Origin of the sequence: Brevibacillus jepli, from assembly GCF_047229145.1 — a bacterium.
Classification (GTDB): Bacteria; Bacillota; Bacilli; order Brevibacillales; family Brevibacillaceae; genus Brevibacillus.
In genome coordinates this window covers 170,813-228,483 of sequence record NZ_JBFEFW010000004.1, presented here as the reverse complement: position 1 = coordinate 228,483, position 57,671 = coordinate 170,813, and the positions used below count along the sequence as shown (strand labels likewise).

The following is a 57,671-nucleotide window of genomic DNA, read 5'->3' as shown; positions in this document are numbered from 1 at the left end:
TTCAGGGAGGTTTTGTTTCATGCAACAAGGTATCGTAAAATGGTTTAACGCAGAAAAAGGATACGGCTTCATCCAAGTTGAGGGTGGCGACGACGTATTCGTACACTACAGCGCAATCCAGTCAGAAGGTTTCAAATCTCTTGACGAAGGTCAAAAGGTTGAGTTCGAAATCGTTCAAGGTAGCCGTGGACCACAAGCTGCTAGCGTAACTAAACTGTAAAAAATGACAGATTCAAAGGCAGTCTCTCAATGGGGAGACTGTCTTTTTTGCGTGTTTGGGCCCGGTGAGGTATGCCTTTGAGATACGGGTCGCCGTCCGTCATAAAGCAGGTAGACAAGTCATAAGATGATACTAAAGGCTTGGCCTGCGGAGGGATGGACATGTTTGGTAGAGTAGATCGTGTAAAAGAAAGACGGCGGGAGCGGTTGGAGAGAATCCGAACGCAGTCACGTGACAGCTACACTCCCTACGTAGATGATTGGAAAGATCCCATTGAAGAAACTCCAAACCCATTCGGTTACGCGCCGCGTGAAAACGATATGTTGGATCAGCCACCTTCCCATGAAAAATGGGGCGTCCAAATCTTAGCATCCGTCTTATTGATCGGAACAGCCTATCTTTTGTTTCAAACAACACTGATCCCAGCCTCTTGGAAAAACTCAGCACGGGAAGTGATGACGCGGGACTTTAATTTTTCTGGCGTAGCAGACTGGTATGAAGCGAGATTTGGTCCCATTCCGACGATGCTGCCTTCAATACCGACGAGTCCCCCAGCAGTGCCAGCGACGAGCACAACGAAAGACGCTGCTGTATGGAAGCTCCCTAGTAGCTGGAAGGTCGTAAAGTCTTATGAACCCGAGAGCACAAAGCTGATTCTGCATACAGGCATGAACGACCAAATCACAATCGGTGAAGCGGGCTGGGTTGCTTTTGTCGGGGAAAAGCCGGGTTATGGGACGACCGTGGTTGTCCGTCTAACCAAAGGGCGGGAGGTATGGCTGGGCAATCTGGATAGCATAGGGGTGACGAAGGACGAGGTTCTTACTCCTGGTCAAGTCATCGGAACCGCAGGGGTGGTGAACCAGACCTCACGTCATCTGTATGTAGGGGCCAAAACCAACGAGCAATTTGTCAATCCTCTGGAAGTGATCCCGTTTGAATAGGGGAGGCTGGCTAGACATTCGCTTTCGGATTCACCTGCTTTTTTGGGCAGTGATTGGCTTGTCAGTGGTGACGGGCCATTTTCTGGAGGTCATTACCTTGTTCGTCATCGTGCTGATCCATGAATTGGGACATGTAGCGATGGCTCGCGAGCTCGGTTGGACTGTAAAAGAAGTCCAGCTTCTGCCTTTTGGCGGAGTGGCGACGATGGAAGATTCATACGCCACGGACCCGATGGATGAGATTGTCGTGGCACTAGCTGGTCCCTTTTTAAATATGGTAATGATGGCAGCTTCGTACTTGTTTTGGTTTATGGGGGTTTGGACAGAGGAGTGGTCCCGCTTCTTCCTGGTAAGCAATGCGACGATTGCGCTGTTTAACCTGCTGCCGATATGGCCTTTGGATGGTGGGAGAATATTGTTGGCCGTTCTTTGCTGGTTTATGTCGTATCGGCAGGCGGCGATGATTTCGATGACAGGCAGTACATTGTTTGCAGGGATCATGGTTGGGATGTCCAGCTTGGATTTGAAGTACAATTTAGTCGTGATCGGGATATATTTATTGACGCTGAACATCCAGGCATTCTTGCGGTTTCCTTATCAATTTTTTCGGTTTCTTGTGGAAAAATACGATCGGCAGAAGGAAGAAGCTGCCGTTCAAGCGATACGCGTGCATCCCGAGGAAACGGTGCTGGCCGTCTCGCATAAGCTGCGGCGTGGATGCTCCCATCTTTTTTATGTGCAGGGAGCGGGGCTCTTGGCAGAGGAACAGCTTTTGCATGCCCTTTTGTTCGAGCAAAAACACGACGCGGCAGTGGGCAAGCTTCTTTAGTCAGCAGGAGCGATCCATTCCATCATCCAGCAATCACGCATGCTTCCTTCGTGCCATTCGTGCAGAGGAAGCATTTTTACTTTCCGAAAGCCGCATTTTTCGTAGCAACGGAGGGCTCGTTCATTCGAGGCTTGCGGGTCAATCGCAACTCTTTGTGCGCCTTTTTCCGTATGGAGATAGTGGAGGATGGCTTTGACGAGCTGAGTGCCGATGCCGCGATTCCAGTAGGTCGGTTCTCCAATGAACTGGTCCATGCCGTAAGCGACGTCGTCATGTGCATACTCATAGTGTTGTTTTTCGGTTGCTTCGAGCAGATAAAATTGAGCATAGCCAATCGGCTCGTCCTCGTATAAGATCAGGCATCGTGTCGCATTGTCATCTTCCGGATAAAAATTTTGTTGAACGAGGGTCTCGTCATGAGGGCGATCGCGACCTTCATAATAGGTCAAGACATGCTCGTCAGAAAGCCATTTGATCAAGTGGGCCGCATCACTGGGCAGCAATGGTCTTACTTTCAGGTCATCTGTATGAATCATGGCTGATCTCCTTTACCTTGACTTAGCAGCTATGATAGATTACTTCCTATGAGCCCGGATATCCTTCTTTATGGGCATCGTTCGTACGGGTAATAAGGAGTGAAGGCAGTGAAGCAAATAGCAATTAGTGGACTCGGTGGCAGCATTCGTATCGCATTCATGGCAAACGGGAGACTGCAAGAGTGGCGTACGCAGGATTTAGGAGCGCACGCTAGCGTAGGTGACATCTATCAAGGAAGGGTCGCGGATGTGAAGCCTGGCATCCAATCCGCCTTTGTCGATATCGGTACAGGACAAAATGCTTATTTGTACGTGGACGATACAATAGGAGCCGCGTCAGGTGGTCCAACCAAGCCGAATATTTCAGAGCGTGTTCAAGTAGGGCAGAAGGTATTGGTCCAGGTGAGCAAAGAGGCTTCGGAAATGAAGGCGCCCAAAATATCAATGCGGATCAGCCTGCAGGGGCGTTACCTGGTGTACCTGCCGACAGAAGAGAGCATTTCGATTTCGCGTAAAATAACCGATGATGCCAACCGGCAACGTCTGCAACAGGTAATCGCATCGTCACTCGCGCAAGGTGAAGGCTGCATTCTGCGTACGGAAGCCGCGGAGGCAGAAGAGCTCGGGCTAATCAACGAGTTAGCCTATTTGCGCAATCGCTGGCAGGATATGCTGCGAACTGCTGAGACACTGCGCCAGGCTGGTCGTGTTTTTCAGGATGCAGAGTTGATTGAAGTGGCGCTGCGAGATGGAATGGTTAACGGGATCGATGAGCTCTTGGTAGAAGGTGCGGCTGCTCATCAACAGGTAAAAGCGGCGCTGGCTGCTTTTGCTCCCGAAGAACAAGAGAAGCTTCGCTGGTATCAGGGGAAGCAGTCGCTCTTTGACTCCTTGGGTGTTGAGGCGGAGCTGATTCGTGCTCGTGATCGGCAGGTGCCGCTAAAAAATGGAGGCTCCTTGGTCATCGACAAAACGGAAGCGATGACGGTCATCGATGTGAATACCGGTTCGTTCACAGGTGGGGGTGGACAACAGCGGGAACAGGCCGTGACTGCAACGAATCTGGAGGCGGCAACTGAAATTGCCCGACAGCTTCGGCTACGAGACATTGGTGGCATTGTAATCATCGATTTCATCGACATGAAGGAGCAGAGTAATAAGGAGCGAGTCATCACGCGATTGAAAAAGGAGCTGGCGCAGGACGCTGTCCCTTCGACAGTTCTCGGGATGACGTCGCTCGGACTGGTAGAGATGACGAGAAAAAGAGCACGGGCGAGCCTGGCAGAGCGGCTGACAGAGCCGTGTGATGCATGTAAGGGACGAGGGAGAGTATGGCGTGTAGATGAGTTAATCCGTCGCTTGTATGCAGAAGTTACAGCTTTGGCTAAGAGCCAAGAGGCAGAGGCGGTTCTCGTGGAAATGCCGCCGAGATTGTTGGACATGATAAATGAGCAGGAAAAAACAGATGCGATTACATGGCCAGTTCACCTCTATAAGCAGCTTGTCCCTGCTATGAGCCCAGACGAGTATCGAATCGGTTACGTAGGGAGTCGGGCAGAGGCGGAGCGTTTACGATCGAAATAACTTGACTGGGCTATTGTAGCTATGATAACCTAATGGTTGTCATGCAGATATGCCTCGTGCATACTGTAACCGCACGAATCAGGTACATAAGCCGTCGCTCGTCGACGCACCTGTAAAGGCGAGTCTGAGTATAGGAGGTGCACACAGTGTACGCAATTATCGAAACCGGTGGAAAGCAATACAAAGTTGAAGAGGGAGCAGTTCTCTTCATCGAGAAATTGGCTGGCAACGAAGGAGACGTTGTTACTTTTGACAAAGTTCTCTTCGTAAGCAAAGACGGCAAAGTTACTGCAGGAGCTCCTACAGTAGCTGGTGCAACGGTAACTGGTAAAGTAGAAAAACACGGTAAATCTGCAAAGATCATCGTGTACAAATACAAAGCCAAGAAAAACTACCGTCGCAAGCAAGGTCACCGTCAACCATTCACCAAAGTTGTGATCGAAAAGATCAACGCTTAATTGGTGACTTGTTATGATTGAAGTGATCGTGAGACGTGGGTCGCACGGTATCCATGAAATTAGTATTTCCGGACATGCCAATGCGGGTGCCTATGGGGCAGACATCGTTTGTTCTGCTGTATCAGGCATCAGCTTTGGTATATTAAACGCCATTCAACCTTTGACCGGCATCACTCCTGTAGCTGATGTCGCACAAGAAGGCGGTGGGTTCTTGAAGTGGAGCCTTTCTTCTTCGGATGATGAGGCTGCACACGAGAAACAACAGCTTTTGGCAGAGAGCATGGTGATTTCTCTTTTGTCAGTTGAGGCGAATTACGGCAAATACGTAAAAGTTAGTGATGATAAATGGCAGGGAGGTGTCTGATATGAACATGCTGTTTAATTTGGACCTTCAGTTTTTCGCATCGAAAAAAGGGGTAGGTTCCACAAAGAACGGTCGCGATTCCATTTCCAAGCGTCTGGGTGTGAAACGTGGCGACGGGCAATTCGTTACTGCTGGTAACATTCTCGTTCGTCAACGTGGAACGAAGATTTACCCAGGAGCGAACGTAATGAAGGGCGGAGACGACACTCTGTTTGCAACTGCAGATGGTGTTGTTCGTTTCAAGCGTCTGGGCCGTGATCGCAAACAAGTTGTGATCGAGCCAGTAGCTTCTGAAGCATAAATATTTGTAAAGAAAAACCCAGCCATGTAGCTGGGTTTTCTTTTTGTCTGGCTCTTTTTTACGAGTAGGAATTTATGAAATTCCGGAGCGCATAAAAACTTCCATGAAAACGCGGTCGCTCTTCTATGATTTTGCCTCGAAAGAGGTTTTTTTATGGTACAATAGACGGGAAAGATATTCTTATCGACTTGGGTGAATGTAATGGGGGACGAGCGGAGGCTGTTTACGCATCAGACAGACCAGTTGCTGACCGTTCTGAACAGGCAGCGTCATGACTGGTTGAACCATGTTCAGGTTCTGCTCGGCTATTTGCATTTGAACCGTACTGAACAAGGAGAGGCACATTTGAAGCGCATCGCTCAGATGGCGATGCAGGAATCGATGGTGGCCCGTTTGAATAGCTCCTTGTTGTCCGTCTTCTTCTTGACATTTAACGCACTGAACAAGGAATTGCTTTTAGAAGTAGACGTGTGCAATCATGTGGATCTCACGCGAATAGTATTGGACGAGCAAGACTTGTTTCAGCTGGTGTCAGAGATATTATGCACAGTGAACGATCATGTAGACCAAAGCGGGTACGAACCAGCCAGCATGCAGGTAAGCTTGCAGATGGATGAGTGTGGCGTTCATTTTCGTTTTGACCTGGCCGGAGTGCTTCGTGCATCCGGAATGGAAGAATTGGAAAAACTGATACGTAAAAGCGAACAGAGTACGGTGGAGGTCACCGAGTGGATACATACGGAAGATGAATGGGTCCTGAATCTGGTGGTCCCATTCGTGGAATGAAAGAGGTGACACCATGTTTGTCGATCAGGTAAAAGTATATGTAAAAGGCGGGGACGGTGGTAACGGAGCCGTCTCCTTTCGCCGGGAAAAGTACGTACCGCTGGGTGGTCCAGCAGGTGGAGATGGCGGTAAAGGTGGAGATGTCGTTTTCGTTGTAGATGAAGGACTTCGCACGCTGGTAGACTTCCGATATCAACGACATTTCAAAGGCCCTCGCGGAGAGCATGGACGCAACAAATCTCAGCACGGAGCAGGTGCGGAAGATATGGTCGTTCGCGTACCGCCGGGAACAACTGTCATTGACGATGACACCAAAGAAGTGATTGCCGATCTCGTGGAGCATGGTCAACGTGCCGTGATCGCAAAAGGCGGCCGAGGCGGCCGAGGTAATACTCGTTTTGCCAACTCGTCGAATCCAGCCCCACACATCTCGGAGAATGGAGAGCCAGGTCAAGAGCGTTACATTGTCATGGAGCTCAAGCTCATTGCCGATGTGGGATTGGTTGGCTATCCGAGTGTGGGCAAATCCACGTTGTTGTCCAGTGTAACAGCGGCGAAGCCAAAAATCGCTGCGTACCACTTTACGACACTGACACCGAATCTGGGTGTTGTGGACCTGGGTGAACAAAGCTTCGTTATGGCTGACTTGCCAGGACTGATTGAAGGAGCGCATGAAGGCGTAGGTCTTGGTCATCAGTTCCTGCGTCACGCAGAGCGTACTCGTTTGATTGTCCACGTGATTGACATGGCAGCGGTAGATGGACGCGATCCATATGAGGATTATTTGCAGATCAACCGAGAGCTGACCATGTATAACCTGAAGCTCGAAGATCGTCCGCAAATTGTCGTAGCGAACAAAATGGAGCTGCCAGAAGCAGAGGAAAATCTGCGCATTTTCAAAGAAAAGGCTCCAGACGTGAAGGTGTACGAGATTTCTGCTGCAACTCGTCAAGGTGTACAAGAATTGATGTATGCAATCGGGGATACATTGGCGACGATTCCAGACAAGCCGGCAGTCGAGGAAGTTGTGGAAGTGGAAGAGCGCGTTGTGTTCCGAGCAGAAAAAGAACCAGAGCCATTCGAGATTACGCGTGATAACGAAGTGTTTGTCATTAGCGGCGATAAGATCGAGAAGCTCGTACGAATGACGAATCTCAACAGCTATGATGCAGCACAGCGTTTTGCAAGACAAATGCGCAGCATGGGTGTGGATGACGCTCTGCGCAAGCTAGGAGCAAAAGACGGGGATACCGTCCGGATCGGCAAATTAGAGTTTGACTTTGTGGAGTGACGAAAACCATGATTGATGTCCCATCACTTATTCCGTTTATGACGGATAAACGACTCCAACGCGGTGCTACGCTACCGCTGATCATCTCCAAACAAGTGAAAACGCCCGTTCAAGCTATGGTCGAACATGTAAAGGGTGGTTATCTCGTCGTTTCCTGCGAGATGAAGGCTGATACAAAAGCAGAGCTGCTCGGATCAACCGTGCGTGTTCGCTGGGAAACAGATGCGGCAGTGAACACGGTGGATCTGGAAGTAGTCTCGGAGCAAACGCTGTGGCCGATCAAGCTATTGGCGATGATTCCGATTAGTGTCGGGGTAGAAATCATACAACGTAAGACGGAGCTCATTTCCCCGGATCTCGGCATCCAAGTTCCTTATAAGGTGATGGGAGCCAGGCCAATTGAAGAAAAGGGAGAGGCAGTATTACTGAAGTTCTCTCCTACCCGTCTCGTCTTGGGAACAGATGGCTATGTATCAAAAGGTGATTTTCTCCATTTGTCATTCAAGATTCCCAAGCAAGCGCAAGAGATCGTCATGATGGCGAAAATCGTGGAAAAATCGTTTCAAGACAAGCAAAGCATGATCGAATTAATTTATACGGATATTAACGAAAAGCATCATCAGCTGATCAAAGATTACTATAAAAAGCTCTCAACTACCGCTTCTTCTTAAGGAAGCGGTTTTTTTCCTTTGATGTTCCTGTGAAGAAGGTATATAGTAGAGTACATAGAGTTCTGAATCGAGCCTGTTCACTTAGTGGATTTGTTGTGTACGCTTTCCTGAATAAGTACTTGTGAAATCATGCACTTATCATTCATTCAAATCCGTTGTCTACTTTACTTTGTGAAAAAAGTTACAAATAAGTTCGATCACCGGATTCTCGGGAAGAATAGCGGCCGTAACTCGTATGAACAGGCATCGAGAAATAAAGGCCTCTATTCCAAAGCAAAGGAGGACGTTTTTTTATGTCTCAAACAACTACGCAACAAGCTCAAGCTGCTGCTGAAGTAGCAAGCACAGCAACATTGGCACCAGCGCAGCAACAAGATGTACTCGATCAGTTGATGAAACCAGAGATTCAAGAGTCGCTTAACGTATTGGTGGCGAACCTGCCTAAGCTGGCTGAAATGACAACCCTTTTGACCAAAACGTACGATTTGGTACAAACCGTAGCTAACGATCATGTGTTGATCGACGATATCAAAGGCGGAATGGAAGAGTTCGTAAAACCGATCTCTGATAAAGCCAAAGGTATCGCACAAGCAGCCATTGAAGCCAATGACCGTGTTCACGTAGAGGAGTCTACTATTGGATTGTTCGGCATTCTCAAAATGCTCAAAGATCCGCAAGTACAAAAAACATTGCGTTTCGCACAAGCATTCTTGGAAGTAACAGCAGAACGTCAACAACAAAAACGCTAGTATATTCATTACTGAATGGAAGAGAAGGACGGAGGATTGGGCATGGCGAAGCAAATTCTGATTCTAGGCGGCGGTTATGGCGGTTTGCTCAGCGCATTGACTGCACGTAAATACATGACGGCTGAAGAAGCGTCGATCACGGTGGTAAACCGTTTTCCTACTCACCAAATCATTACGGAGCTGCACCGCTTGGCAGTAGGAAATCTGTCTGAACAAAACGTGGCGCTCCCTCTGGAAAGATTGCTGCGTGGCAAAGATATTAACCTCGTAGTAGATACGGTAGAAAATATTGGTCTTGAATCCCAACGTGTAACGCTGGCGAGCGGAGAGTCCATTAAATACGATGCGCTTGTAATTGCGCTGGGTAGTGAAACCGCATTCTTCGGAATCCCAGGCCTGCAAGAGTACAGCTTCACACTGAAGTCTGTAGAGGAAGCAAATCGTCTGCGTGCTCACCTTGAAGAGCGCGTGATTGAATACAAAACGAGCAAAAACAAAGCAGATGCGACCTTCGTCGTTGGTGGTGGCGGTCTGACAGGGATCGAGCTTGTTGGTGAATTGTCAGATATGCTGCCAGATTTGTGCCACAAACACGGCGTAGATTTCGCTGATGTATCCATCTACTGTGTAGAAGCTGGCCCATCTATTTTGGCGGGCTTTGCTCCTGACCTGGTTGAGCGTGCGAAAACGAGCTTGGAAAAACGCGGCGTTCAGTTCCTGACAGGCGTACCTGTAACAGAAATGAAAGAAACCACTGTTTGCCTGAAAGATGGCGCTACCATCGAAACAAAAACGATGGTATGGACAGGTGGCGTACAAGGAAATCGCGTAGTAGCTGAGTGCGGCGTGGAAGTAAACCGCGGACGTGCAACGGTTACAGAATTCCTTCAATCCACTTCTCACCCTGACGTATTCCTCGCAGGTGACAGTGCAGTAGTAATGGGACCAGAAGGCCGTCCATTCCCGCCGACAGCGCAATTGGCATGGCAAATGGGTGAAGTAGTGGGTCACAATCTCTTCGCACACTTCAACGGCACCAAAATGGATACCTTCAAACCGGTATTCTCCGGTACATTGGGCAGCCTGGGCCGTAAAGATGCAATCGGAACAATCGGTGCAAGCCAGCTAAAGTTGAAAGGCTTGCCTGCAACCTTGATGAAAGAAGCAAGTAACGTTCGTTATTTGACTCATATCAACGGTCTGTCCTCTTTGGCATACTAATCGAATCAGGTAAACCCGGGATCATCGTGTCCCGGGTTTTTTGTGTTGATTTATCCGTTTCCGCTAGGGTCTTCAATCACGTTTGGAGACTGTGCCATTTTTTTGCCCCGCATGTCATTGCCAAACTGCTCAAGACTGCTTGGTTTACCTGCTGGGTGATTATTACGGCGCTCCGATTTATCTGACTTTCCTCGTCCGGCCATTTTTCTTTCACCTCCTCAAACGAATAGCATTATTGTGCGCGAAGAAGCTCTCCCTCATGTAAATCAAAGTAAACCAAATATGATCCCATGAAAAAAGTTGACGACCAAGGATTGTCACATTACGTACTTTCCGTTATAATGTCCTCTATGAAGAAACAACTGTTTTTCTCAGGAGGACACAACGCATGAAAAAGGAAGAAAAATTCTACTTGATTCGATCTGACATCCTGCCAGAATCGATCGCCAAGACGATTGAAGCCAAGAAGATGCTGGAATCCGGCGAAGTGGATACCGTGAACGAAGCGGTTGAACGGGTGGGATTGAGCCGTAGTGCTTTTTATAAGTACAAGGATGGCATTTTTCCGTTCAATGCGATGATGAGCGAAAAAATTATGACGTTTACTTTCTCTTTGGATCACATGTCGGGTTACTTGTCCAAAGTTCTCACATATGTGGCAGATCAAGGTGGAAACGTATTAACCATCAATCAGACGATACCGCTCCAAGGGATTGCTACTATATCGATGTCAGTCGATATGGCTAATCTTCGCGTATCCAGTACGGAGTTTTTGGACAGCTTGCAACTGATACCAGGAGTCCGCAAAGCAATGATCGTCGGTAGAGGCTAAGCAAAAAATAAGGAAAGAAAAGGCAGGGGAGAGAGACGATGGAGAAGCAGAGCATTAAGTTGGGGTTAATGGGTTTTGGGACAGTCGGGACGGGTGTGGTTCGCATTATTCAAGCACATCAGGAAGATTTGCAAAAGCAAACTGGGCTAGCGATTGAGATTTCGCGAATTCTTGTTCAGGATGCGGAAAAGGCTCGCAATATTTCGTTCGTGGAAGGCGCGCTGACCACAGATCCGGCTAAGCTTTTGGACGATCCCGAAATTGAAGTGATCGTAGAAGTGATCGGCGGAATCAACCCTGCAAAGGAATACATTTTGGCAGCATTGGAACGCGGCAAGCACGTAGTGACAGCCAACAAAGATTTGATGGCTTTGCATGGAGCCGAAATTTTAGAAAAAGCGCAAGAAAAGGGCTGTGATGTTTTCTACGAAGCAAGCGTGGCAGGTGGAATCCCGATTTTGCGTGCGTTAGTGGAAGGGTTCTCCTCTGATCGCATTGCGAAAATGATGGGAATCGTCAACGGTACGACCAATTATATCTTGACTAAAATGAGTCAGGAGGGCGCCGAGTACAGCGAGGTATTGAAAGAAGCGCAAGCATTGGGATACGCAGAGCAAGACCCTACCTCCGATGTAGAAGGCTTTGATGCTGCCCGCAAAATGGCGATTCTGGCAACGCTGGGCTTCCGTGTACCGATGAAGCTCGAAGATGTGGATGTAAAAGGCATCAGCTCCGTGAGCAAGGAAGATATCGCGTATGGCAAGCAACTGGGCTATGAAATCAAGCTTCTCGGTCTGGCTCGTCGTGACGAAGAAGCGATTGAGGTAAGCGTTCAGCCGACTCTGGTGCCGAAATCACATCCACTCGCTTCCGTAAATGGCGTTTTTAATGCCGTGTACGTACATGGGGAAGCCGTAGGTGAAACGATGTTTTACGGGCCGGGCGCAGGTGAACTGCCGACTGCCACAGCCGTAGTTTCTGACTTGGTCACCGTCGTAAAAAATAGAAAGCTTGGAGTGAACGGACGCGGCATGGTTGCTCCCTACAAGGAAAAAGTACTGAAGGATGACAGTGAAAAGCTATCCAAGTACTTCCTGCGTATCGTGGTAGCGGACAAACGCGGTGTTCTGGCTCAAATTACACAGCTGTTGGCTGACAAAAATATTTCCCTCGAGCAAGTCATTCAACAACCATACAACAACGGACGTGAAGCAGAGATCATCATGATTACGCACTTGTCCTCAAAGAGTGACATGGATGGAGTACTCGCTTACATGGAGCAGATGGATATCGTATCAACCGTACAAAGCTGCTACCGTGTAGAAGGGGGAGACAAATAATGGGTTCTGATCGACAGTCTGGTATCCTTGCACGCTACCGGGAATTTCTCCCGGTCACTGAAAAGACGCCATTGATTAGCTTGCATGAAGGAAATACACCGTTAATCCATGCTCCAAATTTATCCAAGCAATTGGGTGTAGAGCTGTACGTCAAATACGAGGGTCTCAATCCGACAGGGTCTTTCAAAGATAGAGGCATGGTCATGGCTGTAGCCAAAGCAGTCGAAGAGGGAAGTACAACGATCATGTGCGCTTCCACCGGGAATACATCAGCAGCAGCTGCAGCGTATGCTGCACGTTCTGGATTGCGATGCATCGTCTTGATCCCGAATGGCAATATTGCACTGGGCAAGCTGGCACAGGCGATTGCTTATGGCGCGGAAGTCATTGCGATTGACGGTAATTTTGATGAAGCGCTGAATATCGTTCGCGAAATTACAGCAAAAGAGCCGATTACACTCGTGAATTCCGTGAATCCTTATCGCATCGAAGGACAGAAGACAGCTGCATTCGAAGTGTGCGATGCGTTGTCGGACGCACCGGACATATTGGCCATTCCGGTTGGTAATGCAGGAAACATTACGGCTTACTGGAAGGGATTCGAGGAATATTACGCAGCCAAAAAATCAAGTCGGTTGCCTCAGATGTACGGATTCCAGGCAGCAGGAGCGGCTCCGCTGGTTCATGGCGAGCCTGTAGCCAATCCCGAGACGATTGCGACTGCCATCCGCATTGGCAATCCAGCTAGCAAAGACGGGGCTTTGAATGCCATCTCGAAATCAAACGGTCTCGTAGATAGTGTAACGGACGAAGAGATTTTGCATGCGTATCATTTGCTGGCCAAGAGTGAAGGTGTGTTTTGTGAGCCTGCCTCCGCGGCATCGCTTGCAGGGATTATCAAGCTGCATAAGGCAGGCAAGCTTCAAACGGGCAGCCAGATCGTTTGCGTACTGACTGGAAATGGACTAAAAGATCCAAACATCGCTCTGAAGCTGGTGGGCGAGGAGCCGCGTTCAGTACCAGCGACACATGAAGCTGTGATGGAGCTGGTCCGTCAAAGTGGGAGAGAATTTCTATCATGAACGGATTACATGTAAAAGTAACCATTCCGGCAACGACAGCGAATTTGGGACCGGGCTTCGATGCTCTGGGAATGGCCTTCCAGCTGTACTCTGTCGTAGAAATGGAAATCAGTGATCAAACGACAGTAGAGATGATTGGCAAGGAGCTGCAAGGAACCCCAACTGATAAAAATAATCTTTTGTATAAGGTGGCAGCCGGTTTGTTTCAAGATGCAGGTCTTGCCATTCCTGAGCTTGCAATCCGTGCCTCGAGTGAAGCTCCCCTGACGCGAGGGTTGGGGAGCAGTGCGGCTGCCATTGTGGGTGCACTCGTCGCAGCCAATCATCTGGCTGGCGAGCCATTTACCCGTGAACAATTGTTTGAGAAGGCAACGCGCTTGGAGGGGCATCCTGACAATGCGGGAGCCTCGATGTTTGGCGGGATTATGGTAGCGACGATGCCTGATGTGCCTGGGGAGCCTATCCCTTATGTACGTTTTTCTGCACCGGCAGGATTGCAGACGCTCGTCGTTATCCCGGAATTCATGTTGTCCACAGAAAAAGCGAGGAACGTCCTGCCGCAGGTGTACAGCAAAGAGGATGTTGTATATAATGTGGGTCATAGTAGTTTGCTAGTTGCTGCACTGGCACAAGGCAGACTAGACCTGATGGGACGGGCAATGTCTGATCGGCTGCATCAGCCGTATCGAGCAAAGCTTGTACCTGGCTTGAATGAAATCCTGGACAAAGCGACTGAACACGGGGCACTCGGTGCTGCTTTAAGTGGCGCTGGACCGACGATCCTCTGCTTTTTCTCTTCGGATGAAGAATTAGCGAAGCTGCGTGCATTTGTGGACAGAGTGATGAAAGGGCACGACATCTCGTACCGCGTGATGATCCTGCAACCGGACGAAAATGGCGTACAGGTAGAAATCCATCAGAGATAGAGCATAGTGGATAGGAGTAGCCATGGAGAAGAAACTTGCTTTTCTAGGACCACGTGGAACGTTTACCGAAGAAGCAGCGAGGATATTGTCGCTCGGACAAAAGCTTTCTCTCGTTCCGTACCCAAGTATTATTGAAGTACTAGACGCTGTTTCCAAAAATGAAGTGGCATACGGTGTCGTACCGATGGAAAACTCCATTGAAGGAACGGTCAATTCAACGCTGGATTGGCTCATTCATGAAGTAGATCTGCCCATCCTGGCGGAGCTCGCACTACCCATTACGCAAAACTTGCTGGTGGCAAAAAGGGAGCAACCACTGCCGTTGTCAGCCATTACGAGAGTGTTGTCACATCCACAGGCGATTGCCCAAAGCCATAACTTTTTGCGTGAGAATCTGCCAGACGCAGCGATCGAAACGGTAAACAGCACGGCATTGGCTGCAAAAATGGTGAGTGAGCATCCCGAAGAGCCTTGGGCTGCTGTTGGTACTCGATTAAATGTAGAGATTTATCCATTGGAGTTTGCGCGTGAACAAATTCAAGATTATTCGAATAACTACACGCGCTTTGTTCTTGTCGGTCAGGAAGCGCTTGATCTTCCGGTTTCTCGCAAGGAGAAGACGACGATACTGGTCACACTACCGGAAGATTTCCCGGGAGCTTTGTACCAAGTGCTGGCTGCTTTTGCTTGGAGGAAAGTCAACTTGTCCCGCATCGAATCACGTCCGACGAAAAAAGCACTCGGAAGCTATTATTTTGTCATCGACATTGAGCAAAAGATGGACGACGTCTTGTTGCCAGGAGCATTCGCGGAAATTGAAGCGATTGGGTGTCAAGTCCGTCAGCTCGGGACGTATCCATTTTATATGCACCAGACCAATTCCTAGGGGGATTGGTTTTTTCTTTTTCTGCTCCCTCCCAACAAAGGAGTGACGTCAAGGAGCAAAACGCCCATGACTGCATACGATGTTAGGGAGTTTGGTGCAAGGGAGGAGAAAAACATTGAGAATACACATCGTCCAAAAAGGCGACACGATGTGGAAGATCGCCAAAAGATATGGCGTCGATTACAAAGAACTGTTACGCCTTAATAGTCAATTAAAAACTCCCGATACAATCTATCCTGGAGCGAGAATCAAGATTCCGGCGAAACAAGTTCCTGTCCGACCACAGCAAAGAACGTCGCCTCCCCATCCGATGAGTGAGGCAGCACCTTATGTCAAAGAAAGACCGATTACGGAAGAGGAAGAGATGGAGGTACCACAGGAAATCGAGCGAAGGCCAATCGAGCCTGAGGAATCAGGAGAGGTGGAAATCGAATCCAGAGAGAGACCGGCACCTCTGCCGACAAGGCCACCCAAGGAGATGCCAAGGCCGCCAGTTCCTACGGTTTCACCAGAGGTTGTCAGGCCAACGGCACCACCGACACTACCGCCACCACCACCGACGCAGCCTATTCCGAAGCCGACAGAGCCGATTGAAAAACCGATTGAAAAACCAGTAGAACCGATCGAAAAGCCAACGCCGTATAAACCACCAAACATTTCAGGCAAACCAAATGTGCTGCCTCCGATTCCGCCTGTACCTATACGTCCTCTCATACCGACTCCACCTCCTACAAGAGTGAGTCCGTATATTTATCCACCAGCGATTCCGCCGAATCAAAATGTGCCCAACATTCCATATAGACCGCCGACCCAGGTCTTACCGTTACAGCCGACACGACCACCAGCATATGTTTGCCCACCTTGCCCGCAGCCAAACTATCCGCCACCACGTGTGAGTCCGATGCAGCCGATGCAGCCAAACTATCCGCCACCACGGGTGAGTCCGATGCAGCCGATGCAGCCAAATTATCCACCGCCACGTGTGAGCCCGATGCAGCCGATGCAACCAAATTATCCACCGCCACGTGTGAGCCCGATGCAACCGATGCAGCCAAACTATCCACCACCCCGGGTGAGTCCGATACAACCGATGCAGCCAAACTATCCACCACCCCGGGTAAGTCCGTTACGTCCACTTAAGCCGCCGACGAAGGTGAGCCCAGAACAACAGTTCAAGCCCCCCTCAAAGGTGAGCCCGCAACAGAAGCAAAAGCCATCTTCAAAGGTAAGTCCAGAGCAAGAACGCAGGCCAATGCCGCAGGTGCGTCCATTCCCACCGTTCCCACCACCGTTTAGGCCAATTATGCCGCCATGCCCGCCATTCCCACCTTGCCCGCCATACGGACCACCGTGGATAGGACCGTTCCATCCAAATCGACCGATTGTAAGCCCAGAACAGATTCGGCCCATTCAGCCATTTCCTATCGTACCACCGCCGATCAGACCGATGCCGTTTCCTTATCCATGCCCACCATTTCCACCCATGCCTTTAAAGCGGCCACGAGCTAAGAAGCCTGTGTGCCCGGAACCAGTGGAGTCATCATCATGTGAGTGTTCTTCTGATGTCCCGGAGTACAGAGGCCGTAAAGGCGGCAGGACCAGTCGTTCTCCACAGGATATTCACAACAACATGATGTTCCCGCCTTCCCCGTGTATGGCTTCTATGCCTGAACAAGGGGTTTGGCCACACTGGGGAGATGGGCATGAAGAATCCTCTTCCTACTGAGAGGGCATGGGATGAACAAAGGAATCGTATCCACCATTGAAAAGGCTTTTCGCTGTCAAATCTACGGGGTTAAGCCGAAGCGGAACGTCAACCTGTTAAAAACTGACCGGGGCCATTGGATTCTAAAAGGATATAAGCAGGTCGAAAAAGCTGTATGGGTGACAGAGTTAGCGGAAGCTCTGCGAGAAAAGGGCTTTCATCATACCGTGCAATATGTGCCCACTACGGAAGGTTCCAAATTTTTTACATTTGAAGGTCGTCATTACACCATCATGAGAATGATTGATGGGCAAGAAGCAGATAACGCTTCTCTGTTCGATGTGAAAAAAACGGCAGAAACATTGGCTCGTTTTCACGTTGCCGCACAGGGTTTCCCCATCGTTCATACTTTCGCGTATGAAGGAAAGCCGGCTCTTTTAGATAAATGGGAGAGTCGATTGGAATACTTTGAGCGGCTGATGTGGTCGATCGAACAAAATGGACCGCAGTCCAAACTGGAGAATCTAATTTCCCACCAGGCCGAAGACGTCCTTCGAGATGGCAAGGAGCTACTGCAATCTGCCTACAAGCTTCCATTGACCCCTGAAATGTTCTTAGCCTTGGAGCGGGGAACACTCGCACACAGAGACGTGGCGAGCCACAACTTTTTACTTACGGGGCGGGGTAACTGCTATCTGATTGACCTCGATACAGTGGGGCATGACCTGCAGATCGTTGACCTCGTACAATTGATGTCCAGGATGCTTTTGATGCAGGAATATCGGATGGATTCATTCGTGGAAGCGATGGAGGCCTATAGCAGCGTCAACTATTTATCAGATACGCAGATTTGGGCGGTTCATCAATTACTGCGTTATCCAGATAATTTCCTGCGAGAGGTAACGGGTTTGTATAGCCAACGCCCAGGCTATCACATGCGTGGCGTTTTGCAGCTGATCCAAATGGAAGGGAAATTAATGACGAATCGCCAACGATTTTTGAATGAAGGAGAACGAATTTTTCAGCGTTCTCCGTGGGGAAATTACCACTTCGTCGGGTAAAACAAAACATCCCTCTCGAAAGAGGGATGTTTGTGTTATTCACAAGCTTACTTGGAAGCAGGCTTGGACAAATCAATAGAGAATTTAGCAAACCCAGTCTCCAACACGTTGATGAACTTGATGTTGGACATTTTTTCTGCGAATGGCTTCGCGTCAGGAGAAGAAGTGAACGTCACGTTCAGCTTCGCATCTACTGGAGCAAAAGACCAGTTGTTGTCTGCTGCTGGGTCGATATTTTTTTGGTTCAGGATGTAGTCGATCACGATTTGACGGTTTTCATCTGGAGAATCGATTACGATGTTTTTGCCATCCAAACCTGGGAAAGCACCGCCGCCGCTTGCACGGTAGTTGTTCGTTACGACGATGAATTTGTCTTCAGGTTTTACTGGTTTGCCGTTATAAGACAGGTTTTTGATGCGGTTTGCATCTTTGTTCGCTACTTTTCCATCAACAGCGTATTTGGACGGTTGCGTTACATCGATTTGATAAGTAACACCGTCGATTACGTCAAAGTTGTAAGTTGGGAAAGTCTCGTTAATGAGCGGTTGCTCTTCTGTTTTCTTCACATCGATTTGGTTGAACTGTCCAGCGGAGCGCTCCAACCATTCTTGCACCGTAGCTCCATCGACCAGAACAGCCTTCAATGTGTTCGGGTAGATGTACAGGTCAGAAACGTTTTTGATGGCGATTGTACCAGCTGGGATATTGGAGTAGTAGCTTACTCCGTTACGGCCGCCTGCTTTGAATGGTGCACCAGCGGACAGAACTGGAATGCCTTCGTATTCTGTACCCTTCACGTTTTTCTCTACGAACCATTTTTGTGCATTGGTTACGATTTGGATGGATGGATCATCTTGCACGAGTGCAAAGTAGCTGAAGATCGGGGAAGATGTTTTCCCAACAGCAGAACGAACCCATTCTACCGTTTTATCATGATCTTCTTTCACTGCATCTACGATTGCTTTGTCTGCATCAGCCAAGGATGCTTTGTTAGCTTTGTCATAGATCGGAACTACTTTGGTAGCGGACTCAGCCACTTTCCATTTTCCGTTTTCTTGTTTCAGTGTCAGGTCGATCACGCCGAGGTGGTTGCCCCAGAAGCCAGGCATAACAGCTGGTTTGCCGTTGATCGTTCCTTTTTCTGCATCCACGCCTGGAATTTTATCGAATCCAGGACCAGGGAATACGGAGTGGGAGTGTCCGAACAGGATCGCGTCGATACCATCTACTTTGCTCAGCTGATAGCTAGCATTTTCCAATTCAGGGCCACCTTCAACAGGGCCAATTCCGGAGTGAGGAACCGCGATGATGATGTCCGCACCTTTTTCTTTCATTTCAGGTACGAATTTTTTAGCAGTTTCCACCATGTCCTTCGCGATTACTTTCCCTTCCAGGTGAGCCTTGTCCCACTGCATAATTTGTGGCGGAACAAAACCGATGACGCCGACCTTCAGTTTTACATCTTTACCGTTCTCGTCTTTGAATGTGCGCTCCAGGATTTCATAAGGAGTGTACATGTTTTTGTCGTTGTCCGGGTTTTTGTCCTTGTCGTCTACATAGACGTTGGAGTTTATGTAAGGAAATTTCGCACCCTTCAAGCTGGTATCCAAGAACTCCAAACCAAAGTTGAACTCATGGTTACCGATGTTAGCAACATCGTAGTTCATCAGGTTCATTGCTTTGTATGCAGGGTGAGTCTCGCCGGCTTTCAACGGGTCGATTTTTGCTACGTAGTCGCCCAATGGGTTTCCTTGCAGCAGGTCACCGTTGTCGATCAAGATGCTGTTTTTTACTTCTTCTCTTGCTTTTTTGACCAATGTAGCTGTTTTTGCGAGCCCGAACTCATCTGTGTTTTTGTCTTGATAGTAGTCATAGTTAACGATGTTAGTGTGGATGTCTGTTGTTTCCAACAGGCGGAGCTTGAGGACAGAATCTGTTTGCGCGCTTACAGGAGTAAGAGGAAAGGAAAGAGCGCCAACAACCAAAGAAGTGCTGAGGAGGAAAGCAGTCAGCATTTTTTTGTTCGTTTTTTTCATGTGTGAAATGACCTCCATAAGTTTACAATAATGCCAAGCAAAAATAGTTTATCATTAGATTCCGGCGCTGGAAAGATAGCTAGATGAAATAGTATATTAATTTTTTGTATTGACAAAAATAAAAAAAATCAAGTCAATCCCTCATTGGTCGCGTATGTCCCCCAGCTTAACTGGAGAGAATAGGAAGAAAAGCCTATAAGGAAGGGGTTCATCGTGACAGAGAAGAAAAGGTGGATGGTATACGCTACCTGGAGTGTAGCATTAGCCACAGGCATCGTAGTCGGCATCCTGTTAGTAGGCAAGGAAGGCAACGAATCGGGTTTTGCTCGCTTGTTTACCCGTACAGACAATGCTGACGTTGTTGCTGGCAGATCGTACGAGTTAGTGTTAGCTCGCCATTATTTGTGTGGCGTGCGAGATGAAGAACATGTACCTGTCCGTGCCAATCAGCTAGCAGACGCCATGAGCAATTACAAAGGATGGGAGATTGTAACAGCAGAGCCCTCCAAGATGATGCTGATGAAACGTGAACAGGATATAGCGCCAGCGTGCAAAGAAAATGGGCATATCGGTATAGGGGCTGACGGCATGCTTACTCTGTTTCATGGCCTGCCTGCTGAACAAGATGTCGTGCAAACCTTTTATCGAATCGATACAGTGAAAATGGAGGCGAATCTGCCAAAAGAAGAATGGGAGAATCTGAAGCGCGGGATTCGCATTCGAAATTTGGCAGAGTACAACAGTGTATTGTCCACCTATGGCGAATACCAATGGAGCGGCCAATGAATCTGGTGAATGGAACAACCTAATCCCTTTCTAGTCTCTCGTGTATGTAGCACGAATCGGACTGGAAAGGGATTTTTGTTTCAATTATGACGGATTCAGGTCCACAGCGATGATCCGCCAACGTTCCCACGGCATTTCGCGGCGCAAAAGAAACCGCCATGTCTCTCTGAAATCTCCACCTTCCCGAGCGATGTACGTGACCCGAACGGGTACTTTGATCAAAAGGGGGCCGCGTTCGTCTGAAGGGATGACGATTTCCGTTGTTCGTACGGACTCAATCGAGGACAACCCTTCTGGAAGTGGGAAGCCATCCGTTGTCATTCGCATGGCATGGGTGTCCTGCTCGTGAAGAGCAGTGAGGAAAAATCCGACCAACTCTTCTGGGGAGGCCCCCCTTACTGTTGATGCAAGCGCTCCAGATGCTTTTAGAATCATCATGCTGTGACTAGGATCGGGCTCTCTGCTCCGATGGGTAGAACTACCGAAAAAGTGGATACAAAAATGCCCAGGAAATTCATTTCCTTTGATCGCGCCAGCCCCATGAGGCATTCCGTGCATGGATGCTGCAAAATACGTACCGTCTACCTCTACCAAAATAGCTCTGCGCTTCCACGACCATTTCCCGTGATAAATGTTCTTCATGATTTGCGTATCCTTGCGTGTCAACGGTTGAACATCGGCATGGCGACTGCCTGCTCTGCGCTGGACGTCAAAGCGTTGGCCTGTTTCTAAATCAATCACGGTAGCGAACTCCATCCGTTTCAACGTTTTTTTCGCCTGTTCCCAAGGGGTTGCCTGGGCAAAGTGGACGGCTTCCACGGACTTGACCATTTCTTCGAGTCGCTGGCGAACGTCGTTTGCTAATACATATCGACGAGGCATGTCTTTTTCATAGAGTCGGCCATCGTGATCGTATACGTACGTTCGTTTTTTGACTGTCAGTGTTGCGCGTATCCAATGTGGGTTGTATGACGCGACGATTTTAGATGAGCCCATTAACCTCTTTGCAAAATGATGTTGATCACGAAAGGACATGGTAGATTGGAAGGGGGACTCTGGTGAGACCGAAACGGTGACCGTTATGTCATTCTTGGCCTTGGCAAACGCAGAGTGCGGCATTGACAGTGCGATTATGATCAGGCATATACAAAAAATAAGGACTTTGTTTCGCATTAATCAACACCTCCACTGCTTATTGTTTCAATAAGAAGAGTGGCTCATGTAGCGTAAATCTTGGTATCATAACGGCTTTGTGCTTACGCCATACTGTTTTCATACGGTGATCGAAGGAGGAGTCTTTAGACCATGTCTACCATGCCCAGAGGTAGCTACAAAGACCAGTTCCATCAGCGTTTGTACGTTCAGTTGAACCAGGGACACAACAAGCTCAATTATCAACAGATCAATAAGATCAAAGAGCATATGCAGAGTGGGGTAGACGATTACGCCCACATGCAGCATGATGTGTCGGATTCACTCGGAATGAACAAACACTAACAGATGACACCGTATGGCCCGTTCCTTTTAATGAGGAGCGGGTCTTTGCTATGGAAATACACGTTCGCTTTTTAGGTGCTTTGTGTTACAGTAGAGGGTAGAATCTTTGCTTACGGAGAGTGGACCATGCGCATTTTAGGAATAGACCCTGGCATTGCGATTGTTGGCTTCGGGGTTGTGGATAAAGAGGGTAGCCAATTGCGTCCCGTCCAATATGGAAGCATACAGACAGAAGCAGGGTTGCCAGTGCCACTGCGATTAAAACAGATTTTTGAGGCGATGCAGAGCCTTCTGGAAACGTATCGCCCCGATGAAATGTCCGTTGAAAAGCTGTTCTTCAACAAAAACGTGACAACGGCCTTTACAGTTGGGCAAGCGCGAGGTGTTATTTTGCTCGCGGCAGAGCTAGCTGGTGTGCCTGTGTACGAATATACGCCAATGCAGGTCAAGCAAGCCGTGACTGGCTACGGGGGAGCAGAGAAGAAGCAAATACAGGAAATGACGAAGCTCCTTTTGCGGTTAAAAGAAGTACCAAAGCCTGACGACGTGGCGGACGCATTGGGCATTGCCATTACGCACGCACAGTTTCGCGCGTTCATTTCCATTTCGGAAGGAGTTCAAAAATGATCGATTTTGTAGAAGGTACACTCTGTTATCTCGATTCGGAATACATAGTCGTCGAAACCGGCGGGATTGGTTATCGACTGTTTTGCCCTAACCCGTATCAATTTGTTCGGTATGAAGGCAGCAAAGCTAAATTGTTTACCCACCACCATGTGAGGGAAGACGCGATCCTGCTATACGGTTTTGCTACCCGTGACGAGCGTGATTTGTTCCGCAAGCTGCTGGATGTAAGTGGAATCGGTCCGAAAGGCGGATTGGCCATTCTTGCAGCAGCGACGCCTGAACAGCTGGTGATGGCAGTTCAACAGGAGAATGTTACCTATTTGACGAAATTTCCGGGGATTGGGAAAAAGACGGCCCAGCGCATTATCCTCGATTTGAAGGATAAATTGGTAGGGTACACACCATCTGCGATTTTGACTATCGCAGCAGGAGACTTAACGGCAGGCGAGAAAGCCGTGTCTGCGCTGAATGAAGCACTCGATGCATTGACGGCACTGGGTTACTCTGATGGTGAACTGCAAAAAATCAGGAACACGCTGTCTGAGAAATCTAAAGAGGGCGATGGTGTAGAAAAGCTCATCAAACAAGGGCTTGCGTTGCTCATGAGGGGGTAGAGTTTTGGATTCTCGGATCATCACGACGCATATGAATTGGGAAGAGGATGCGGCGGAGCTGAGCCTCCGTCCTCGCTATTTAAACGAATACATTGGTCAGCAGCACGTAAAGGAAAACCTGAAAATATTTATTGAAGCAGCTAAGATGCGCAAAGAGTCATTGGACCATGTATTGCTCTACGGGCCGCCGGGTCTCGGGAAAACGACACTCTCACAAATTATCGCAAATGAGCTGGGTGTGAACATCCGCACGACGTCCGGTCCGGCGATTGAGCGTCCAGGTGACTTGGCGGCCATATTGACGAATTTGCAAGAAGGCGACGTTCTGTTTATTGATGAGATTCACAGGCTGAACCGAAGTGTCGAAGAAGTACTGTATCCGGCCATGGAGGATTTTGCGCTGGATATCATCATCGGAAAAGGGCCGAGCGCTCGCAGTGTCCGGTTGGATTTGCCGCCATTTACGCTAGTCGGAGCGACGACTCGGGCAGGAATGCTGTCAGCGCCGCTTCGGGATCGGTTCGGGGTCGTGAATCGCCTGGAGTTTTATACAGTTCCGGAATTGACCTTTATCGTTTCGCGGGCAGCTGACATTTTGCAGGTCGTCATTCGAGAAGGCGGAGCAGAAGAGATTGCCAGACGTTCACGCGGGACACCGCGGGTGGCGAACCGTTTGCTGAAGCGGGTTCGCGATTTTGCCCAAGTAAAAGGGGAAGGCGTTATCACGACAGAGATCGCCAAAGAAGCGCTGGAGAGATTGCAAGTAGATGCCTGCGGTCTCGATCATATCGACCATAAGCTGCTGCTTGCGATCATCGATCGTTTCGATGGCGGACCAGTTGGGCTGGACACGATCGCAGCTACGATCGGAGAAGAGTCACAAACGGTAGAAGATGTTTGCGAGCCATATCTCATGCAGATTGGATTTATGCAGCGGACGCCGCGGGGACGTGTTCTTACCCCGAGTGCGTACGCACACTTTGGTCGGGAGATGAAATCGTGAACCCTGTAGCCAAACTACTTATTTTTGGTGGAGCTGCTTTAATCGTAATCGGTCTCTTGTGGCAAATCGGTGGTCGCTTCTTACCATTGGGGCGTTTGCCGGGTGATATTGTCGTGGAGAAGGAAAACGTCAAATTCTACTTTCCGATTGTGACTTGTATCGTCATTAGCATTGTTTTGTCTCTCGGCATGTATTTATTCCGGATGTTTAAATAGGCATGAGAAAAGGCCATCGGGACGCATCGTTCCGGTGGTTTTTTTGCGTGCGGGCGTTTGGTCCCATTTTACGAAAAAGGCAGGAGATCAGCCGGGGATTGTCGAAAAACATGGGAAGACATGCCAATTTTTGATGAAAATCAGGTGGAGAAAGGACAATGGACGACATGAGAAAGAAATGGATGGGGAAAGTCCTTTCGGTGGGCCTACTAACAGTAGTTCTCGTAGGAGGACAAGTACCAGCGCAGGCAGCCGGCGACAATATTAGAGTTGCGCTATTTGTGGATTCAGGTCAAGGCTATCGGGGAGTAGTTCCTTCCATTACGCTGACCGCTGAAAAAGGAATGGAAGTAGTGCTGGATGGACCCGAAGGCAAGACGGATTTACCGGAATTAAAGGGAGAAGCAGCTCGTTATCGGGTTGATGAATATCATCTAGTCGTTGCGGAAACAGATGACTGGAATCGCGCACAGCAGCTTGCCCAACAACTGAGCCAGCGCAAATACGAGGGCTCGATCCAGGTGGCAAAGCGCAACGGACAGACCGTATATCAGGTGGTCAGCGGTACATACGACACCTATCAGGACGCAGCCAATCAGGCTAAAACGGTTGCCCAAGCGATCGGGCAAAATCCGTTGGTAAAAGGTCCTCTGCGGCTGGAAGCTGGTACATTCAAAAGTTTAAACGAAGCGCAGGATTGGCAGGCGTCATTTGAAGCAGCAGGTATTCCTGCCTACCCCGTGATGGTAACAGATGGAGACAAAGTAAAATATGCGGTTTGGATCGGTGACGAGGTTAGTCAAGATGCAGTAAACGCATTGAAACAAAAAGCCAATGCCGCATTCCCTTCTTTCACCTATCAGGAGCCTGACAGTCAATCTTATGTTATATTGAAGCAGGATGTATACGGCTCACCAGATGAAACGATCTGGAAGTATGTATTTTCCCCTCAAGTAAAGCTGACTGTAGAAGCGAATAAAGCAGACGCTGAGTCGCTGATTGGTGTTGTGGAACGTGATCAGCGCACGTATCGTGGTGAGATGGAGCTGTCAGAATACAATGGTCATTTGACGCTCGTCAATGAGCTCCCTATGGAAGAGTATCTGTATGGAGTAGTTGGCTCTGAAATGGCACCAGGCTGGCCGATAGAAGCGTTGAAAACACAGGCAGTACTGTCGAGAACGCGAGCTGTGTGGCAAGGCAATAAGTACGGCGTTGCCAATTTGTCCGATACCGTTTTCGAACAAGCGTATTATGGCTATACAAAAGAGTCTGCTGATGTTCGTGAGGCCGTGGACGATACAGAAGGCGAAATTATTTACTATCAAGGTAAAATAGCTGAGTCTCTGTTCTATTCCAATGCAGGCGGTATGACTGCAGATGGCACAGAGGTATGGGGAAATCCGGTTCCTTATTTGCGATCTGTGGAGAGTAAAGACACATTACCGATGGATAGTGCGAGCATGTGGTACCGCGTGGCTTTAGCAGATGGGTCGCTCGGTTATGTACGAAATGATCTGGTAACCGAAACAGGTGAGAAAAATTCAGATGGACACAGAATAGCTGTCATCTCGACAGAGAATACCAATTTGCGCTCAGGTCCAAGTACAACGACTCATCGTGTGTTGTCCGTACTGCCTACGGGCGCAGAGGTGACGATCCTTTCAGAAGTTAAAGAAGAAAATGCGTACGCGTGGACGCGTGGTCCGTTTACCTCTACAGAAATCACAGCCATGATCAATGCCGCGCATGATAAGAACAAAGCCCCTCGTATTTCCGGAAGCGTGACGAGTCTGAAAGTAACGGAGCGGGGACCATCGGGACGTGTCATTGCGATGGAAGCAAACGGGACGCCGATCGTCGTTTCCTCGCCGGATGCATTCCGTTCTGTTTTTCAACAGGGTGGGACTCCTCTGCGCAGTACGAAGTTTGAAGTAGAAAAGATCAATGGTTCGCAATTCATCTTCCGTGGTACTGGCTTTGGGCACGGTCTTGGCGTCTCGCAATACGGAGCTCGTGCGATGGCAGAGGAAGGGTATGACTACAAAGATATCTTGCAACACTACTACCAGGATGTGACAATCGAAAAGTAAGTCGTTTGCCACAAGATCTACCGCAAAAAGGAGTAACGATTTCGTGGACGTGCAACAATTTGATTTTGAACTGCCGGAGCATTTAATTGCCCAGCATCCTTTGGAAGACAGAACTTCATCGAGATTGCTCGTGTTGGAGAAACAAACAGGCAAAATCGCTCATCAGCAATTTACTGATTTAATCGATCACCTCCAGGCAGGCGATGTACTTGTCATGAATGACAGCCGCGTTTTGCCTGCCAGACTGATTGGAGAAAAGGCTGAGACGGGAGCGAAAATAGAAATTCTTTTGTTGAAATCACTTGGCGACGATCGCTGGGAGACGCTGGTGAAGCCCGGAAAGCGGATGAAGCCGGGAACAGAGGTGGTTTTTGGCAACGGGCTTTTGCGCTGTGTTTGTGAAGAGGTGACAGAGACGGGTGGGCGGATTGTACGCTTCTTGTACGAAGGGATCTTTTATGAGATTCTCGACCAATTAGGCTCGATGCCCTTGCCTCCGTACATTCACGCGCAACTGGAAGATAGTGAGCGTTACCAGACAGTCTATGCGAAGGAGCGCGGTTCGGCAGCAGCACCAACAGCCGGACTTCATTTCACGAAGCAGTACCTGGAGCAAATCGCCGCAAAAGGGGTACAGCTGGCTTACGTGACGCTGCATGTCGGACTTGGAACGTTTCGTCCTGTAGCGGCTGATTCTGTGGAAGAGCATGTCATGCACGCGGAGTACTATGAGATTCCGGAAGAAACAGCAGAGCTGGTGAACCGGGCAAAAGCGGAGGGAAGAAGGGTAATCGCTGTCGGGACAACTTCTTGCCGTACTTTGGAGACAGTAGGGCGCGCAAACGGAGGAAAGCTGGTAGCGACATCCGGCTGGACGGATATTTTCATTTATCCGGGCTACACGTTCTCTATTTTGGATGGCCTTCTGACGAATTTTCACCTGCCAAAGTCTACGCTCGTGATGCTAGTGAGTGCTCTGGCTGGTCAAGAACATGTGATGCGTGCTTACAAAACGGCTGTGGAAGAGGAGTATCGCTTCTTCAGCTTTGGGGATGCCATGCTCATTCTATAAAAATGTGAACAACCCACCTGTATAAGTGTATACTTATTAGTCAGGTGGGTTTACTTCACCCAGAAGTTTTTCTATAATAGGTAAGACTTACATACATAGCTTGAGGAGTGCAAAGATTTGGCTGTACGCTACGAGTTAATCAAAACATGCAAGCAAACAGGTGCACGTCTCGGTAAATTACATACCCCACATGGGACGATTGACACCCCTGTCTTTATGCCTGTCGGTACACAAGCGACGGTAAAGACGATGAGCCCCGAGGAGTTAAAGGCTATTGGCGCGGGTATCATCCTGAGTAATACGTACCATCTGTTTCTTCGTCCAGGGCATGAAATTGTTCGCGAGGCAGGCGGGCTGCACGGCTTTATGAATTGGGACCGTGCCATTCTGACGGATTCCGGCGGATTTCAAGTATTTAGTCTCAGTAACCTCCGCAAGATCACTGAGGAAGGGGTTTCCTTCCGTTCCCACCTCAATGGAGAAAAACTGTTCATTGGCCCTGAAGAGGCGACACAGATTCAAAATGCATTGGGTGCCGATATTTTCATGGCATTTGATGAATGTGCTCCGTATCCTGCGGAATACGATTACGTGAAGAAATCAATGGAGCGAACAACTCGCTGGGCAGAGCGTTGCCTGAAGGCGCATACTCGTCCAAACGAACAAGCCTTGTTTGGTATCGTTCAAGGTGGGATGTTCAACGACTTGCGTGCACAAAGTGCAAAAGATCTCGTTTCTATGGATTTCCCTGGTTACGCGATCGGCGGTTTGAGTGTAGGGGAGCCGTTTCCATTGATGTACGATGTGCTAGAGCATACTGTGCCGTTGCTTCCGTCATCCAAGGCTCGTTATTTGATGGGAGTAGGTTCACCAGATGCTCTTATCGAGGGATCGATCCGCGGTATTGATATGTTTGATTGTGTGTTGCCGACGCGAATTGCCCGCAATGGGACATGCATGACAAGCCAGGGGCGACTGGTCATCCGCAATGCAAAATACGCGCGTGACTTTACCCCGCTTGATCCAAATTGCGATTGCTACACCTGCAAAAATTACACACGTGCTTACATCCGACACCTGGTCAAGTCGGAGGAAACCTTTGGCATCCGGTTAACAACCTACCATAATCTTCATTTCTTGGTGAAGTTAATGGAACAGGTGCGTCAAGCGATTGCAGAAGATCGCTTGCAAGATTTCCGCGACCAGTTTTTCGCTCAATATGGATTGGGTGAAGATAGATCTTTTTAATCGAGGGGGATTTTTTTCATGGAAGGCTTGACTCAGTTTTTACCGATTATCATCATGTTTGCGATTTTTTACTTCTTGCTGATTCGTCCGCAACAAAAGAAGGCAAAACAACGCAACGCTATGCTCGCAGCTATCAAAAAAGGCGACAAAATCGTAACAATCGGTGGAGTGCATGGAACGATCCAAGACCTGTCTGATGATACTATCACACTGCGTATCGCTCACAACGTGAACGTTACTTTTGACCGTGGAGCGATCAACAGCGTAGTTTCTTCCAGCAACGAACCTGCAAAGAGTGAACCTGCGAAGAGCGAAGAAACAAAAGAAGAATCCAAATAAGGCATGCGAAAAGCAGGTGGCGATCCACCTGCTTTTTTCTGTCTTGCTTTAGCGCCTAGGCTTGATGGTTTTTGGTTTACCGCCTTTATATTTGTTGCTGGAATTCGCTGAGTTCACGCCGAGAATCCCACCTAACGCGGCAACTCCAAATGCGCCGAACAAGAACAGGAAGGTACCCCATTGCATCGGGGCGTCGAAGCCAAGGAAGCCGATCAAGAGGATGAAAAGGAAGTAAGTGAGTCCGGTGAGCCCGCCGTAGTACCAGCCCTTCCCGCCGCAACGACGTCCAGTGACGAAGCCACCAGTCAGTAGGGCGACGGCATTGATCACGTACGTAAAATAGGGCAGCGTGCCTTCCCTTATCGAGGTGAAGCTAAGGAGCAAGGTAGCGAGCAACGCTCCAATTAAGACAAGACCTGTCGTATACAATAGACCTGTCAGCACAGAGGTGGATGCACTTCGCACGGTATGTACCCCCTTATTGGAAGTGTTTGTACATCTATATGAGAGGCTTGGCTTACGTATTCATCTAGCGTTGAACATTGATAAGAATTTTCGTATGATGGATGGGGAACGAGACGGGGGTGAGGAAGGTTGATCAAAACGTACTTTTATAACCACTCAGAACAGAAGATGTTTCACGACGTTGATCTGGCTACGAAGGATCAATGGCTGAAATCACCAGAGGATCTTCTCTGGATCGATCTGTACGATGTGGGGAACAATGAACTGCCCTATATTGCCAAGATCTTCGACTTTCACCCGCTGGCAATTGAGGACTGCCTGCACGTCAGTCCACGTGCCAAGGTAGACAAGTACGATGACTACTATTTCTTCGTGTTTCACGCCCTGCGTTACAATGAAGAAAGCGATGACGAGATTACAACGGTAGAACTGAACGTTTTTCTCGGCCCTAACTACATCGTAACGATCCACAAGTCCCCGATGAACACCATCGGTCGGATCGCTGCAATGTGTCACCGCAACATTTCTTACTTGAACCGAGGTCCTGACTATTTGCTTTATGCCATCGTAGACGGGATTACCGATGAGTATTTTCCGATTATCGATCGGATCAGTGTGCGGATTGACGAGCTGGAGGACGAGATCTATGAACACCAAATGGAGGAAATTACCGAAGAGTTCCTGGCGTTGAAGCGGACGATTATTTTAATCAGGCGTGTGATCATGCCGCAAAAGCGAATTTTCGCCAACGTCAATGGCCGTTACTCCTTCGACATTTCCGAGGAAAACGTTCCGTTCTACACCGACCTAACAGACCACTTGGAAAGGATTTCGGATTCGACTGAGACCTTCCGTGATCTGGTGAACGGTGCGTTGGATACGTACTACACCATTATTAGCGCCAAAACAACGGAGACGATGCGCGTTCTTACGATTATCTCTACCATCATCCTTCCGTTGACCTTTATCACCGGGCTATTCGGGATGAATACCTTCGCCTGGCTGGGAGAAGAGGCAGAGCCGTATATGCTGATCGTAGCGCTCGTGATTATGCTCGGCATGACGTTTACCATGCTCCATATTTTCCGTAAGCGAAAGTGGCTGTAATTGGTGCTAATACTTTCCCTGCCCTCTGCTGAACACTAGTATCAAATGTTCTTTGGGGGGCAGCGCAAGTGGATAATCTTACAATGGTGTTACTTCGCACCCTTTTCTCGTATTTTTTCCTCCTGATCTTAGTTCGGTTGATGGGAAAGCGGGAATTGGGAAAGCTGTCCGTTTTTGATGTGGTCATCTCCATCATGCTTGCAGAAATGGCTGCACTGGCGATTGAGGATGTCGATAAGCCTGCTCTTCGGTTTTATTTGCCGATGCTGTTGATTGCCTTATTGGAAGTCGCCTTCGCTTATCTGTCATTAAAGAGCAAGAAGTTCCGTGATACAGTGGACGGCTCTGCCGACTTGATCATAGAAAATGGGCAAATCAGGGAGCAAGCGATGCGTCGTAATCGCTTGAACATGGATGATTTGATGGTACATCTGCGGCAAAAAGACGTAAAAAACATTGCCGATGTTGAATTTGCGTTGTTGGAGCCAACCGGACAGATGAGTGTATTTTTGAAGGATCAAAAAGATAAGGTCACAAGGGAAGATTTATGGTTACCGAATAGACCGCAAGTCGGCCCTGTCTCTTACAAGGGCCTGCCAATCCCACTCATACTCGATGGCAAGGTGAGAACAGAAGCATTGAACAAGATCGGACAAAACCAGCTGTGGCTTAAACGGGAAATTCGTAAATACGGGATTAAGGACATACGAGAGGTCTCTTTTTGCAGCATTGACGAACGCGGGATCATTTATTTGGACAAAAAAGACAAGCCGCTGCACTAAGCGCTAGCGGCGAGGGAAGAACATGGCGAGCTGTTCACCGATCCATGGGATGCGACGGACGTCCTGCTTGCCCAAGACGCGCATAGCGACGAGCAAGACAACGTAGAGCAGTGTGCTTATGAGTGTGCTCGTTACTAATAGCTGTCCGATTGAAATGTCCACGAACCAGTGCTTCGAGATGTAGGACCCTGAGTAACCCATGAGCAGCATGGCAACTGCGATTTTACCGAATTCGCGAACGTCGATCGTAAATCCGATTTTTTTGATCAGGCTAGCAAAATGCAATAACGTCCCAAGCGTAATGCCAATATTAAGAGCAATGACAGCACCATGTATGCCGAATGCTGGATGCGCAGTAAAAAAGAACATGGCGACGGTTTTGACGATGGCACTGATCAGCGTATTGCGGAAGACGACCTGGGCGTAATCGAGACCCTGCAAGGCGGCAGCAAGGGGTGCTTGGAAAAACAGGAAAACGGAGAATGGTGCCAGCTCTTTTAACAGGACGCCAACCTCCCGATACTCATTGCCGTAAAGCAGGACACATAAAGGTTCTGCAAAAATAGTGAGTAAGACGGTACATGGTGCTCCGATGACGAGTGTAATCCGCATGGCTTGATAAATGCGGCGATGCACGAGCGGAGCATTATTTTGATAGGCCGCTTCTGCGACGGCAGGAACGAGGGAAACAGACAAGGAATACGTTAAAAAAGTGGGAAATAGCAGCAAAGGGACGGCCATACCTGCGAACTGTCCGTATAGCCCGGTAGCCGTCGATGTTGTAAAGCCAGCAATGACGAGGGCGAATGGTACGAGCATTGGCTCTAGTACATAGGCGATAGAACCGATGACGCGGCTCATCGTAACAGGGAGTGCAACATGGATCAGCTGAGACAAGCTCGCTTTGCTTGCGGAAACCGTTCGGAGGAAGGGTTTATCCAGGAGCAGAGTTGCTGCTTTTTTACTGCCTTTGCGATATTGCCAGAGAATGTACAAGAGTCCGGCGGCTTCTCCAAAAATAATGCTGGCGACAGCCCCTGCTGTGGCGTACTCAATGCCTGCCGAAAGAAACGACATGGTCATGACAACGACCAGTGCCATGCGGACGACTTGCTCCACGAGCTGCGAGACGGCAGTAGGGATCATGTTTTGCTTGCCTTGGAAGTATCCTCGCAGTACGAGAGAAATACCCGAGATCGGGATGACTGGAATAGCTGCGAGCAAGACGATGTGTGCACGAGGATCGGCGAATAGCATTCCAGCAATCCATTTGGAGAACAAGAGAAGCAGAACGCAGAGGAAGAGGCTGATCCCGCCAGCGACTGACAAGGCTAATAACAGAAACCGGCGAGTAAGACGAGGATTATTGGCCGCTTCCGTCTCTGCCACTTGCTTCGCGATGGCTACGGGAAGTCCAAATGTCGTCACAGTAATCAGAAAGTATAAAAGGGGCACAACCATTTGATAAAGCCCCATTCCTTCCGCTCCGATAATGCGCGACAACACGATCCTGTGAGCAAAGCCAAACACCTTGGTAATGCCACCAGCAATAATGAGGATGACCGTTCCGTAAAAGAAGGATTGTTTCATGGAAGGCTCCTTTGCAAGGATAAATTCACTCAGTAAAGAATATGGACGTGCCGCTGTCGGCATGACTACTTTGAGGGGGAAATTGGGATGGACCAAGCGCAAAAACAGGAATGGTATGGGCAAGTAGCGAGTCTTTGCAAAAGCAAGGCAGAGGAATTTGCTCTTTTGGGCTACGACAATGTAACACCTGAAGATATTTGGGAATGCATCACGAACAGTTATAAAGAAATTCCGCCGATCCACCAGCTCGTGAATGACATTTTGTCTCTAAAGCCAAACAAGTACATGAATTACCTCATGATTCAAATGTATAAAAATTCTTAGTGAAACTTCCTCCTATCTAAATCGTATAGCTAAAAATGCGCGATGTAGATAAGGGGTTGGTTACCATGGTTCGCTTTTCCAGCATGAATTGACACGTTTTTTCATACTTCGCTATAATGGGCATATTGGTTTTCGTGTCGTCGACGAGGCACGGCTAGGAAAGAGGGGAATTACTACATGATTAAATGGAGCAGGCTTGTTGTGTTCCTGGTTGTGGTGGGCATGTTGTGTGGTCTTTTTACAACGACTGGACAAGTTGCAAGCAACATCACACTTGGATTGGATCTAAAGGGCGGCTTTGAGATTTTGTACCAGGTTGAGCCCTTGAATGAAGGTCAAAAGGTCGATACGACACTTTTGGCAGCAACAGCACAGATGGTCGAAAAACGGGTAAATATTGGTGGCGTTACCGAACCAGAGGTAAATGTCGAGCTACCAGATCGAATCAGGGTGAAGATCGCTTCCCATGATGCTGATCAGACCAAACTTCGCGAGTTGATCGGCAAACCAGCCGTACTTACGTTCCGTGATGTACAAGGTAAGACGTTGATGAGGGGTAGCGACTTGGCTCCTGGGGGAGCAGCAGTCGATTACGATGAATTAAAAAGACCATTGGTAACTGTGAAATTCACAGACCCTAAACTTCTAGAAGAAGTGACTCGTGCCAATCTCGGTAAGCCAATGGGAATCTTTTTAGATGATACGATGCAGACCAATCCGACGATTCAGTCTGTGATTTCAGGCGGTAGTGCACAAATTACCGGTGACTATACGCAAGAATCGGCGCAAGAGTTGGCTGACTTACTAAACGCCGGTGCAATGCCGGCCAAGCTGATTGAGAAACAGGTAACATCTGTAGGTGCTACACTTGGTGCGATGTCGTTGGAGAAAACCTTGTATGCAGGATATATAGGTGGAGCATTTATCCTCCTATTCATGTTGGTGGTTTATCGTTTGCCAGGGCTGGTAGCCAATATTACACTGGTAGCTTTCATCTATCTCTCCCTGTTGTTCCTGGATTGGATGGATGCGACTCTTACACTGCCAGGGATCGCTGGTTTCATCTTGGGTATTGGTATGGCGGTTGACGCAAACATTATTACCTACGAACGCATTCAGGAAGAGATTCGTTCCGGAAAGACAATTCTTTCTGCATTCCGTGCGGGTGAACGCCGTTCATTGGTGACCATCTTGGATGCACAGGTTACGGCTATGATCGCAGCAGTGGTATTGTATTTCTTTGGGACAAGCTCTATCCAAGGTTTTGCGATTATTACGATGCTGACAACGATCGTAAGTATTTTTACAAACGTTTTTGCCTCTCGTTTCCTCCTCGGCTTGTTGATCCGTACGAACCTATTCAAGAAGCCGGCTTGGTTCGGGGTAAAGGAGAGTGAAATTGGTGAGTTATAGAGCACTTGAGTACGCCGATAAGTACAATATTGTAAAAAACCGCAAGAAGTTTTTTATGATTTCTTTACTTATTCTTGTGTTGGGCTTATTGTCCATGTTCACCCTCGGGTTGAATCTGGGGGTTGATTTTAAAGCCGGAACACGTCTTGATCTGTATATCGGGAAAGAGTTCTCGACTACTGATGTAGATGCAATCGTTCGAGAGAAACTACCAGAGACGCACTTTTCGGATGTGACAGCGTATGGAACTAATCAGGCGTTTACACGCTTTGAAGAAACCATTCCACCGGAAAAGCTGACGGAGATTGAACAGGCATTGAAAGCCAAGTACGGTGAACAGGTAACGAAGCAAGAGGCTACGGTTGATCCGATTATTGCGCAAGAGCTGGTTCGAAATGCAGGTCTGGCGATTTTGTTCGCTGCGCTTGGGATTGCCATTTACGTAGCGTTCCGTTTTCAGTTCTTGATCGGGGTCGCGTGTGCGATTGCCTTGCTGCATGACGTATTTATCCCGATTGCCTTGTTCTCTGTGTTCCGACTTGAGGTCGATCTGACCTTTATCGCAGCTATCTTGACGATCGTTGGTTATTCGTTGAACGATACGATTGTTATTTTTGACCGAATCCGTGAAAATCAGCGCACAATGAAGACGAAAACGATTGAAGACCTGGAGCACCTGGTAAATGTGAGCTTGTGGCAAACGATGCGCCGCTCTGTCTTCACCGTAGTAACCGTTTTGGCAACAGCCGTTGCGATCGTATTCCTGGGAAGCGAAGGCATTCGTAACTTCTCCCTGGTACTGATCTTCGGATTGCTCAGTGGTTCCTATTCTTCTATCTTTATCGCTGCGCAAATTTGGGTCTCCTTGAAAAAGAGAGAAATGAACAAGAAGCGCTTTTCACCTGCTCCAAATGAAAGCTAATGAATGAGAGCCGCGGGGATATTCCCGCGGTTTTCTCCTTTTTTTACCGGAAAAAGCCTTACTATTGTCAGCCTTGTGCTCCATCCACTATAATGAATGAGGATTGGAGGAAAGCCCATGCTGAAAGCGAAAACACGCTGGAAACTGGCCACCTATGATGAGCAGCTTGCTGCTAGTATTGCCGCAGATTGCCAGCTAACTCCGCTCGTATCCAAGCTACTGGTGATACGTGGCATTGATACATCACAAAAGGCTCGTGATTTTTTGCAGGCCGGCCCAGAATTGTTTCATGATCCTTTCTTGCTTGATGGAATGGAACAAAGCGTGCATCGCATTCAACAAGCCATCCAAAGGCAAGAACCGATTTGCATATATGGCGATTACGACGCCGATGGGGTTAGCTCCACATCGTTAATGGTACATCTGCTGCGCCAACTCGGCGCTGTTTTTGACTACTACATTCCTAACCGTTTTACAGAAGGGTATGGGTTACATAAAGACGCCTTGGCGCATCTGCATAAAAGCGGCTATAAGCTGATCATCACTGTTGATACAGGGATCAGTGCAGTAGAGCAGGTAGAGTATGCGAACAAGCTGGGTCTTGACGTGATTGTAACCGACCATCACGAACCTCCGGCAATCATCCCGGAGGCATTTGCTGTGATTAACCCTAAGAAGCCCGGCTGCTCGTACCCGTTTGATATGTTAGCGGGAGTGGGTGTCGCCTTTAAAGTGGGGCATGCCTTGCTGAAGGAGCCGCCTCTGCATTTGGCTGATCTGGCTGCATTGGGGACGATAGCGGATCTGGTGCCGTTGGTGGATGAAAACCGCATTCTTGCTCGAGCGGGATTAAAGCGCTTAAATCATACACGGAACCTCGGTTTGCAGGCCTTAATCCGTGTTTGTGGACTGGCGGATAGTGAGCTGTCCGCGGGGCATGTCGGTTTCGCGCTTGGACCGCGTCTGAATGCGAGTGGAAGGCTGGAGACGGCTGAATCCGCTGTCAAATTGCTGACGACTACCGATATGGACGAAGCGGAGCAATGTGCCCAGACGTTGGACGACTTGAACCGCGATCGCCAGGAACTCGTTGCAGCCATGACGGAGGAAGCTGTCCAGATGGTGCAGGAGCAGTATCCGCCAGACCAGAACAATGTCCTCGTTCTGGCGAAGGAAGGCTGGAACGTGGGTGTTGTGGGGATTGTCGCATCACGATTAGTCGAGCTTTTTTACCGTCCGACGATTGTGCTTGGCATCGATCCAGAAAAAGGAACGGCAAAAGGTTCAGCAAGAAGTATTTCTGGTTTTGACATGTATGAGGGTCTGACAGCCTGCAAGGAATGGCTGCCGCATTATGGCGGACATACGATGGCAGCAGGGATGACTCTGCCAGTGGAAAATCTCGATTTTTTACGCCAGAAGCTAAACGAGCTGGCTGGGGAGTGGTTGTCCGCTGAAGACTTTACGCCGATGACCAAAGTGGACGTCGCGATGAGTATGGAAGAGGTCAGCTTAACTGCAGCGGAGCAACTCGAACAGCTTGCCCCATATGGAATGGGGAATCCGACCCCGCTGGTTTTGTTAGAAGAAGTAGAAACACAAGGAATGCGTACGATTGGGCGAGATGATAACCATTTGAAGTGCACATTGAATAAAGCAGGCACCTCTTTGGATGCAATTGGCTTTAACTGGGCACATGTAACAAAGAGAGTAACGCCAAAGGCACGTTTTCACGTATTGGGAGAACTGTCTGTCAATGAATGGAATGGCAACCGAAAGCCTCAGCTGACGATTCGGGATTTGTCTGTCGGACACCAACAAGTGTTTGACTGGCGAGGTAGCCGTGACAAGCTGGAGAAATGGCAGCAGGTAATGGCTGAGTCAGATTCGATGACCATTCTGTTTCGCGAGGAAAGCTATGAGCCGTTGGCAGCGAAAGCGTCAGGCGATCAGGTGAATTCCTTGTTCATGATTGGACGAGAGGGAACAAACATCACCACTTCTTCAAACGTGATTTTGTATGATTTGCCTAAGCGTCGTTCAGATTTGGCAACGGTTAGTGTCTTGCTCAAACAAGCGGAGCGCATATACTGTTTATTTGGTGATCCGGATTTAGGAATGGAGCGGCTTTCCTGTCCGGGCCGTGATCATTTTAAACAGTTGTACCAGTTTTTTGTACAGGTGCCAACAGTAAAACATATCCACTTGGATGCATTGGCCCGCAAGCTGCAATGGAAAAGAAATTTGTTGGACGGCATGCTCGCCATCTTTTTGGAGCTGGAGTTTTTAGTAGAAGAGGCGGAGCAGTACACCTTGCAGGCCAGCTCTGCGAAAAGGCCGCTCGAGAGCTCCTTGCTTTACGCGAATTGGAAGGAAGAGGCACAGCTAGCTACTGACTTATTGCTTTCTTCTTCAGATGCGATGATTCAAACGCTTCATCAATTGGTGGAACCAGCCACCGTTTAGGAGGAATTTTTCATGGATTTTAAACAATACATTCGTGTCATCCCGGATTTCCCGCAACCAGGTATTCGTTTCAAGGACATTACAACTCTTCTAAAGGATGGCCCTGCTTATAAAGCAGCGATTCAAGATCTGGCTGTCTTTGCTCGCGAGGTAGAAGCAGACGTAATTGCTGGCCCTGAAGCACGTGGATTCGTGGTAGGAGCTCCATTGTCTTATGAGATGGGCATTGGCTTCGTGCCGATCCGCAAGTCCGGCAAGCTGCCATACGAATCCATCAAGGCTGATTACGATCTGGAGTATGGAAAAGATGCGCTTGCGGTACACGTAGATGCTATCCAGCCAGGTCAGCGTGTTCTCATCGCGGATGATTTGCTGGCGACAGGTGGAACGATTGAAACAACAATCAATTTGATTGAGCAGCTCGGAGGAAAAGTGGTAGGCGCGGCCTTCTTTATCGAGCTGTCCTATTTGGATGGACGCAGCAAAATAGGGGAAATTCCTATTAAATCGCTGGTTCAATATTAATGGATAAGAGAAGGAAAAACGGGTGAAATGCCCGTTTTTTTCTTTTTTCTGTGGCTGTACATACTTTACAGGGGAAATCAGCTTTACAAGACGAACGACATACAAGATAATAGTATGAAATAGACAGACATGATACGTGCAAGTAAGCCTTCGCCTGCGCCAGAAGGCTTGGCATAGCCCAAGTTTTCTAGACGTATAGGAAAGTTCAAGTGCTTCACAGTGCGAAAGCGACCAGGCTAAACTTTCCGGAGCGCATATTAACTTTCCGCTAAAACGCGGTCGCTCCTCCGTGAGAAGGCCTCGCTAGAGGTTATTTTACTGAGAGGGTAAGGGAAGGGAACTATGATTACCGGCATTGATGAGGTAGTAAAAAAAGCAAGCACCTATTTATCACAATCGGATTTGGACCTGATTACACGTGCCTATCAGCTTGCCGAAAAAGCGCATGAAGGGCAAATACGCAAATCAGGCGTTCCTTACATTATGCACCCAATCGCCGTAGCGGGAATTCTCGCAAACCTGCACATGGATGCAGTAACGATTGCGGCTGGATTTTTGCATGATGTCGTGGAAGACACCGACATTACGCTTGATCATCTCCGTGAGCAGTTCGGAGCGGATGTAGCTCTACTGGTAGATGGAGTGACGAAGCTCGAAAAAATTAAATATAAGTCCAAAGAAGAACAGCTCGCCGAAAACCACCGCAAGATGCTGGTTGCCATGGCACAGGACATCCGCGTCATCATGATCAAGCTGGCAGACCGACTGCACAACATGAGGACACTTCGGCATATGTCCGAGGAGAAGCAACGCGAGATTTCTGATGAAACACTGGAAATTTTTGCTCCTCTCGCTCATCGCTTGGGGATCGCTTCCGTCAAATGGGAGCTGGAAGATACGTCGCTCCGGTATTTGAATCCGCAGCAGTATTATCGGATTGTGAATTTGATGCAAAAGAAGCGGGTGGAGCGTGAAGCTTACCTGAACGAAGCAGCGGATACGATCCGAGAAAAGCTGGGCGAGTTAAACATCGAGGCAGAAATATCGGGACGTCCGAAGCATATCTATAGCATCTTTAAAAAGATGACGAGGCAAAACAAGCAGTTTAACGAAATTTATGACCTACTTGCGCTGCGTATCATCGTGAACGACATTCGCGACTGTTATGCGGTTCTCGGTATCGTGCACACGCTATGGAAGCCGATGCCAGGTAGATTCAAAGATTATATCGCCATGCCTAAGACGAACATGTACCAATCCCTGCATACCACGGTCATTGGGCCAAAAGGTGAGCCATTGGAAGTGCAAATCCGCACGTGGGATATGCATCAGACAGCGGAAATCGGGATCGCGGCTCACTGGGCGTACAAGGAAGGCAAAAGCGTCGTGCAAGGCTCGTTCGCTGAGAAGCTCGGCAGTCTGCGTGAAATTATCGAAGGCGGGTCGGAGGAAGCACCGAACGCCCAAGAGTTCATGGAGAGTCTCAAGCAAGACCTCTTCTCCGATACCGTTTTCGTCTTCACGCCAAAAGGTGATGTAGTCGAGCTTCCAAAAGGCTCTGTACCGCTGGACTTCTCCTACCGGATTCACTCTGCGGTAGGAAATCGGACGATTGGTGCCAAGGTGAACGGCAAGATCGTGCCGCTCGATTATGCGATGAAAACAGGCGATATCATCGAAATCCTGACTTCGAAGCATTCCTACGGACCTAGTCAGGACTGGCTAAAAATGGCCAAATCCGCCCATGCTCGAAATAAAATTAAACAATGGTTTAAAAAAGAGAAGCGGGAAGAAAACGTAGCAAAAGGTCAGCAAATGGTGGAAGCGGAAATCAAGTCGCGCAGCTTTGATGTGAAGGAAGCGATGACAGAAGCGAATTTGAAGGAAGCGGCTGCCCGGTTTAATTTCCAAGGGGCAGAAGACATGTTTGCCGCAGTCGGCTATGGAGGAATTACTGCTTCGCAGATTACGACTCGTCTTCTTGACAAGCTCCGTCGAGAGCGCGAAGAACAAAATCCGACCATTCCTGAGGTCAAGCCGAATCCTGCGAATCGTTCAGCCAAGAGTGAATCAGGTGTGAAAGTACGTGGGCTGGATAATTTGCTCGTACGTATTTCCCGTTGCTGTACACCTGTTCCTGGTGACCAGATCATCGGTTTCATTACGAGAGGCCGTGGTGTATCGGTGCATCGACTCGACTGTCCAAACGTGCTGACAGACGAGTGTACAGAGCGCCTGATTGACGTTGAATGGGATACCGATTTCAAACATAATTTCCATGTAGAAATCGAGATCACTGGCAATGATCGGAGCGGGCTGTTAAACGATGTGCTGCAGGTCGTAGCTGAAACCAAGACGAACATTGCGGCTGTGAGTGGCAAGTCAGATAAAAATCGAGTGGCAACGATTCATATGACCATCTCGATTAGCAATGTGGATCACCTGTTGAAAGTAGTAGAGCGTATCAAGCGCATCAAAGATATTTATTCGGTTCGCCGGATATTGAGCACCTGATCCCTCGTGGGTTGGGTGTTCTTGTTTACATAGAAGTAGGAAGGATGAGTCAGCGTGAGAGTTGTCGTACAAAGAACGAGAGAAGCAAGTGTAACTGTAGCAGGAGAGATCGTTGGCCAAATTGATCACGGCTTGATGCTGTTAGTAGGCATTACGCATGAAGATACGGAAAAAGAGGTAGAGTTCGTCGCTGACAAAATCGCCAACTTGCGTATTTTTGAAGACGAGGAAGGTAAAATGAACTTCTCCGTTATAGATAAGGGAGGTCAAATTTTGTCCGTGTCGCAATTTACGTTGTATGGTGATTGCAGGAAGGGCAGAAGACCGAACTTCATGGCAGCAGCACGACCAGAGCAGGCTGAACCATTGTATGAGCTGTTCAACGCCAAGCTGCGTGAAAAAGGACTCCAGGTGGAAACAGGACGCTTTGGCGCGATGATGGACGTACGACTTTTAAATGATGGTCCAGTAACACTGATTGTGGAATCATAAACGAACGATCAGGGAGGATGGCAAAATGGCGCAAGAAGCACTAGTGATAGGTGCGAGTGGGATGCTTACAGCGGTTTCTTGGTGGCTGGCATGCCAAGGCTACCAAGTAACTGTGATTGGGCGGGATCAAGATAAGCTGCAACGAGTCAGAGATGATTCGCCTCGTCCTGCGTCCATTCATTTGCTGCCACAAGACTATCATCAGACTGACAGCTTGCGCCAGGCTATGGCGGACCTCGTAAAGAAAAGAGGGTCGATGGATGTGGTTGTTGCGTGGATTCATTCGACTGCGCCAGATGCACTCCCTGTGGTCGTGGAAGAACTGTCACGTCCTGAAAAAAGGTGGCAGTTATTGCATGTGTGTGGGAGCGGTGCATGGAAAAATCCTCCGACCGTCCCGTCGTCTGATGTCTGCACGTATCATAGGGTCATCCTCGGTTTTAGATCCGAAGGTGATCATGCGCGCTGGCTGACGAATAATGAGATTGCAGCTGGGGTTATTGAAGCTCTTCAAAAAAACGAACAACTGTATATTGTCGGTCAAGTCGAGCCGTGGGACAAGCGCCCTGCTAATTGACTGCTACAAAGCTCCCAACATAAAAACGATTGCCGAAGCAATCGTTTTTTTCAGTACGGGATCGGTTTAGTAAGTGTGATTGGCTGAAGGGACAATCAGATTTTTGCCGATCAGGTTGGCTGAAATCGGCTTTTTCCCGATCTCTCTCGCCCATATCGATAGTTGACCGACATGGTGAATTTCATGAGCGATCATGTGACGCATGATTTCGCCCCATGTATACGTAACGGTGCTTCCGTCGGATTTTACATCCTGAAAGGCTTTTTTCTCCATGCTCTCATCCCAATTGTGCAAAAATTGAATCACATCAGGGCGGAAAGTCGCCTGTAATTCACGGACCTTTTCCAAACGATTGTGAAGGTCGAAGCTTTCTTGAAAATCTGGCTTACCCTGCATGACTTGAATCCAGCTCCACTCTACATCAATGACATGGAACAGTGTATGCAATATGCCTCCCACACCACCAACACGCGGACGAAGCAATTCTTCTGTCGGGACATCCGCGCACCAGTTTAGCCATTCTTCACGTACCATCCAATTGTACTGAAACATTGTTTTAATAATAATCACTCCGTTTTTTAAAGTTAACTTGCGATCACCTGCGTCCATTCCGTACGATTGCTGATTTTGTGATTGATTTTCATACCACATCACTCCTTTCAATGCCTTATCATATTCGCAAATCGTATTCGAATTCCTGCCCGCCACGATGCACAGCCCGTTCAATAAAAGACCCCCAAACGACAGAGCTTTTAGAGTCAGCTTCTTTCGCATGGGGGCTTTTATAAGAGAGGGGTCAGCCCCCCTGATTGCTTTGGGTATTGAAGTATTGGACGATCCCTTTGAACAATCCTTCTGCGGCAAGATCCTGCTGTTTCTCCGAACGTACGCGAATCTCGTCGTTGTAGTTGGATAAGAAAGCGATTTCGGCCAAAATGGATGGCACAGGGTTTTCACGAAGAACGAAATAGTTTCCGTAACGATAGTTCATGTCCTTGTAGCTCGTTGCTTTCACCAGCTCCGTTTGGACCAAGGAAGCCAGCTTACTGGAGTTGCCTTGGCTGTAGTAAAAAATGATGGAGCCATTCGTTGCTGAGTTTGGATGCGTATTATGATGGACGCTGACAAAAATATCAGCTTGGTTTTGAATCGCGATATCGACGCGCTGTTGCAGGGTCAGCTTGCGATCATCAGCTCGTGTCATGATGACTTTGGCACCGGCTGCTTCCAGTTTGTTACGCAACAGCAGCGATACTTGCAGATTGACCGTTTTCTCCAGAGTCGAGAAGCTGGAGCCTGTTGAACCGCCGTCCGTTCCACCATGACCAGCATCGACAACGATGACTTTGCCGACAAGATCATTGCTGCGTACAACGGCTGGTGCACCGTTCGCAGAAACGAGCCAGCCAGCGATGTAGCCTGTGGAACCGTCTGTGAAGTTTACTTGGAACCAATCGCCTGATTTATTGGCAATCCCGTATTTCTCACCCGGCTGTACTTGCTTGATAATATCGTGATCGGTGCTAGGACCAGAACGAACATTGGTGTCAGGATTCATGATCGTCACGTATGGGCCACTCGGCGTAGGCATACTCGGTTGATTCACCGTAATGTGCCAGCCAGCTACCCAGCCAGTTTTTCCGGCGGCTGTGTTGATGCGATACCAGTCTCCTTGTTTTTCTAAAACAGTCAGCTTGCTTCCGACTGGAAGTGTAGCTTGAATGGCACTGGTTGTGTTCGGTTCACTGCGTAGATTCAGTCCGTCTGTTTTTACCGTAGCGGTCTGGCTTGCAGATGAAGATGGCTGCCCAGTCTGAGGCTGGGTGCTTCCATTTCCATTTACAGGCAGAGTCGGTTGACCCGTATTCGTGTTGTTTTGATCGGTGGAGAGCCAAGCATTGACACCGTCGTAAGGAAATTGAATCCAGCCATTTTGCCTATTCAACACTGTGATTTTCTCACCCGCGTGCAATTGTCCGATAGCAGGGGAAGTTGCATCTGGGATGGCGTAGACATACGGAGCGAAATCCAAGGTCATGCTGGCTCCTTGTACGGCCGGAGGTTTCGGTTGCGAGACTGTGCCCGCAGGAATGGTTGGCGGGGGAGTGCTACCTGTAGAAGGTTTGGAAACAGCTTGTCCCGCACCCACTTCTTTTACGAGCCAGTTTGCGACCCAGCCTTTTGTCCCTGCATTTAGCTGGATTTGGATCCACTCACCATTCTGTTGCACGATGGAGTAGCGCGTACCTGGATTAATCGTTTGAATGACTGCATACGTCTGGCCAGGTCCAGAACGCACATTGAGATTCGTTGTGGTGCTTTCCACTTGCTTAGCAGAAGTAGTAGCAGTTGAGGTTGCTGGTTTCTGTTGCTGTGTGCTGACGAGCCAGTTCGCTACCCAGCCGCTTTGGCCGTTCGGTAGCTTTACTTGAATCCAGTCATTTTTGGTGGAGATGACGGGTAACACAGTTTTGTTCGGCAGTGTGGTGACGATAGCATCTTCGAGGCTAGGACCTGAACGGACATTGAGCTTGTCCACGGTGACCTGAACAGAACCGGCGGCCCAAGCTGCAGAAACGGGGAGGGAAATGGCACAGACGATAGTCAGGAGACTCCTCAGGATCTTTTGACGAACAAACACGATAGACATCCTTTCCGAATAAGTAGCTTTTGGAATTCATTTCGATCTTGCATTTTTTTACCAAAATAATCACTTCGCTATTTCCCCTGCTTTATCCTGCAAGAAACGACAAAGTTCTGCATGGGATTCCTTGATTGCTTTTTCAAAGGCAAGGCAATACTAGATTTTACTAGAAGCTAGTGCATACAGCATTTCAGGAGGAATTCATCGTGAGGCAGTCAAAGAAGGAAGCATTCGCGCAAGGATTGAATCGGCAATTTTTATCTGTCGACTTTCAAGACGATTTGGAAAAAGAAACGTCACTTCAAAATGTGGAAATGGCCCAAGATTTTCATGCGGGCTTGCGTGATATCCAGCACCCACGGCAAAAACGATCATGACGATTTTTGCCACCTTGCACAAGATGCCACAAGTTGTCTAGTTGACCCGAGTATTTGTCGTCAGCTATGATGAGGAGTGGCATTTTTGAAAAAGCAGGTGAACTCCATGATACAGATTATATGTGAGGGACACGCGTTCGAGCGGGAACTCTCCTTAATTCTCGCGTTATTTTATGAAGATCCTGCGATCGCCTTTGTGCCTGAGTGGACAGGTGACGCTGAATTAAAAATCAAGCTGGCTTTGACCGTGCATGCTGAAGGGGTAGTAGCGACCGGAGAGCTAAATGACGGCAACCGATGCATAACCCACCAGGTGAAGCGCAGCTACGTTGCTTACGATGAGAAAGCGATGAAAAAGACGGCCAAGCAGGCTCTTTGCTATGCGCTGTTATTAATGCTGGAAGAATACACGGGGATGGAGCAAGGATGGGGAATCTTGACCGGGATACGCCCGACCAAATTGCTGCATCAGTTGAACGCCGCTGGTGTTGATAGACAAGAAGCACACAAGAGGCTGCAGCAGGATGTGATTTTGCGTCCGTACAAGTTGAAGCTTTTGCAAGAAATCGTAGACAAGCAGCTCCACGTTGTGCCAGATCTGTATCAGATTGACCGTGAGCTGTCTGTGTACATCGGAATCCCGTTTTGTCCGACGAAGTGTGCGTACTGTACGTTTCCTGCGTACGCAATTCGGAGTCATACCGCATCGGTTAATCCGTTTCTGGAAGGTCTTCATTACGAGATTGAGCGGATGGGGGAGTGGCTTCGCGCGAATGATCAACGGATTACATCCATTTATTTCGGTGGGGGAACTCCTACGAGCATTACCGCCGATGACATGAATCAGCTGTTCGAGACGATGCATCGATCTTTTCCGCATATGGGAGATGTGAGAGAGCTGACGGTCGAAGCGGGCAGACCCGATACGATTACACGCGAAAAGCTCGACGTGATGAAGCAATGGGAAGTGGATCGTATCAGCATTAACCCGCAGTCCTTCACGCAAGAGACGCTTCAAGCAATCGGACGTCATCACACGGTCGAAGAGACGATCGAAAAATACCATTTGGCAATGGAAATGGGCTTAACCAATATTAATATGGACCTGATTATCGGGCTGCCAAACGAAGGGGTTGCCGAGCTGGCGCACAGCCTCCAAGAGGTAGAGAAGCTGATGCCCGCCTCACTAACGGTTCATACACTCTCGTTCAAAAGAGCATCAGAAATGACGCAGAACAAAGACCGCTACAAGGTCGCCAGTCGCGATGAGATCAGCAAGATGATGGAGATGGCCTCCGAGTGGACAGTGGCAAACGGTTATGACCCATACTATTTGTATCGTCAGAAAAACATTTTGGGAAATCTGGAGAATGTCGGATATGCCAAGCCAGGGCAAGAGAGCATCTACAACATCATGATCATGGAAGAGGTACAAACAATTCTCGGTCTTGGCTGTGGGGCAGTATCGAAGCTGATGGCTCCGGGAAGTGGCAAGCTGACGCGCTTCCCGAATCCGAAGGACCCGAAAACGTACAATGACACGTACAAGGTTTTGGTCGAAAACAAGCTCCGTGATCTGGATGAGATTTATTCCGGCGCGAGAACAGCTGGACAGGTATCTGGCAAGTAAGTGATGGATATACTGATCCTTAATAAAAAAAGTTTTATATGAGCGCCTGTTGACGGTTGTTGGCGGGTTTGCTATGATTCACATTAAGCTTTTTTATTGAATAAGAAATGATCTGATGACGGGAACAAGTATCCAGGAACCGGATAACCAGAGAGGAAGCGCCGCGGCTGAGAGTGCTTTCATATAACGGCTTGGTGAATGACATCCCTGAAGACCGCAGTGAACGGTAGAAAGAAATCTCTTTCCCCAGTAACTGGCAGGCGTGCGCCGGCGTTAACGGCTAATAAGTGGGATAGCCTTTTGTAGTATGCAGGGCTATTCAAACAGGGTGGCACCACGGGAGTATAACCAGTCTCTCGTCCCTGACATGCGGCGATTTGCTAAATGTCAGGAGACGAGGGGCTTTTTTATTTGGTCATCAATAAATGTTCCTTGATCCTGAAGGTTTGGCTTTAGCCCGAGTTTTTCAAAAGACATGGAGGTTCGAGAGGAATGACAAGAATCCAGATCCCACGCGGTACGCAGGATATCATGCCTGGTACTGTAGAGCTGTGGCACTACGTGGAGGCCAAGGCCCGCGATCTGTGTCGCCGCTCCAATTACGCGGAAATTCGCACGCCGCTGTTTGAGAGCACAGAGTTGTTCCAACGGGGTGTTGGCGAGACCACCGACATCGTGGAAAAAGAAATGTACAGTGTAGCCAACCCACGCAGTACGGATGCCCTCACGCTGCGTCCGGAAGGGACAGCGGGCGTTGTTCGCTCGTACGTGGAAAACAAGCTGTACGGTGTGCCTAATCAGCCTACCAAGCTGTACTACTTAGGACCGATGTTCCGCCACGAGCGTCCGCAAGCAGGCCGCTATCGCCAATTCGTCCAATTCGGTGCAGAAGCGATCGGTTCAAGTGATCCGGCGATTGATGCAGAAGTGATCGGCCTTGCGATCCGTCTGTATCAGGAGCTCGGATTGACAGGACTTTCTGTGGAATTGAACAGCGTAGGTACTGTGGAAGACCGGGCGCATCATCGCGAGCATTTGCTCGCCCATCTGAACGGTGTTCGCTCCGAGCTATGCGAGGATTGCCAATCTCGTATTGACCGCAACCCGCTGCGCGTGCTCGATTGCAAAAATGAAAAGTGCAAATCGCTGACATTGGATGCTCCGTCTATTTTGGACTACTTGAGCGAAGAGTCTGCAGCTCACTTTGCAGCAGTGCAAGGCTACTTGACTGCTCTGGATATTCCGTTTCACGTGAATCCGCGTCTAGTTCGCGGCTTAGACTACTACACACTGACCGCATTTGAAATCAAAATGGCGGAGATCGGTGCGGTAGAAACGCTTTGTGGCGGTGGGCGCTATAACGGACTGGTGGCAGAGCTGGGCGGCGACGATATGCCGGGCATCGGCTTCGCACTCAGTATCGAGCGTCTGCTGCTGGCTCTGGAAAAGCAAGGTGTTCAGTTGCCGATTTCGGGTGGCATCGACTGCTTCGTAGTGGTGCAGACACCAGAAGCGAAAACAACGGCTTTTGTACTGGTTGATCAATTGCGCCAGGCAGGGATCGCAGCTGAGCTTGATTATCTCGATCGGAAAATGAAAGCACAGCTGAAACAAGCAGACCGTCTACAATCTCGCTTCACGGCAATCATTGGTGAGTCGGAGCTGGCGAATGGCACGGTAGTTCTAAAGGAAATGGCAACAGGCGAGCAACAAGAAGTAAAGCGCGAAGAACTCGTTTCGGTGCTTGCTGCGAAAGTAAATCAATAAATATTTGGGGGAAATGATTATGTCTTGGCAATATCGCACCGTACATGGTGGAGAAGTAACAACAGCACACGTAGGTCAGGAAGTCGTACTGAACGGATGGGTACAAAAACGTCGCGACCTCGGAGGCGTAATCTTCATTGACTTCCGTGACCGCACTGGCATCGTCCAAATCGTGTTCAACCCTGAGTACAACAAAGAAGCATGGGAAGCGGCTGACAAGGTGCGCAGCGAGTACGTACTGGTTGTAAAAGGAAAAGTCGTGAACCGTGCTCCCGAAGCAGTCAATCCAAAGCTGAAAACCGGCGAAGTAGAAGTGCACATCTCTGAAATCCAAATCCTGAACGATGCAAAAACGCCTCCGTTCCTGATTGAAGACGAGATCGATGTAGATGAGCAAGTTCGTCTGAAATACCGTTACCTCGACTTGCGTCGTCCAGAAATGCAGCGCTCCCTGATTTTGCGCAGCAAAGCAGCGAAAGCATTCCGTGACTACCTGGATGAGAACAACTTCGTAGAAATAGAAACACCAATTCTCCAGAAGAGCACTCCTGAGGGCGCACGTGACTACCTCGTGCCATCCCGTGTACATCCAGGTGAGTTCTACGCACTGCCGCAATCGCCACAGCTGTTCAAACAGCTTTTGATGGTATCCGGTTTGGAGCGTTATTACCAAATCGCTCGTTGCTTCCGTGACGAAGACTTGCGTGCTGACCGTCAGCCTGAATTTACCCAAATCGACATTGAGACCTCTTTCCTGTCTATGGAAGAAATTTTGCCGATGATGGAAAAGATGGTTGCTCACGTATTCAAGCAAACCGTTGGCGTAGACGTACCGACTCCATTCCCACGTCTCACGTATGCGGATGCCATGGCACGTTACGGTTCTGACAAACCAGACGTACGCTTCGGCATGGAGCTGACAGATGTATCTGATCTGGTTGCGACAAGCGACTTCAAGGTGTTTGCAGCAGCAGTAGCTGGCGGCGGACAAGTAAAAGCGATCAACGCAAAAGGTTGCGGACACTACTCTCGTAAAGAAGCAGACGACCTGGGCAAATTCGCTTCCCGTTATGGCGCGAAAGGCTTGGCTTGGATCGGCTTCAAAGACGGCGAAATCAAAGGGCCAATTGCGAAGTTCTTTAAAGAAGAAGAAATCAACGAGATGAAAGCACGCTTGGCGGTAGAAGAAGGCGACTTGCTCCTGTTCGTTGCTGACAAACCAAAAGTAGTAGCAGATGCACTGGGTGCCCTTCGTTCCAAGCTGGGTGCTGAACTCGGTCTGATCGATCAGAGCAAGTTCGCATTCCTCTGGGTCGTAGACTTCCCGCTGGTTGAGTGGGATGAGGATGCAAAACGTTATGTAGCTTTGCACCATCCGTTCACTCGTCCAAAAGACGAAGACCTGCACCTGTTCGACACCGATCCAGGTCAAATGCGCGCACAAGCGTACGACATGGTTCTCAACGGATACGAGCTCGGCGGAGGTTCCATGCGGATCTTCAAGCGCGACGTGCAAGAAAAAATGTTTGCCGCTCTTGGCTTTACACAAGAAGAGGCACGGAAACAATTCGGCTTCCTGCTGGATGCATTCGAGTACGGTACACCTCCACACGGTGGAATCGCTCTTGGCTTGGACCGTCTGATCATGCTTTTGGCTGGCCGCACCAACCTGCGCGAAGTTATTGCATTCCCGAAAACAGCAAGTGCGAGCGACCTGATGGTAAACGCTCCAGATGTAGTTGATGGAAAACAATTGAAAGAGCTGTCCATTGCAACAATCGTCACAGAAGAGGAAAAGGTAGAAGCGTAATCGACTTGCGCAACTGCATTGCTCTTTGATACATTGGTAATACTATGATGAAAGCCCTGCGATGCTCGTGACATCCGATAGTTTTGAGCCACAAAGTTTGTTTAGGGAGTTTTTCGTCCGTGATTGTAAAGGCATGCCTCCTTAGAGTGGACGTCTGTAACAGTTCGGCAAGACACCCACCTGCGATGAGCAGGTTCAAAACTAAGGAGCAACACGGCATAATGGGGCTCCTTTTTTCTACTTCAATCCTACTTTTCCGATTGACTATAAGTACGTGTTGAACTACCCCAATAATCTCGCTTGTGAAAGGTGACACGAAATATGCTTCATCAATTTTCTCGTTGTGAATTGGCCTTCGGTCCCGAAGGTTTGGAAAAAATGAAAAATAGCTGCGTTGCTGTATTGGGAATTGGTGGAGTCGGTTCCTTTACTGTCGAAGCACTCGCTCGTACAGGCGTAGGCAAGCTCGTTTTGGTGGACAAGGATGTAGTTGACATCACGAACATCAACCGCCAAATCCATGCGACCCTGAACACAGTCGGTCAAAAAAAGGCTGAGCTCATGGCTGAGCGTATTGCAACCATCAATCCGGAGTGCGAAGTCGTAACTCTTAATATGTTCTACAATGAAGAAACAGCGGATGCGTTGTTTGAGCACGAACTCGATTACATCGTGGATGCCATGGATACCATGTCCGCTAAGCTCCATGTGATCAAAGAAGCGAAGCGTCGCAATATCCCAATTATTTCTAGTATGGGTGCAGCCAATAAAATGGACCCGACTCGTTTTGAGGTTGCCGATATTTCCCAGACGAGCTATGATCCGATTGCCAAGGTCATTCGTCGTGAGCTGCGTAAAAGCGGTATCTACAAAGGGGTAAAGGTCGTTTATTCCCGTGAGATTCCTGTAACCGTACGTGTAGATGTACGCGAACAGATCGTTTCCAACCCGAATTCACCGATTAGCAAAGTGCGGATGCCTCCAGCAAGCAATGCTTTCGTGCCTTCTGTGGCTGGTTTGATTTTGGCCAGTGTAGTGGCACGCGATATTTTGGAGTGGCAGCCTGTAAAAGGATAGTGGAACATGGATGATTTATTCACGTTTGCCTACGACCAGCAGGGTGGCGGCAAACAGAAGCCATTGGCTGCTCGGATGCGGCCGCAAACGATTCAAGATGTCATCGGGCAATCGCATATATTGGCTCCAGGAAAGCTGCTCCGACGTGCGATTGAAGCGGATCAAGTGTCCTCCGTCATTTTCTACGGTCCACCAGGGACAGGGAAAACGACGCTGGCAAAAGTTATAGCGCGTACCACACGCACGCATTTTTCTGAATTGAATGCGGTTACGGCAGGGGTTGCCGACATCCGCAAGGTGGTGGATGCTGCGAAGGAGCGGCTCGTCATGGACAATCAGCGTACAACGCTTTTTGTAGATGAGATTCATCGCTTCAATAAGTCGCAGCAGGACGCGCTTCTTCCTTTTGTGGAGGAAGGTACGATTATTTTGATCGGGGCTACGACGGAGAATCCTTTTTTCGAGGTGAACCCGGCGCTTTTGTCGCGTTCACAAGTGTTTTCCCTTCAATCGCTTTCACATGAAGAATTGAAGCAGGTCATGGATCGGGCACTTTCCGATGAAGAAAATGGATTGGCAGAACTGTCTGTCACAGTAGAACCGGAAGCGACAGAGCATTTGATTCAATACGCGGAAGGGGATGCCAGACGGCTTTTGAACGCATTGGAGCTGGCGGTGACAACGACACAACCAGGTGGGGATGGGCGAATTACGGTAACATTAGATGTTGCCGTGGAATCCATTCAGCGTAGGGCTGTACGCTACGATAAAAGTGGGGACAATCATTACGATACGATCTCGGCTTTCATTAAGTCCATTCGTGGTTCTGATCCGGATGCAGCTCTTTACTGGTTGGCGAGAATGATCGATGCCGGAGAAGATCCGCGGTTCATTTCTCGTCGATTGGTCATTTCGGCTTCTGAGGATATCGGAAATGCTGACCCGCAAGCGATCACAGTTGCGATTTCCTGCTTTCAGGCGGTAGAATTGGTGGGGATGCCTGAAGGACGTATCCCTTTAGCGCAAGCGACGACGTACCTGGCAACCGCCCCTAAAAGCAATGCAGCTTACAACGGAATTAATTCTGCGTTGGATCGTATCCGAACGGATGGTCACAAGCAAGTGCCGATTCATCTGCGAGATTCTGCTTACAAGGGAGCATCGAAGCTGGGACACGGTCAGGGATATCTGTATCCGCATAACTATCCATATGGGTATGTACCCCAACAGTATCTGCCTGACGGTGTGAACTACTCGTTTTACCAGCCGAAGGATCACGGCTATGAGCGTCACATTCGCCGCTTTCAGGAAGAGAGGCAGAAGCTGGATGGACGTGGATTGCCAAGGAAAAACTCCCCCGAATGATGGGGGAGCTAACATTTTACGTGCGGACATTTCCGCCTGGTTTATTGGGCAAATCACCGTTCGCATTCGGTTGTTTGCTCTGCTCACTCGCACCGTAACGGGCTTTGTGAGCAATCGTGCCTGCGGGTTGGTCGTACAAGGTATCGGACGGGTGGTTGCGACCTCGTTCCGAGCGTTTGTTCGTTGTCATCTGCATATCACCCCCTAAGATGTTAGTGTGTCCCGCGATACAGAAGACATGTAGGGGGCGGGCGCGTATTACCGATATAAAGAGGAGAGTTGTTAACGTGAAGATTTCTACGAAAGGACGTTACGGGCTGACGATCATGATGGAATTGGCCAACCGTTGCGGGGAAGGGCCGACTTCACTACGGAGCATCGCCCAAAAACACGATTTATCCGAGCATTATTTGGAGCAGCTGATTGCACCTCTGCGTAACGCAGGATTGGTAAAAAGTATTCGTGGCGCGTATGGTGGCTACGTACTGGCGAAGCAGCCGGATGAGATTTCTGCTGGCGATGTGATTCGCGTGCTGGAAGGACCAATTAGCCCGGTGGAGTTCGCAGAGGAAGAAGACCCGGCTAAGCGTTTTTTATGGCTGCGCATTCGGGATAGTATTTCTTCTGTTCTGGATTCGACTTCTCTTCAAGACTTGATTAGCTTTGAAGACGACGGTCCTGCCGATAACTATATGTTTTACATCTAGAAATAAGTAGGTAGAAGGTGACAGCAGTGTCAGATCTATTGTATTTTGACCATGCTGCTACTACGCCGGTGCATCCACGGGTTGTAGCTGCCATGACTCCTTATTTAACTCAAGTATTCGGGAATCCATCCAGTGTTCATGGTGCTGGTCGTGATGCGCGAAAAGCTTTGGAGCAAGCGAGAGACACGATTGCCGACTTTATGGATGCTGATCCGCAATCACTCATCTTTACGAGTGGCGGAACAGAAGCGGACAATATGGCGATCATCGGCGCTGCTATGGCTCAGCGCGAACGTGGATGTCATATCATTACTTCGCAAATCGAGCATCATGCAGTCTTGCATGCTTGTGAGTTTCTGGAGCAGGCTGGGTTTGAAGTGACGTATTTGCCTGTAGACAAGACAGGCATGGTACGGTTGGAAGACTTGAAACAAGCCGTTCGCCCGGATACGGTACTGGTGTCGATCATGTACGGGAACAACGAAGTAGGAACGATTCAGCCAATAGAGGAAATAGGTACCTTCCTGCGCGAAAAAGGGATTGTTTTTCATACCGATGCCGTGCAGGCATTTGGTGTAATGCCTGTTCATGTACGGAAGCTGCCTGTCGATATGCTCTCGGTATCTGCCCATAAAATCAATGGTCCAAAAGGAGTCGGCGCTTTGTATTTAGCGCGTAAGGTGCCATTTTCCCCGATTTTGCACGGAGGCTCTCAAGAGCGCAAGCGCAGAGCGGGAACGGAAAACCTGGCGGGGATTGTAGGGTTTGCCGAGGCGACAAAGGTCGCTGCCGAGGAGATGGCTGGGCGGGTTGAAAAGTATGAGCAGATGAAAGCGGCGATGATCTCAGTCTGGCAGGAAGCAGGAATTACGTTTTGCCTGAATGGACATAGCGAGCAGGCATTGCCGCATATTTTAAATGTGTCATTCCCTGGTGCACATACTGAAACCATGCTGATGAATCTCGATATCGCCAAGATTGCAGCGGCGAGCGGCTCAGCTTGTACATCCGGATCATTAGAGCTGTCCCACGTACTGAAAGCGATGCATTTGGACGAGGAGATTGCCCATTCTGCGATTCGTTTCAGCTTTGGGATTACGAATACGGTGGACGAGGCGAAGCAGGCTGCTACAGCGGTTGCTGCGATTGTAAAACGCTTGGTACGCGACTAAAGAAGAATGTAAGCCGTTTGGATGAAGCCAAGCGGCTTTTTTGATGTAGAGCTACAAAAGCATGTTTTCTTATTGGAGTTTGTGGTGAATTGTGGAAGAGGATGGTAAAATGATTCTGTGGAACTAATCCTGAAGAACCATACAATTTCGGTGCATCCGATAAGGAGAGGACTTTCATGTTGGCCAGACGCTACTCCATTCGCTACAAACTGGTGTTTACGATACTCATCCTAACCATGCTTCCATTAATGGTGGTCGGCTATATCCAATTTGAAAATGCCCGCAGTGCGCTATATAAGCTGGCTGTATCTGACTTGCAATACATAACGGAAATGAAGGCACGTGAGCTGGCTGTTTACGCCCAAGATGCAACGATTCGTGAAGAGAACAGACAGAAAATTAATGAAATAACTCGTGAGGTGGCCGAACGCTACTACAAGCCAAATGGCATGGTTGGGTATGCCTATATCTTGGATGCAAGTGGAATCGCCATCTTTCATCCAGACCCGAAAGTCGAGAATACGTCTTTGGCGCATGAAGGATTCGCGAAGGTCATGCTCGCCCAAAAAAATGGCTGGATCGAGTATGAATTCGGAGGCTCTACGAAAGTGGCGGCCTACAAGGAACTGCCAAACGGGTGGATTCTGGCGATTGGCAGCTACGAGAATGATTTGCTGACGACGATTGAGAGCAGTCGTCCAATGATGTTTCTCCTCAACCTGATGAGTGCCATCTTAGCGCTGGTCACAGGTATTTTTATTGTTAACAAGCTGGTTCGTCCGCTAAAAGAACTGGTAACGGCAATGAAGCGTGCAGAGACAGGTGATCTGACCACACAAGTGACTGTCCATTCCCGGGACGAGCTTGGAGAATTATCTTCGATGTACAATGAGATGATGGGAGTATTTCGCAGCATGGTCAACGAGGTGCAGCGAGTAGCCCAACAGGTAGCGGCAGCTTCGGAAGAATTAACAGCCAGTGCGACAGAGAGTGCACGTGCTTCCGAACAGATTTCAGTGGCTTCTGCGGAAATTGCCACGGGTTCCGAACAACAAAAACATACGGTGACAGATACGGTTCGCTTTTTGTCTCGCATCGGTGGAGATATCCAGCTCATTGCGGCCTCGACCAATCAAGTAAATGCTGATGCGACAGACGCGAATCGATTGGCACAGGTTGGTGAAGGAAAGCTGCAAGAGCTCGTACAAGAAATGGATCAAATCACGGATCATGCCCGTCGTACGGAGCAGGTTATCCGCGAGCTTGGTTCTCAATCCGAGCAAATCATAGGAATCATTACGACTATTCGTCAAATATCCAACCAGACGAATCTATTGGCTTTGAATGCCGCCATCGAGGCTGCACGGGCAGGTGAACAGGGGCGCAGCTTTGCGGTTGTTGCCCAGGAGGTACGTAAGCTGGCAGAGCAATCGGGAGAGGCTGCAGAAGAGATCGCAGGCTTGATTCATACGATCCATACGGATATTCTCGCGGCAGTATCGGAAATGGGAACGACTGCGGTCGCTATACAGGATGGACGCGAAGGAGTAGCCCTGGCAGGAGACAGCTTCCAGCAAATATTGGTGGCCGTTCAAGACGTCAGCCAGCAAGTGCACCGTATGAATGATGCAGCCCAAGCGATTCATCGGGATACAGGCCAACTGGTGAGTCATTCGGAAAGAATAGCCGAACTCGCGGAAACAGCGGCCAGAGATACGCAAGAAGTGGCAGCTGCGTCTGAAGAACAGCTAGCAACGTCCGAGGAAATGACGGCAGCGTCCGAAACGCTTGCGAAAATGGCTGAGCAGTTGTCAGAACAAGTAAAACGATTTACAATTTAAGACGAGCATATGAGAAATCCACTTTCGAGAGAAGTGGATTTTTCCTTTCTGGAACGGTTTTTATGTAAGGAGGCGTTTAGATGGATGAGCAACAGTCAATCTCACTGTTTGCGGAAACATACATTCGAGGATTTGTTTCTCAAGAAATTTTTTACAAAGAAGAAACCTGGTACGGAGTTATCCGTCTAAAGATAGAAGAGACTACAGAATCAATCAAAGAATCCGAGGTTATTATTGTCGGTAATTTTCCTCGGCCGCATCCAGAGGAACTGTATACCTTTTACGGAGAATGGAAGACGCACCCGCGCTTTGGGCAACAGTACGTAGCGAAACGGTATGAGCGTGAAACACCGAAAACCTTGGCTGGAGTCGAGCGATACTTAGCCAGTGGATTGTTCCAAGGGATCGGAAAAAAGATGGCAAAACGCATTGTAGAGCAGCTGGGAGTAGATGCGCTGTCGATTATCGCTGACTTCCCTGAGCGATTGGCCGAGGTACCAGGCATCTCTGAACAGCGTGCCAAAACCATCTATGAATCGGTAGTCGAGCATCGTTCCTTGGAAAGTGCCATGGTTTTCTTGTACGACTTCGGCATTGGTGTGAATATGGCGCTGCGGATTTATCAGACCTACAAGCTGGAAACGATGACGGTGCTTAAGGAAGAACCGTACCGGTTGATTGAGGATGTCGTAGGAATCGGTTTTAAACGGGCAGATGACATTGCGCGAGCGACTGGAATCGCTGCATCCTCAGAAGAGCGTGTGAAGGCAGCGGCTCTGTTTGTTTTG

58 protein-coding genes, 1 other RNA gene and 1 other annotated feature (1 of these 60 cut by a window edge) are annotated in these 57,671 nt (G+C 48.8%); of the genes, 50 read left to right on the top strand and 9 right to left on the bottom strand.

Annotated elements, in window-relative coordinates:
• The first annotated feature begins 19 nt into the window (after window positions 1-19).
• The 3 genes from AB1L17_RS06660 to AB1L17_RS06650 all read left to right on the top strand — a co-directional run bounded on the left by AB1L17_RS06660 (window position 20) and on the right by AB1L17_RS06650 (window position 1,993).
• The gene (locus AB1L17_RS06660) at window positions 20-220 is read left to right on the top strand and encodes a cold-shock protein (RefSeq protein ID WP_005832370.1); all 201 of its coding nucleotides are present in this window, start codon (window positions 20-22) and stop codon (window positions 218-220) included.
• 161 nt (window positions 221-381) lie between these two features.
• Window positions 382-1,164 (top strand): peptidoglycan DD-metalloendopeptidase family protein, encoded by a 783-nt coding sequence (locus AB1L17_RS06655; RefSeq protein WP_412843694.1) that lies wholly within the window; start codon window positions 382-384, stop codon window positions 1,162-1,164.
• Window positions 1,157-1,993 (top strand): M50 family metallopeptidase, encoded by an 837-nt coding sequence (locus AB1L17_RS06650; RefSeq protein ID WP_412843695.1) that lies wholly within the window; start codon window positions 1,157-1,159, stop codon window positions 1,991-1,993. The genes AB1L17_RS06655 and AB1L17_RS06650 overlap by 8 nt, the downstream gene beginning before the upstream one ends.
• On the opposite strand, the gene AB1L17_RS06645 is transcribed toward AB1L17_RS06650, so the two are convergent.
• Window positions 1,990-2,529, bottom strand: coding sequence for a GNAT family N-acetyltransferase (locus AB1L17_RS06645; protein WP_412843696.1), 540 nt, complete (start codon window positions 2,527-2,529; stop codon window positions 1,990-1,992). The genes AB1L17_RS06650 and AB1L17_RS06645 overlap by 4 nt on opposite strands.
• A gap of 108 nt (window positions 2,530-2,637) precedes the next feature.
• Between AB1L17_RS06645 and AB1L17_RS06640 the strand changes: the two genes are divergently transcribed.
• The 9 genes from AB1L17_RS06640 to AB1L17_RS06600 all read left to right on the top strand — a co-directional run bounded on the left by AB1L17_RS06640 (window position 2,638) and on the right by AB1L17_RS06600 (window position 9,954).
• A complete protein-coding gene (locus tag AB1L17_RS06640) occupies window positions 2,638-4,113 on the top strand; it encodes an Rne/Rng family ribonuclease (RefSeq protein ID WP_412843697.1) in 1,476 nt (491 codons plus the stop codon).
• Between the two features lie 57 nt (window positions 4,114-4,170).
• Window positions 4,171-4,249: a sequence feature (ribosomal protein L21 leader region), on the top strand.
• Window positions 4,250-4,259: 10 nt separating this feature from the next.
• Entirely contained in the window at window positions 4,260-4,571 is a 312-nt protein-coding gene (gene rplU, locus AB1L17_RS06635; protein WP_016739197.1) for a 50S ribosomal protein L21, read from the top strand.
• Between the two features lie 13 nt (window positions 4,572-4,584).
• Window positions 4,585-4,935 carry a ribosomal-processing cysteine protease Prp gene (locus tag AB1L17_RS06630; protein ID WP_412843698.1) on the top strand — a complete coding sequence of 117 codons (351 nt, stop codon included), beginning with the start codon at window positions 4,585-4,587 and terminating at the stop codon, window positions 4,933-4,935.
• A 7-nt stretch (window positions 4,936-4,942) separates the two neighbouring features.
• Window positions 4,943-5,236 (top strand): 50S ribosomal protein L27, encoded by a 294-nt coding sequence (rpmA, locus tag AB1L17_RS06625; RefSeq protein WP_005832382.1) that lies wholly within the window; start codon window positions 4,943-4,945, stop codon window positions 5,234-5,236.
• Between the two features lie 201 nt (window positions 5,237-5,437).
• Window positions 5,438-6,022 (top strand): Spo0B C-terminal domain-containing protein, encoded by a 585-nt coding sequence (locus AB1L17_RS06620; RefSeq protein WP_412843699.1) that lies wholly within the window; start codon window positions 5,438-5,440, stop codon window positions 6,020-6,022.
• A gap of 13 nt (window positions 6,023-6,035) precedes the next feature.
• Complete coding sequence (gene obgE, locus AB1L17_RS06615) at window positions 6,036-7,313, top strand: GTPase ObgE (protein WP_412843700.1); 1,278 nt, start codon at window positions 6,036-6,038, stop codon at window positions 7,311-7,313.
• An 8-nt stretch (window positions 7,314-7,321) separates the two neighbouring features.
• The gene (locus AB1L17_RS06610) at window positions 7,322-7,984 is read left to right on the top strand and encodes a PilZ domain-containing protein (RefSeq protein ID WP_412843701.1); all 663 of its coding nucleotides are present in this window, start codon (window positions 7,322-7,324) and stop codon (window positions 7,982-7,984) included.
• Window positions 7,985-8,277: 293 nt separating this feature from the next.
• Window positions 8,278-8,733 (top strand): helical membrane plugin domain-containing protein, encoded by a 456-nt coding sequence (locus AB1L17_RS06605; protein WP_412843702.1) that lies wholly within the window; start codon window positions 8,278-8,280, stop codon window positions 8,731-8,733.
• Between the two features lie 42 nt (window positions 8,734-8,775).
• Window positions 8,776-9,954: an NAD(P)/FAD-dependent oxidoreductase gene (locus AB1L17_RS06600; protein WP_412843703.1), complete on the top strand. Its 1,179-nt coding sequence runs from the start codon at window positions 8,776-8,778 to the stop codon at window positions 9,952-9,954.
• 50 nt (window positions 9,955-10,004) lie between these two features.
• Here the strand turns inward: AB1L17_RS06600 and AB1L17_RS06595 are convergent, their stop codons facing one another.
• Window positions 10,005-10,157, bottom strand: coding sequence for a hypothetical protein (locus AB1L17_RS06595; RefSeq protein ID WP_007728640.1), 153 nt, complete (start codon window positions 10,155-10,157; stop codon window positions 10,005-10,007).
• Between the two features lie 185 nt (window positions 10,158-10,342).
• Between AB1L17_RS06595 and AB1L17_RS06590 the strand changes: the two genes are divergently transcribed.
• The 7 genes from AB1L17_RS06590 (at window position 10,343) to AB1L17_RS06560 (ending at window position 17,786) form a co-directional block, all read left to right on the top strand.
• Complete coding sequence (locus AB1L17_RS06590) at window positions 10,343-10,786, top strand: ACT domain-containing protein (RefSeq protein WP_106656758.1); 444 nt, start codon at window positions 10,343-10,345, stop codon at window positions 10,784-10,786.
• A 38-nt stretch (window positions 10,787-10,824) separates the two neighbouring features.
• Complete coding sequence (locus AB1L17_RS06585; protein WP_412843704.1) at window positions 10,825-12,126, top strand: homoserine dehydrogenase; 1,302 nt, start codon at window positions 10,825-10,827, stop codon at window positions 12,124-12,126.
• Window positions 12,126-13,208 carry a threonine synthase gene (thrC, locus tag AB1L17_RS06580; protein ID WP_412843705.1) on the top strand — a complete coding sequence of 361 codons (1,083 nt, stop codon included), beginning with the start codon at window positions 12,126-12,128 and terminating at the stop codon, window positions 13,206-13,208. The genes AB1L17_RS06585 and thrC overlap by 1 nt, the downstream gene beginning before the upstream one ends.
• Entirely contained in the window at window positions 13,205-14,134 is a 930-nt protein-coding gene (thrB, locus tag AB1L17_RS06575; RefSeq protein WP_412843706.1) for a homoserine kinase, read from the top strand. Before thrC ends, thrB begins: the two co-directional genes overlap by 4 nt.
• Window positions 14,135-14,156: 22 nt before the next feature.
• On the top strand, window positions 14,157-15,020 hold the full coding sequence (gene pheA / locus AB1L17_RS06570) for a prephenate dehydratase (protein ID WP_412843707.1): 864 nt from the start codon (window positions 14,157-14,159) through the stop codon (window positions 15,018-15,020).
• A gap of 115 nt (window positions 15,021-15,135) precedes the next feature.
• Complete coding sequence (locus AB1L17_RS06565) at window positions 15,136-16,746, top strand: LysM peptidoglycan-binding domain-containing protein (RefSeq protein WP_412843708.1); 1,611 nt, start codon at window positions 15,136-15,138, stop codon at window positions 16,744-16,746.
• An 11-nt stretch (window positions 16,747-16,757) separates the two neighbouring features.
• Window positions 16,758-17,786 carry a YutH/CotS family kinase-like spore coat protein gene (locus tag AB1L17_RS06560; protein ID WP_412843709.1) on the top strand — a complete coding sequence of 343 codons (1,029 nt, stop codon included), beginning with the start codon at window positions 16,758-16,760 and terminating at the stop codon, window positions 17,784-17,786.
• A gap of 47 nt (window positions 17,787-17,833) precedes the next feature.
• Here the strand turns inward: AB1L17_RS06560 and AB1L17_RS06555 are convergent, their stop codons facing one another.
• Window positions 17,834-19,822, bottom strand: coding sequence for a bifunctional 2',3'-cyclic-nucleotide 2'-phosphodiesterase/3'-nucleotidase (locus AB1L17_RS06555; RefSeq protein ID WP_412843710.1), 1,989 nt, complete (start codon window positions 19,820-19,822; stop codon window positions 17,834-17,836).
• Between the two features lie 213 nt (window positions 19,823-20,035).
• Here AB1L17_RS06555 and AB1L17_RS06550 point away from each other — a divergent pair, with 213 nt between their 5' ends.
• A complete protein-coding gene (locus AB1L17_RS06550) occupies window positions 20,036-20,608 on the top strand; it encodes a BofC C-terminal domain-containing protein (protein ID WP_412843711.1) in 573 nt (190 codons plus the stop codon).
• An 84-nt stretch (window positions 20,609-20,692) separates the two neighbouring features.
• On the opposite strand, the gene AB1L17_RS06545 is transcribed toward AB1L17_RS06550, so the two are convergent.
• Window positions 20,693-21,781 carry a hypothetical protein gene (locus AB1L17_RS06545; protein ID WP_412843712.1) on the bottom strand — a complete coding sequence of 363 codons (1,089 nt, stop codon included), beginning with the start codon at window positions 21,779-21,781 and terminating at the stop codon, window positions 20,693-20,695.
• Window positions 21,782-21,913: 132 nt separating this feature from the next.
• Between AB1L17_RS06545 and AB1L17_RS06540 the strand changes: the two genes are divergently transcribed.
• The 9 genes from AB1L17_RS06540 (at window position 21,914) to yajC (ending at window position 29,316) form a co-directional block, all read left to right on the top strand.
• The gene (locus AB1L17_RS06540; protein ID WP_047072775.1) at window positions 21,914-22,105 is read left to right on the top strand and encodes a hypothetical protein; all 192 of its coding nucleotides are present in this window, start codon (window positions 21,914-21,916) and stop codon (window positions 22,103-22,105) included.
• 126 nt (window positions 22,106-22,231) lie between these two features.
• Window positions 22,232-22,732, top strand: a complete 501-nt coding sequence (ruvC, locus tag AB1L17_RS06535) for a crossover junction endodeoxyribonuclease RuvC (RefSeq protein WP_047072773.1) — start codon at window positions 22,232-22,234, stop codon at window positions 22,730-22,732.
• Window positions 22,729-23,346, top strand: a complete 618-nt coding sequence (gene ruvA / locus AB1L17_RS06530; RefSeq protein WP_412843713.1) for a Holliday junction branch migration protein RuvA — start codon at window positions 22,729-22,731, stop codon at window positions 23,344-23,346. The genes ruvC and ruvA overlap by 4 nt, the downstream gene beginning before the upstream one ends.
• A gap of 4 nt (window positions 23,347-23,350) precedes the next feature.
• On the top strand, window positions 23,351-24,349 hold the full coding sequence (ruvB, locus tag AB1L17_RS06525) for a Holliday junction branch migration DNA helicase RuvB (RefSeq protein WP_412843714.1): 999 nt from the start codon (window positions 23,351-23,353) through the stop codon (window positions 24,347-24,349).
• Window positions 24,346-24,564 carry a DUF2905 domain-containing protein gene (locus AB1L17_RS06520; RefSeq protein ID WP_412843715.1) on the top strand — a complete coding sequence of 73 codons (219 nt, stop codon included), beginning with the start codon at window positions 24,346-24,348 and terminating at the stop codon, window positions 24,562-24,564. Before ruvB ends, AB1L17_RS06520 begins: the two co-directional genes overlap by 4 nt.
• 158 nt (window positions 24,565-24,722) lie before the next feature.
• Window positions 24,723-26,657 carry a SpoIID/LytB domain-containing protein gene (locus AB1L17_RS06515; protein ID WP_412843716.1) on the top strand — a complete coding sequence of 645 codons (1,935 nt, stop codon included), beginning with the start codon at window positions 24,723-24,725 and terminating at the stop codon, window positions 26,655-26,657.
• 43 nt (window positions 26,658-26,700) lie between these two features.
• Window positions 26,701-27,729: a tRNA preQ1(34) S-adenosylmethionine ribosyltransferase-isomerase QueA gene (queA, locus tag AB1L17_RS06510; RefSeq protein WP_412843717.1), complete on the top strand. Its 1,029-nt coding sequence runs from the start codon at window positions 26,701-26,703 to the stop codon at window positions 27,727-27,729.
• A gap of 117 nt (window positions 27,730-27,846) precedes the next feature.
• Window positions 27,847-28,977 (top strand): tRNA guanosine(34) transglycosylase Tgt, encoded by a 1,131-nt coding sequence (gene tgt, locus AB1L17_RS06505; RefSeq protein ID WP_412843718.1) that lies wholly within the window; start codon window positions 27,847-27,849, stop codon window positions 28,975-28,977.
• An 18-nt stretch (window positions 28,978-28,995) separates the two neighbouring features.
• Entirely contained in the window at window positions 28,996-29,316 is a 321-nt protein-coding gene (yajC, locus tag AB1L17_RS06500; protein WP_412843719.1) for a preprotein translocase subunit YajC, read from the top strand.
• 48 nt (window positions 29,317-29,364) lie between these two features.
• On the opposite strand, the gene AB1L17_RS06495 is transcribed toward yajC, so the two are convergent.
• Window positions 29,365-29,781, bottom strand: a complete 417-nt coding sequence (locus AB1L17_RS06495) for a TIGR04086 family membrane protein (RefSeq protein ID WP_412843720.1) — start codon at window positions 29,779-29,781, stop codon at window positions 29,365-29,367.
• 129 nt (window positions 29,782-29,910) lie between these two features.
• On the opposite strand from AB1L17_RS06495, the gene corA reads away from it, so the two are divergent.
• Together corA and AB1L17_RS06485 are read left to right on the top strand one after the other, a co-directional pair.
• The gene (corA, locus tag AB1L17_RS06490; RefSeq protein WP_137029849.1) at window positions 29,911-30,888 is read left to right on the top strand and encodes a magnesium/cobalt transporter CorA; all 978 of its coding nucleotides are present in this window, start codon (window positions 29,911-29,913) and stop codon (window positions 30,886-30,888) included.
• A 68-nt stretch (window positions 30,889-30,956) separates the two neighbouring features.
• Complete coding sequence (locus AB1L17_RS06485; protein WP_412843721.1) at window positions 30,957-31,670, top strand: DUF421 domain-containing protein; 714 nt, start codon at window positions 30,957-30,959, stop codon at window positions 31,668-31,670.
• Between the two features lie 3 nt (window positions 31,671-31,673).
• Here AB1L17_RS06485 and spoVB read toward each other — a convergent pair whose 3' ends face one another.
• Window positions 31,674-33,260, bottom strand: a complete 1,587-nt coding sequence (gene spoVB, locus AB1L17_RS06480) for a stage V sporulation protein B (RefSeq protein WP_412843722.1) — start codon at window positions 33,258-33,260, stop codon at window positions 31,674-31,676.
• 87 nt (window positions 33,261-33,347) lie between these two features.
• Between spoVB and AB1L17_RS06475 the strand changes: the two genes are divergently transcribed.
• From AB1L17_RS06475 to AB1L17_RS06440, 8 genes are all read left to right on the top strand, one after another.
• Complete coding sequence (locus AB1L17_RS06475; RefSeq protein ID WP_412843723.1) at window positions 33,348-33,584, top strand: post-transcriptional regulator; 237 nt, start codon at window positions 33,348-33,350, stop codon at window positions 33,582-33,584.
• 177 nt (window positions 33,585-33,761) lie between these two features.
• Window positions 33,762-34,997: a protein translocase subunit SecD gene (gene secD, locus AB1L17_RS06470; protein ID WP_412843724.1), complete on the top strand. Its 1,236-nt coding sequence runs from the start codon at window positions 33,762-33,764 to the stop codon at window positions 34,995-34,997.
• Window positions 34,987-35,919 carry a protein translocase subunit SecF gene (gene secF, locus AB1L17_RS06465; protein ID WP_412843725.1) on the top strand — a complete coding sequence of 311 codons (933 nt, stop codon included), beginning with the start codon at window positions 34,987-34,989 and terminating at the stop codon, window positions 35,917-35,919. Before secD ends, secF begins: the two co-directional genes overlap by 11 nt.
• 117 nt (window positions 35,920-36,036) lie before the next feature.
• Complete coding sequence (recJ, locus tag AB1L17_RS06460; protein WP_412843726.1) at window positions 36,037-38,385, top strand: single-stranded-DNA-specific exonuclease RecJ; 2,349 nt, start codon at window positions 36,037-36,039, stop codon at window positions 38,383-38,385.
• A gap of 12 nt (window positions 38,386-38,397) precedes the next feature.
• Window positions 38,398-38,910 carry an adenine phosphoribosyltransferase gene (locus tag AB1L17_RS06455; RefSeq protein ID WP_007717572.1) on the top strand — a complete coding sequence of 171 codons (513 nt, stop codon included), beginning with the start codon at window positions 38,398-38,400 and terminating at the stop codon, window positions 38,908-38,910.
• Between the two features lie 342 nt (window positions 38,911-39,252).
• The gene (locus AB1L17_RS06450; RefSeq protein WP_412843727.1) at window positions 39,253-41,424 is read left to right on the top strand and encodes a RelA/SpoT family protein; all 2,172 of its coding nucleotides are present in this window, start codon (window positions 39,253-39,255) and stop codon (window positions 41,422-41,424) included.
• A 54-nt stretch (window positions 41,425-41,478) separates the two neighbouring features.
• The gene (gene dtd, locus AB1L17_RS06445; RefSeq protein ID WP_412843728.1) at window positions 41,479-41,916 is read left to right on the top strand and encodes a D-aminoacyl-tRNA deacylase; all 438 of its coding nucleotides are present in this window, start codon (window positions 41,479-41,481) and stop codon (window positions 41,914-41,916) included.
• A gap of 25 nt (window positions 41,917-41,941) precedes the next feature.
• Window positions 41,942-42,493, top strand: coding sequence for a short-chain dehydrogenase (locus AB1L17_RS06440; RefSeq protein ID WP_412843729.1), 552 nt, complete (start codon window positions 41,942-41,944; stop codon window positions 42,491-42,493).
• Between the two features lie 66 nt (window positions 42,494-42,559).
• Here AB1L17_RS06440 and AB1L17_RS06435 read toward each other — a convergent pair whose 3' ends face one another.
• Window positions 42,560-43,102 (bottom strand): DinB family protein, encoded by a 543-nt coding sequence (locus AB1L17_RS06435; RefSeq protein WP_412843896.1) that lies wholly within the window; start codon window positions 43,100-43,102, stop codon window positions 42,560-42,562.
• 187 nt (window positions 43,103-43,289) lie between these two features.
• Complete coding sequence (locus tag AB1L17_RS06430; RefSeq protein WP_412848861.1) at window positions 43,290-45,143, bottom strand: N-acetylmuramoyl-L-alanine amidase family protein; 1,854 nt, start codon at window positions 45,141-45,143, stop codon at window positions 43,290-43,292.
• 200 nt (window positions 45,144-45,343) lie between these two features.
• Here AB1L17_RS06430 and AB1L17_RS06425 point away from each other — a divergent pair, with 200 nt between their 5' ends.
• The 7 genes from AB1L17_RS06425 to AB1L17_RS06395 all read left to right on the top strand — a co-directional run bounded on the left by AB1L17_RS06425 (window position 45,344) and on the right by AB1L17_RS06395 (window position 53,163).
• Window positions 45,344-45,514, top strand: coding sequence for a hypothetical protein (locus AB1L17_RS06425; RefSeq protein WP_412843731.1), 171 nt, complete (start codon window positions 45,344-45,346; stop codon window positions 45,512-45,514).
• Window positions 45,515-45,620: 106 nt separating this feature from the next.
• Entirely contained in the window at window positions 45,621-47,144 is a 1,524-nt protein-coding gene (locus AB1L17_RS06420; protein ID WP_412843897.1) for a coproporphyrinogen III oxidase, read from the top strand.
• Window positions 47,145-47,636: 492 nt separating this feature from the next.
• Window positions 47,637-48,911, top strand: a complete 1,275-nt coding sequence (hisS, locus tag AB1L17_RS06415; RefSeq protein WP_412843732.1) for a histidine--tRNA ligase — start codon at window positions 47,637-47,639, stop codon at window positions 48,909-48,911.
• 19 nt (window positions 48,912-48,930) lie between these two features.
• Window positions 48,931-50,721 carry an aspartate--tRNA ligase gene (gene aspS / locus AB1L17_RS06410; protein WP_412843733.1) on the top strand — a complete coding sequence of 597 codons (1,791 nt, stop codon included), beginning with the start codon at window positions 48,931-48,933 and terminating at the stop codon, window positions 50,719-50,721.
• Between the two features lie 50 nt (window positions 50,722-50,771).
• Window positions 50,772-50,953: non-coding RNA, 6S RNA (gene ssrS, locus AB1L17_RS06405), on the top strand.
• Window positions 50,954-51,042: 89 nt separating this feature from the next.
• Entirely contained in the window at window positions 51,043-51,798 is a 756-nt protein-coding gene (locus AB1L17_RS06400; RefSeq protein WP_412843734.1) for a tRNA threonylcarbamoyladenosine dehydratase, read from the top strand.
• A gap of 6 nt (window positions 51,799-51,804) precedes the next feature.
• A complete protein-coding gene (locus AB1L17_RS06395; RefSeq protein WP_412843735.1) occupies window positions 51,805-53,163 on the top strand; it encodes an AAA family ATPase in 1,359 nt (452 codons plus the stop codon).
• 16 nt (window positions 53,164-53,179) lie between these two features.
• Here AB1L17_RS06395 and AB1L17_RS06390 read toward each other — a convergent pair whose 3' ends face one another.
• On the bottom strand, window positions 53,180-53,353 hold the full coding sequence (locus tag AB1L17_RS06390) for a hypothetical protein (RefSeq protein ID WP_412843736.1): 174 nt from the start codon (window positions 53,351-53,353) through the stop codon (window positions 53,180-53,182).
• A gap of 97 nt (window positions 53,354-53,450) precedes the next feature.
• Between AB1L17_RS06390 and cymR the strand changes: the two genes are divergently transcribed.
• The 4 genes from cymR to recD2 all read left to right on the top strand — a co-directional run.
• On the top strand, window positions 53,451-53,870 hold the full coding sequence (cymR, locus tag AB1L17_RS06385; protein WP_012685608.1) for a cysteine metabolism transcriptional regulator CymR: 420 nt from the start codon (window positions 53,451-53,453) through the stop codon (window positions 53,868-53,870).
• 26 nt (window positions 53,871-53,896) lie between these two features.
• Window positions 53,897-55,042 (top strand): cysteine desulfurase family protein, encoded by a 1,146-nt coding sequence (locus tag AB1L17_RS06380; protein ID WP_412843737.1) that lies wholly within the window; start codon window positions 53,897-53,899, stop codon window positions 55,040-55,042.
• 176 nt (window positions 55,043-55,218) lie between these two features.
• The gene (locus AB1L17_RS06375) at window positions 55,219-56,883 is read left to right on the top strand and encodes a methyl-accepting chemotaxis protein (protein WP_412843738.1); all 1,665 of its coding nucleotides are present in this window, start codon (window positions 55,219-55,221) and stop codon (window positions 56,881-56,883) included.
• An 80-nt stretch (window positions 56,884-56,963) separates the two neighbouring features.
• A protein-coding gene (gene recD2, locus AB1L17_RS06370) for an SF1B family DNA helicase RecD2 (RefSeq protein ID WP_412843739.1) crosses the window boundary here: on the top strand, window positions 56,964-57,671 show its 5' portion. 1,554 nt of this gene lie beyond the right edge of the window; only the first 708 of its 2,262 coding nucleotides appear in the window; the start codon lies at window positions 56,964-56,966; its stop codon lies beyond the right edge, outside the window.

Bases quoted from the DNA above. Each gene is read 5' to 3' on its own strand.
- AB1L17_RS06660 (WP_005832370.1), top strand. From the start codon at position 20: ATGCAACAAGGTATCGTAAAATGGTTTAACGCAGAAAAAGGATACGGC.
- AB1L17_RS06655 (WP_412843694.1), top strand. From the start codon at position 382: ATGTTTGGTAGAGTAGATCGTGTAAAAGAAAGACGGCGGGAGCGGTTG.
- AB1L17_RS06645 (WP_412843696.1), bottom strand. From the start codon at position 2,529: ATGATTCATACAGATGACCTGAAAGTAAGACCATTGCTGCCCAGTGAT.
- AB1L17_RS06630 (WP_412843698.1), top strand. From the start codon at position 4,585: ATGATTGAAGTGATCGTGAGACGTGGGTCGCACGGTATCCATGAAATT.
- rpmA (WP_005832382.1), top strand. From the start codon at position 4,943: ATGCTGTTTAATTTGGACCTTCAGTTTTTCGCATCGAAAAAAGGGGTA.
- AB1L17_RS06620 (WP_412843699.1), top strand. From the start codon at position 5,438: ATGGGGGACGAGCGGAGGCTGTTTACGCATCAGACAGACCAGTTGCTG.
- obgE (WP_412843700.1), top strand. From the start codon at position 6,036: ATGTTTGTCGATCAGGTAAAAGTATATGTAAAAGGCGGGGACGGTGGT.
- AB1L17_RS06610 (WP_412843701.1), top strand. From the start codon at position 7,322: ATGATTGATGTCCCATCACTTATTCCGTTTATGACGGATAAACGACTC.
- AB1L17_RS06605 (WP_412843702.1), top strand. From the start codon at position 8,278: ATGTCTCAAACAACTACGCAACAAGCTCAAGCTGCTGCTGAAGTAGCA.
- AB1L17_RS06600 (WP_412843703.1), top strand. From the start codon at position 8,776: ATGGCGAAGCAAATTCTGATTCTAGGCGGCGGTTATGGCGGTTTGCTC.
- AB1L17_RS06595 (WP_007728640.1), bottom strand. From the start codon at position 10,157: ATGGCCGGACGAGGAAAGTCAGATAAATCGGAGCGCCGTAATAATCAC.
- AB1L17_RS06590 (WP_106656758.1), top strand. From the start codon at position 10,343: ATGAAAAAGGAAGAAAAATTCTACTTGATTCGATCTGACATCCTGCCA.
- AB1L17_RS06585 (WP_412843704.1), top strand. From the start codon at position 10,825: ATGGAGAAGCAGAGCATTAAGTTGGGGTTAATGGGTTTTGGGACAGTC.
- thrC (WP_412843705.1), top strand. From the start codon at position 12,126: ATGGGTTCTGATCGACAGTCTGGTATCCTTGCACGCTACCGGGAATTT.
- thrB (WP_412843706.1), top strand. From the start codon at position 13,205: ATGAACGGATTACATGTAAAAGTAACCATTCCGGCAACGACAGCGAAT.
- pheA (WP_412843707.1), top strand. From the start codon at position 14,157: ATGGAGAAGAAACTTGCTTTTCTAGGACCACGTGGAACGTTTACCGAA.
- AB1L17_RS06560 (WP_412843709.1), top strand. From the start codon at position 16,758: ATGAACAAAGGAATCGTATCCACCATTGAAAAGGCTTTTCGCTGTCAA.
- AB1L17_RS06555 (WP_412843710.1), bottom strand. From the start codon at position 19,822: ATGAAAAAAACGAACAAAAAAATGCTGACTGCTTTCCTCCTCAGCACT.
- AB1L17_RS06545 (WP_412843712.1), bottom strand. From the start codon at position 21,781: ATGCGAAACAAAGTCCTTATTTTTTGTATATGCCTGATCATAATCGCA.
- AB1L17_RS06540 (WP_047072775.1), top strand. From the start codon at position 21,914: ATGTCTACCATGCCCAGAGGTAGCTACAAAGACCAGTTCCATCAGCGT.
- ruvC (WP_047072773.1), top strand. From the start codon at position 22,232: ATGCGCATTTTAGGAATAGACCCTGGCATTGCGATTGTTGGCTTCGGG.
- ruvA (WP_412843713.1), top strand. From the start codon at position 22,729: ATGATCGATTTTGTAGAAGGTACACTCTGTTATCTCGATTCGGAATAC.
- AB1L17_RS06515 (WP_412843716.1), top strand. From the start codon at position 24,723: ATGGACGACATGAGAAAGAAATGGATGGGGAAAGTCCTTTCGGTGGGC.
- yajC (WP_412843719.1), top strand. From the start codon at position 28,996: ATGGAAGGCTTGACTCAGTTTTTACCGATTATCATCATGTTTGCGATT.
- spoVB (WP_412843722.1), bottom strand. From the start codon at position 33,260: ATGAAACAATCCTTCTTTTACGGAACGGTCATCCTCATTATTGCTGGT.
- AB1L17_RS06475 (WP_412843723.1), top strand. From the start codon at position 33,348: ATGGACCAAGCGCAAAAACAGGAATGGTATGGGCAAGTAGCGAGTCTT.
- secD (WP_412843724.1), top strand. From the start codon at position 33,762: ATGATTAAATGGAGCAGGCTTGTTGTGTTCCTGGTTGTGGTGGGCATG.
- recJ (WP_412843726.1), top strand. From the start codon at position 36,037: ATGCTGAAAGCGAAAACACGCTGGAAACTGGCCACCTATGATGAGCAG.
- AB1L17_RS06455 (WP_007717572.1), top strand. From the start codon at position 38,398: ATGGATTTTAAACAATACATTCGTGTCATCCCGGATTTCCCGCAACCA.
- AB1L17_RS06450 (WP_412843727.1), top strand. From the start codon at position 39,253: ATGATTACCGGCATTGATGAGGTAGTAAAAAAAGCAAGCACCTATTTA.
- AB1L17_RS06440 (WP_412843729.1), top strand. From the start codon at position 41,942: ATGGCGCAAGAAGCACTAGTGATAGGTGCGAGTGGGATGCTTACAGCG.
- AB1L17_RS06435 (WP_412843896.1), bottom strand. From the start codon at position 43,102: ATGGACGCAGGTGATCGCAAGTTAACTTTAAAAAACGGAGTGATTATT.
- AB1L17_RS06430 (WP_412848861.1), bottom strand. From the start codon at position 45,143: ATGTCTATCGTGTTTGTTCGTCAAAAGATCCTGAGGAGTCTCCTGACT.
- AB1L17_RS06420 (WP_412843897.1), top strand. From the start codon at position 45,621: ATGATACAGATTATATGTGAGGGACACGCGTTCGAGCGGGAACTCTCC.
- hisS (WP_412843732.1), top strand. From the start codon at position 47,637: ATGACAAGAATCCAGATCCCACGCGGTACGCAGGATATCATGCCTGGT.
- aspS (WP_412843733.1), top strand. From the start codon at position 48,931: ATGTCTTGGCAATATCGCACCGTACATGGTGGAGAAGTAACAACAGCA.
- AB1L17_RS06400 (WP_412843734.1), top strand. From the start codon at position 51,043: ATGCTTCATCAATTTTCTCGTTGTGAATTGGCCTTCGGTCCCGAAGGT.
- AB1L17_RS06395 (WP_412843735.1), top strand. From the start codon at position 51,805: ATGGATGATTTATTCACGTTTGCCTACGACCAGCAGGGTGGCGGCAAA.
- AB1L17_RS06390 (WP_412843736.1), bottom strand. From the start codon at position 53,353: ATGACAACGAACAAACGCTCGGAACGAGGTCGCAACCACCCGTCCGAT.
- AB1L17_RS06375 (WP_412843738.1), top strand. From the start codon at position 55,219: ATGTTGGCCAGACGCTACTCCATTCGCTACAAACTGGTGTTTACGATA.